50 protein-coding genes and 2 pseudogenes (2 of these 52 running past the window's edge) are annotated in these 56,266 nt (G+C 72.5%); 23 read left to right on the forward strand and 29 right to left on the reverse strand.

The genetic code is table 11. The features are described 5' to 3' along the window. The 3 genes from AB0R04_RS08090 to AB0R04_RS08100 form a co-directional block, all read left to right on the forward strand. A protein-coding gene (locus AB0R04_RS08090) for an aldehyde dehydrogenase family protein (RefSeq protein ID WP_363369190.1) crosses the window boundary here: on the forward strand, positions 1-414 show its 3' portion. 1,062 nt of this gene lie to the left of the window's left edge; the window shows 414 of its 1,476 coding nt (coding positions 1,063-1,476); the start codon falls outside the window, past its left edge; it ends in the stop codon at positions 412-414. Next, positions 407-1,309, forward strand: a complete 903-nt coding sequence (locus tag AB0R04_RS08095; protein ID WP_363369191.1) for an aldehyde dehydrogenase family protein — start codon at positions 407-409, stop codon at positions 1,307-1,309. Before AB0R04_RS08090 ends, AB0R04_RS08095 begins: the two co-directional genes overlap by 8 nt. Before the next feature lie 270 nt (positions 1,310-1,579). After that, a complete protein-coding gene (locus AB0R04_RS08100) occupies positions 1,580-2,194 on the forward strand; it encodes an ATP-binding protein (protein WP_363369192.1) in 615 nt (204 codons plus the stop codon). A gap of 262 nt (positions 2,195-2,456) precedes the next feature. On the opposite strand, the gene AB0R04_RS08105 is transcribed toward AB0R04_RS08100, so the two are convergent. After that, on the reverse strand, positions 2,457-3,119 hold the full coding sequence (locus AB0R04_RS08105; RefSeq protein ID WP_107453068.1) for a SigE family RNA polymerase sigma factor: 663 nt from the start codon (positions 3,117-3,119) through the stop codon (positions 2,457-2,459). A gap of 591 nt (positions 3,120-3,710) precedes the next feature. Between AB0R04_RS08105 and AB0R04_RS08110 the strand changes: the two genes are divergently transcribed. From AB0R04_RS08110 to AB0R04_RS08125, 4 genes are all read left to right on the forward strand, one after another. Continuing rightward, entirely contained in the window at positions 3,711-4,388 is a 678-nt protein-coding gene (locus AB0R04_RS08110; RefSeq protein ID WP_063349065.1) for a response regulator transcription factor, read from the forward strand. A 126-nt stretch (positions 4,389-4,514) separates the two neighbouring features. Further along, positions 4,515-6,059, forward strand: a complete 1,545-nt coding sequence (locus tag AB0R04_RS08115; RefSeq protein WP_363369193.1) for a HAMP domain-containing sensor histidine kinase — start codon at positions 4,515-4,517, stop codon at positions 6,057-6,059. Continuing rightward, positions 6,056-6,370, forward strand: a complete 315-nt coding sequence (locus AB0R04_RS08120; protein ID WP_363369413.1) for a hypothetical protein — start codon at positions 6,056-6,058, stop codon at positions 6,368-6,370. The genes AB0R04_RS08115 and AB0R04_RS08120 overlap by 4 nt, the downstream gene beginning before the upstream one ends. 88 nt (positions 6,371-6,458) lie before the next feature. Then, positions 6,459-7,133, forward strand: coding sequence for a VanZ family protein (locus AB0R04_RS08125; protein ID WP_363369194.1), 675 nt, complete (start codon positions 6,459-6,461; stop codon positions 7,131-7,133). Between the two features lie 5 nt (positions 7,134-7,138). Here the strand turns inward: AB0R04_RS08125 and AB0R04_RS08130 are convergent. After that, positions 7,139-7,219: pseudogene (locus AB0R04_RS08130) on the reverse strand (PhzF family phenazine biosynthesis protein); the annotation flags it as partial. Positions 7,220-7,363: 144 nt separating this feature from the next. Between AB0R04_RS08130 and AB0R04_RS08135 the strand changes: the two are divergent. Then, positions 7,364-7,846, forward strand: coding sequence for a hypothetical protein (locus tag AB0R04_RS08135; RefSeq protein ID WP_363369195.1), 483 nt, complete (start codon positions 7,364-7,366; stop codon positions 7,844-7,846). Between the two features lie 74 nt (positions 7,847-7,920). Here AB0R04_RS08135 and aspS read toward each other — a convergent pair whose 3' ends face one another. Beyond that, positions 7,921-9,198: an aspartate--tRNA(Asn) ligase gene (gene aspS, locus AB0R04_RS08140; protein WP_063349061.1), complete on the reverse strand. Its 1,278-nt coding sequence runs from the start codon at positions 9,196-9,198 to the stop codon at positions 7,921-7,923. 503 nt (positions 9,199-9,701) lie between these two features. On the opposite strand from aspS, the gene AB0R04_RS08145 reads away from it, so the two are divergent. Then, positions 9,702-9,887 (forward strand): PspC domain-containing protein, encoded by a 186-nt coding sequence (locus AB0R04_RS08145; protein WP_063349060.1) that lies wholly within the window; start codon positions 9,702-9,704, stop codon positions 9,885-9,887. Positions 9,888-9,996: 109 nt separating this feature from the next. On the opposite strand, the gene AB0R04_RS08150 is transcribed toward AB0R04_RS08145, so the two are convergent. The 3 genes from AB0R04_RS08150 to AB0R04_RS08160 form a co-directional block, all read right to left on the reverse strand. Continuing rightward, a complete protein-coding gene (locus tag AB0R04_RS08150; protein WP_363369197.1) occupies positions 9,997-10,356 on the reverse strand; it encodes an ATP-binding protein in 360 nt (119 codons plus the stop codon). 213 nt (positions 10,357-10,569) lie between these two features. Further along, entirely contained in the window at positions 10,570-11,727 is a 1,158-nt protein-coding gene (locus tag AB0R04_RS08155) for an adenosine deaminase (RefSeq protein WP_063349058.1), read from the reverse strand. A 131-nt stretch (positions 11,728-11,858) separates the two neighbouring features. After that, positions 11,859-12,836, reverse strand: a complete 978-nt coding sequence (locus AB0R04_RS08160; protein ID WP_363369198.1) for a LysR family transcriptional regulator — start codon at positions 12,834-12,836, stop codon at positions 11,859-11,861. A 92-nt stretch (positions 12,837-12,928) separates the two neighbouring features. Between AB0R04_RS08160 and AB0R04_RS08165 the strand changes: the two genes are divergently transcribed. Then, positions 12,929-14,206, forward strand: coding sequence for an MFS transporter (locus AB0R04_RS08165; RefSeq protein ID WP_363369199.1), 1,278 nt, complete (start codon positions 12,929-12,931; stop codon positions 14,204-14,206). 235 nt (positions 14,207-14,441) lie between these two features. On the opposite strand, the gene AB0R04_RS08170 is transcribed toward AB0R04_RS08165, so the two are convergent. From AB0R04_RS08170 to AB0R04_RS08210, 9 genes are all read right to left on the reverse strand, one after another. After that, complete coding sequence (locus tag AB0R04_RS08170) at positions 14,442-14,828, reverse strand: helix-turn-helix transcriptional regulator (protein WP_363369200.1); 387 nt, start codon at positions 14,826-14,828, stop codon at positions 14,442-14,444. Between the two features lie 46 nt (positions 14,829-14,874). Continuing rightward, entirely contained in the window at positions 14,875-16,152 is a 1,278-nt protein-coding gene (locus AB0R04_RS08175) for a thymidine phosphorylase (RefSeq protein WP_363369201.1), read from the reverse strand. Between the two features lie 96 nt (positions 16,153-16,248). Then, positions 16,249-16,653 carry a cytidine deaminase gene (locus tag AB0R04_RS08180; protein WP_363369202.1) on the reverse strand — a complete coding sequence of 135 codons (405 nt, stop codon included), beginning with the start codon at positions 16,651-16,653 and terminating at the stop codon, positions 16,249-16,251. Continuing rightward, complete coding sequence (locus tag AB0R04_RS08185; protein ID WP_363369203.1) at positions 16,650-17,915, reverse strand: ABC transporter permease; 1,266 nt, start codon at positions 17,913-17,915, stop codon at positions 16,650-16,652. Before AB0R04_RS08185 ends, AB0R04_RS08180 begins: the two co-directional genes overlap by 4 nt. Continuing rightward, positions 17,912-19,078: an ABC transporter permease gene (locus tag AB0R04_RS08190; RefSeq protein ID WP_363369205.1), complete on the reverse strand. Its 1,167-nt coding sequence runs from the start codon at positions 19,076-19,078 to the stop codon at positions 17,912-17,914. The genes AB0R04_RS08185 and AB0R04_RS08190 overlap by 4 nt, the downstream gene beginning before the upstream one ends. A 5-nt stretch (positions 19,079-19,083) precedes the next feature. Next, entirely contained in the window at positions 19,084-20,697 is a 1,614-nt protein-coding gene (locus AB0R04_RS08195; protein WP_363369397.1) for an ABC transporter ATP-binding protein, read from the reverse strand. A 260-nt stretch (positions 20,698-20,957) separates the two neighbouring features. Further along, a complete protein-coding gene (locus AB0R04_RS08200) occupies positions 20,958-22,019 on the reverse strand; it encodes a BMP family ABC transporter substrate-binding protein (RefSeq protein ID WP_363369207.1) in 1,062 nt (353 codons plus the stop codon). Between the two features lie 429 nt (positions 22,020-22,448). Continuing rightward, positions 22,449-23,702, reverse strand: coding sequence for an amidohydrolase (locus AB0R04_RS08205; RefSeq protein ID WP_363369209.1), 1,254 nt, complete (start codon positions 23,700-23,702; stop codon positions 22,449-22,451). 183 nt (positions 23,703-23,885) lie between these two features. After that, on the reverse strand, positions 23,886-25,475 hold the full coding sequence (locus tag AB0R04_RS08210; protein ID WP_363369211.1) for a methylmalonyl-CoA mutase family protein: 1,590 nt from the start codon (positions 25,473-25,475) through the stop codon (positions 23,886-23,888). Between the two features lie 140 nt (positions 25,476-25,615). Between AB0R04_RS08210 and AB0R04_RS08215 the strand changes: the two genes are divergently transcribed. Then, positions 25,616-26,371 (forward strand): SDR family oxidoreductase, encoded by a 756-nt coding sequence (locus tag AB0R04_RS08215; protein ID WP_363369213.1) that lies wholly within the window; start codon positions 25,616-25,618, stop codon positions 26,369-26,371. 391 nt (positions 26,372-26,762) lie between these two features. Beyond that, entirely contained in the window at positions 26,763-27,248 is a 486-nt protein-coding gene (locus AB0R04_RS08220; RefSeq protein WP_063349045.1) for a 2-oxo-4-hydroxy-4-carboxy-5-ureidoimidazoline decarboxylase, read from the forward strand. Between the two features lie 46 nt (positions 27,249-27,294). On the opposite strand, the gene AB0R04_RS08225 is transcribed toward AB0R04_RS08220, so the two are convergent. Further along, positions 27,295-28,080, reverse strand: coding sequence for a hypothetical protein (locus tag AB0R04_RS08225; protein ID WP_363369215.1), 786 nt, complete (start codon positions 28,078-28,080; stop codon positions 27,295-27,297). Between the two features lie 254 nt (positions 28,081-28,334). Between AB0R04_RS08225 and sdhC the strand changes: the two genes are divergently transcribed. From sdhC to AB0R04_RS08245, 4 genes are read left to right on the forward strand one after another with little or no spacing between them, the layout of a single operon-like run. Continuing rightward, positions 28,335-28,715 carry a succinate dehydrogenase, cytochrome b556 subunit gene (gene sdhC, locus AB0R04_RS08230; protein ID WP_063349043.1) on the forward strand — a complete coding sequence of 127 codons (381 nt, stop codon included), beginning with the start codon at positions 28,335-28,337 and terminating at the stop codon, positions 28,713-28,715. An 8-nt stretch (positions 28,716-28,723) separates the two neighbouring features. Continuing rightward, positions 28,724-29,215, forward strand: a complete 492-nt coding sequence (locus tag AB0R04_RS08235) for a succinate dehydrogenase hydrophobic membrane anchor subunit (RefSeq protein ID WP_063349042.1) — start codon at positions 28,724-28,726, stop codon at positions 29,213-29,215. 54 nt (positions 29,216-29,269) lie between these two features. Then, positions 29,270-31,012, forward strand: a complete 1,743-nt coding sequence (gene sdhA, locus AB0R04_RS08240; protein WP_063349041.1) for a succinate dehydrogenase flavoprotein subunit — start codon at positions 29,270-29,272, stop codon at positions 31,010-31,012. Next, positions 31,012-31,785, forward strand: coding sequence for a succinate dehydrogenase iron-sulfur subunit (locus AB0R04_RS08245; protein WP_363369218.1), 774 nt, complete (start codon positions 31,012-31,014; stop codon positions 31,783-31,785). The genes sdhA and AB0R04_RS08245 overlap by 1 nt, the downstream gene beginning before the upstream one ends. Before the next feature lie 66 nt (positions 31,786-31,851). Here AB0R04_RS08245 and AB0R04_RS08250 read toward each other — a convergent pair whose 3' ends face one another. Further along, positions 31,852-33,504 (reverse strand): hypothetical protein, encoded by a 1,653-nt coding sequence (locus tag AB0R04_RS08250; RefSeq protein WP_363369220.1) that lies wholly within the window; start codon positions 33,502-33,504, stop codon positions 31,852-31,854. Positions 33,505-33,595: 91 nt separating this feature from the next. Continuing rightward, positions 33,596-33,853: an SCO4848 family membrane protein gene (locus AB0R04_RS08255; RefSeq protein WP_063349038.1), complete on the reverse strand. Its 258-nt coding sequence runs from the start codon at positions 33,851-33,853 to the stop codon at positions 33,596-33,598. A gap of 142 nt (positions 33,854-33,995) precedes the next feature. On the opposite strand from AB0R04_RS08255, the gene AB0R04_RS08260 reads away from it, so the two are divergent. Further along, positions 33,996-35,204 carry a D-alanyl-D-alanine carboxypeptidase gene (locus AB0R04_RS08260; protein WP_363369222.1) on the forward strand — a complete coding sequence of 403 codons (1,209 nt, stop codon included), beginning with the start codon at positions 33,996-33,998 and terminating at the stop codon, positions 35,202-35,204. 22 nt (positions 35,205-35,226) lie between these two features. On the opposite strand, the gene AB0R04_RS08265 is transcribed toward AB0R04_RS08260, so the two are convergent. Both AB0R04_RS08265 and AB0R04_RS08270 read right to left on the reverse strand, forming a co-directional pair. Continuing rightward, positions 35,227-36,174, reverse strand: a complete 948-nt coding sequence (locus tag AB0R04_RS08265; RefSeq protein ID WP_363369224.1) for a YihY/virulence factor BrkB family protein — start codon at positions 36,172-36,174, stop codon at positions 35,227-35,229. Positions 36,175-36,372: 198 nt separating this feature from the next. Continuing rightward, positions 36,373-37,227 (reverse strand): annotated as a pseudogene (locus AB0R04_RS08270) (glycosyltransferase family 2 protein); the annotation flags it as partial. A 134-nt stretch (positions 37,228-37,361) separates the two neighbouring features. Between AB0R04_RS08270 and AB0R04_RS08275 the strand changes: the two are divergent. Beyond that, positions 37,362-40,934: a CDP-glycerol glycerophosphotransferase family protein gene (locus AB0R04_RS08275; RefSeq protein WP_363369226.1), complete on the forward strand. Its 3,573-nt coding sequence runs from the start codon at positions 37,362-37,364 to the stop codon at positions 40,932-40,934. Between the two features lie 316 nt (positions 40,935-41,250). Then, positions 41,251-43,761, forward strand: a complete 2,511-nt coding sequence (locus AB0R04_RS08280) for a CDP-glycerol glycerophosphotransferase family protein (protein WP_363369228.1) — start codon at positions 41,251-41,253, stop codon at positions 43,759-43,761. Between the two features lie 20 nt (positions 43,762-43,781). On the opposite strand, the gene AB0R04_RS08285 is transcribed toward AB0R04_RS08280, so the two are convergent. The 6 genes from AB0R04_RS08285 to AB0R04_RS08310 form a co-directional block, all read right to left on the reverse strand. Next, positions 43,782-44,270, reverse strand: coding sequence for a 2'-5' RNA ligase family protein (locus tag AB0R04_RS08285; protein ID WP_363369230.1), 489 nt, complete (start codon positions 44,268-44,270; stop codon positions 43,782-43,784). 62 nt (positions 44,271-44,332) lie between these two features. Further along, a complete protein-coding gene (gene trpS, locus AB0R04_RS08290) occupies positions 44,333-45,373 on the reverse strand; it encodes a tryptophan--tRNA ligase (protein ID WP_063351340.1) in 1,041 nt (346 codons plus the stop codon). A gap of 30 nt (positions 45,374-45,403) precedes the next feature. Continuing rightward, positions 45,404-46,729 carry a hemolysin family protein gene (locus AB0R04_RS08295; RefSeq protein WP_363369233.1) on the reverse strand — a complete coding sequence of 442 codons (1,326 nt, stop codon included), beginning with the start codon at positions 46,727-46,729 and terminating at the stop codon, positions 45,404-45,406. 125 nt (positions 46,730-46,854) lie between these two features. Further along, a complete protein-coding gene (locus AB0R04_RS08300) occupies positions 46,855-47,847 on the reverse strand; it encodes a malate dehydrogenase (RefSeq protein WP_063349031.1) in 993 nt (330 codons plus the stop codon). 204 nt (positions 47,848-48,051) lie between these two features. Next, positions 48,052-48,477 carry a DUF3017 domain-containing protein gene (locus AB0R04_RS08305; protein WP_063349030.1) on the reverse strand — a complete coding sequence of 142 codons (426 nt, stop codon included), beginning with the start codon at positions 48,475-48,477 and terminating at the stop codon, positions 48,052-48,054. 35 nt (positions 48,478-48,512) lie between these two features. Continuing rightward, the gene (locus tag AB0R04_RS08310; protein WP_063349029.1) at positions 48,513-49,367 is read right to left on the reverse strand and encodes a bifunctional methylenetetrahydrofolate dehydrogenase/methenyltetrahydrofolate cyclohydrolase; all 855 of its coding nucleotides are present in this window, start codon (positions 49,365-49,367) and stop codon (positions 48,513-48,515) included. Between the two features lie 301 nt (positions 49,368-49,668). Here AB0R04_RS08310 and AB0R04_RS08315 point away from each other — a divergent pair, with 301 nt between their 5' ends. Continuing rightward, positions 49,669-49,791 (forward strand): hypothetical protein, encoded by a 123-nt coding sequence (locus AB0R04_RS08315; RefSeq protein WP_363369236.1) that lies wholly within the window; start codon positions 49,669-49,671, stop codon positions 49,789-49,791. A gap of 135 nt (positions 49,792-49,926) precedes the next feature. Beyond that, entirely contained in the window at positions 49,927-50,547 is a 621-nt protein-coding gene (locus tag AB0R04_RS08320; protein WP_363369238.1) for a hypothetical protein, read from the forward strand. Between the two features lie 131 nt (positions 50,548-50,678). On the opposite strand, the gene purH is transcribed toward AB0R04_RS08320, so the two are convergent. Then, the gene (purH, locus tag AB0R04_RS08325; protein ID WP_063349027.1) at positions 50,679-52,256 is read right to left on the reverse strand and encodes a bifunctional phosphoribosylaminoimidazolecarboxamide formyltransferase/IMP cyclohydrolase; all 1,578 of its coding nucleotides are present in this window, start codon (positions 52,254-52,256) and stop codon (positions 50,679-50,681) included. Then, the gene (gene purN / locus AB0R04_RS08330; RefSeq protein WP_363369241.1) at positions 52,253-52,912 is read right to left on the reverse strand and encodes a phosphoribosylglycinamide formyltransferase; all 660 of its coding nucleotides are present in this window, start codon (positions 52,910-52,912) and stop codon (positions 52,253-52,255) included. The genes purH and purN overlap by 4 nt, the downstream gene beginning before the upstream one ends. A gap of 368 nt (positions 52,913-53,280) precedes the next feature. Here purN and AB0R04_RS08335 point away from each other — a divergent pair, with 368 nt between their 5' ends. Then, entirely contained in the window at positions 53,281-53,913 is a 633-nt protein-coding gene (locus tag AB0R04_RS08335; RefSeq protein ID WP_363369243.1) for a hypothetical protein, read from the forward strand. A gap of 32 nt (positions 53,914-53,945) precedes the next feature. Here the strand turns inward: AB0R04_RS08335 and AB0R04_RS08340 are convergent, their stop codons facing one another. Next, entirely contained in the window at positions 53,946-55,475 is a 1,530-nt protein-coding gene (locus tag AB0R04_RS08340; RefSeq protein WP_363369245.1) for a DUF6350 family protein, read from the reverse strand. Positions 55,476-55,607: 132 nt separating this feature from the next. Here AB0R04_RS08340 and AB0R04_RS08345 point away from each other — a divergent pair, with 132 nt between their 5' ends. Next, positions 55,608-56,266, forward strand: the 5' portion of a protein-coding gene (locus AB0R04_RS08345; RefSeq protein ID WP_363369247.1) for a sigma factor-like helix-turn-helix DNA-binding protein. Its footprint extends 1,057 nt past the window's final position; only the first 659 of its 1,716 coding nucleotides appear in the window; its start codon is at positions 55,608-55,610; its stop codon lies beyond the right edge, outside the window.

Below are 56,266 nucleotides of genomic sequence, written 5' to 3' on the forward strand. Positions count from 1 at the left end.
CGGATCACCGAGCTGACCGACGCCGGCGAGGCCGAGGGCGCGGACCGCTGGTCGCCCGAGTGCGAACTCCCGGGCACCGGCTTCTGGTTCAAGCCGACCCTGTTCACCGGCGTCAGCCAGGCCCACCGGATCGCCCAGGAGGAGATCTTCGGCCCGGTCCTGTCGGTGCTGACCTTCCGCACCCCCGACGAGGCGGTCGCGAAGGCCAACAACACCCCGTACGGCCTCTCCGCCGGCATCTGGACGGAGAAGGGCTCGCGCATCCTGTGGACGGCGAGCCGGCTCAAGGCCGGCGTGGTCTGGGCCAACACCTTCAACAAGTTCGACCCGACCTCGCCGTTCGGCGGCTACAAGGAGTCGGGTTACGGCCGCGAGGGTGGCCGCCACGGTCTGGAGGCCTACCTCGATGTCTGATGTCGCGACGCGTCTTGACGTCCTCAAGACCTACAAGCTGTACGTCGGCGGGAAGTTCCCGCGCTCCGAGAGCGGGCGGGTGTACGAGGTGACGGACGCCAAGGGCCAGTGGCTCGCCAACGCTCCGCTGGGCACCCGCAAGGACGCCCGCGACGCCGTCCTGGCCGCCCGCGCGGCGGTCAAGGGCTGGGCCGGCACCACCGCGTACAACCGCGGCCAGGTGCTGTACCGGGTGGCCGAGATGCTGCAGGGCCGCCGCGAGCAGTTCGCCGCCGAGGTCTCCGCCGCCGAGGGCATCGGCCCGAAGAAGGCCGCCGCGCTGGTGGACGCCGCGATCGACCGCTGGATCTGGTACGCGGGCTGGACGGACAAGGTCGCCCAGATCACGGGCGGCGCCAACCCGGTCGCCGGCCCCTTCTTCAACCTCTCCACCCCGGAGCCGACCGGCGTGGTCGGGATCGTCGCCCCGCAGGCCGGGTACGGGCACTCGCTGCTCGGCCTGGTCTCGGTGATCGCCCCGGCGATCGCCACCGGCAACACGGTCGTGGTCGCGGCCGCCGCGGACGCCCCGCTGCCGGCCCTGTCGCTGGGCGAGGTGCTCGCCACCTCGGACGTCCCCGGCGGCGTGGTCAACATCATCTCGGGCAGGACCGCCGACATCGCACCCACCCTGGCCTCGCACCAGGACGTCAACGCGGTGGACCTCACCGGCGCGATCGCCGCCGACGGCCCCGGCGCGGCGCAGGCGCTGGAAGCGGCCGCCGCGGATACCCTGAAGAGGGTGGTCCGTCCGGAGCTGGACCCGTTCGCCCAGGACTGGACCAATGCGCCCGGTACCGACCGGCTACTCTCGTTCCTGGAGACGAAGACGGTCTGGCACCCGATGGGGATCTGACCGCCCCGTCGACCACCGAGTAACAACTCCACAGACTGGCCGTCCCCAGTGCCCTCTCCCCCCCAGGGCCCGGACGGTCATTGGACGGACCCGCGCCTCTCCCCCCCTGGCGCGGGTCCGTCGCCTTTCCGTGCCGTTTCGACGCCGTTTCGACGCCGTCCTCCGGCTCGCCGATCCGCGGGGCCCGCAGAAGGTGTGATCCGACGGGTTTCGGCATCGGGCCCGGATGCGTCAGACTGGTGTCCCGTGAGTGACGACCCGCTGAATCCTGTGCCGACGACCCACGCCCGGGTCGTCCTGCTGTCCGGCCCCTCCGGCTCCGGGAAGTCCTCGCTCGCCGAGCGCAGCGGGCTGCCGGTCCTGCAACTGGACGACTTCTACAAGGACGGGGACGACCCCACCCTGCCGCTGCTGCCCGACGGCGCGGTCGACTGGGACTCCCCGCTCGCCTGGCACCGCGACCAGGCGGTCGCCGCGATCCGCAGCCTGTACGAGACCGGCCGCGCCGACGTCCCGGTGTACTCGATCCCGGACAACGGCCGGATCGCCACCCGCGCCCTGGAGCTGGACGGCGCCCCCGCGTTCATCGCCGAGGGCATCTTCGCCGCCGAGATCACCGCCGAGTGCGCCGCCGAGGGCCTGCTCGGCGACGCCCTGTGCCTGCGCAACGGCGCGCTCACCACGGCCTGGCGCCGGCTGCGCCGGGACGTCCGGGAGGGCCGCAAGTCGCTGCCGGTGCTGCTGCGCCGCGGCTGGCGGCTGATGCGCGCCGAGCGGTCCATCGTCGGGCGGCAGGTCACCCTGGGCTCCCACCCGTGCGCCGGGGCCGAGGCCGAGCGCCGGATCCGCGCCGCGGCCGGGCGGTGGGAGCTGTCCTCCGTCTGAGCCGCCCCCCGTTGGGGCCGTGCTCCGTTGGGGCCGTACTCCGTTCGGGTGGGCCGTCTCCGGACGGGGGCTCGACGCGGAACGAAGACACGAAGAACGACGGGCCCGGTGCGTCTCCCCCGCACCGGGCCCGTCGCCTTCCCCGAACGGCCGTCGGGCTCCCCGTGTTCACCGCTCCCCCGAGCCGGCGTCCACGCACCGCGACCGTCCGCTACCCGTCCCCCGACGGGAGTTCCACTCCTTCGCGTCACCCGCGTCCGCGTCAGGCGACCAGCTCGCCGAACGCCCGGACGGTGTCGCCCGACTTGTTCAGGTGCTCGTCCTCGCGCAGCCGGCGCAGCGCCCGCCAGATGCTGCTCTTGACCGTGCCGACGCTGATCCCCAGCACGTCGGCGATCTCCGGGTCGGTCTTGCCCTCGTAGTACCGCAGCACCAGCATGGTGCGCTGGTTCTCCGGAAGCTTCGCCAGCGCCTGCCAGAGCACGGTGCGCAGCTCGGTGCCGCCCATCGCGTCGGTGTCGCCGGCCGTCTCCGGCAGCTCCTCGGTCGGGTACTCGTTGACCTTGCGGCGCCGCCAGGCGGAGATGTGCAGGTTGGTCATGGTGCGGCGGAGGTACCCGCCGACCGCGGCCTTGTCGGTGATCCGGCCCCAGGCCCGGTAGGTGCTGAAGAGCGCGCTCTGCAGCAGGTCCTCGGCCTCGTAGCGGTCACCGGTGAGGTGGTACGCCGTGGCGTACAGGGAGGCGCGGCGCTCACGCACGTACGCGGTGAACTCCGTGATGTGGTCCTCCGCGACGGCCGGGTGCTCCCCCTGCGCGTCCGCCCGTCCCGCCTCGGTGGTGCGGGCCGCCGCCGGGTTCAGCTGCAGCAACGTCGCACCGGCGGCCTCGCGGCCGGCCGACTCCCCCGAGCCGACCGTCCGCAGACCGTTCCCGCCGACGCCCCGGTTCCCCGCCGGAGCGTCCTTGCCCTCGACGCGGACGGGGAGGATCCCCCGCAGCGTGAGGGTGTTGCCGGAGTCGGCCGCGTTCCCCACCCGGCCGATCCCGAACAGCTCCCCCGTCCTTGCGCCGCCGCTCACCCGGCGGGCGACAGGGTTTCCACCGGTGCTGTGCGCGCACCCCCGTACGGTCACGGCACCGGAGTTCTCGTCGGTCCTGACCTCGTACCGGGTCCGCGGGGCGGTGGCTGACGAACGCGCGGTGCGGACAGCCGGGTTGGTCCGGGTCTGAAGCATGGCGTTCATCGTGCGCCCCCTGGGTCGGTACGAGCGGTTCCTGTTGCCGCCTTCCAGCCGGCCGGGTTGGCCCGCTGTCCTGCGGCGACATGGAAAATCTTGCCCGCCGGTTGTGATGACGCTGTCCGCCGACTGTCACAGGGGTGTCACAGGGGCGGGCCTTTCGTCCCGGTCCGCCTCCCTCCGTACCGGACGCCGGTAGTGCTCCTTCCGGTTCCCATACGGTCGGTGACCGGTCCTGGGGGTGATTCGACGCTTCGAGTGGGCCAAAATGGGGCCGTGCCTTTCCTCCTTCTGATCGAGGACGACGACGCCATCCGGACCGGCCTCGAACTCGCCCTCACCCGCCAGGGCCACCGCGTGGCCACCGCCGCCTCCGGCGAGGACGGTCTGAGGCTCTTCAAGGAGCAGCGGCCCGACCTGATCGTGCTGGACGTCATGCTGCCCGGAATCGACGGCTTCGAAGTCTGCCGCCGCATCCGCCGCACCGACCAGCTGCCGATCATCCTGCTGACCGCCCGTTCGGACGACATCGACGTGGTGGTGGGCCTGGAGTCCGGCGCCGACGACTACGTGGTCAAGCCGGTGCAGCCGCGGGTGCTCGACGCCCGGATCCGGGCCGTGCTGCGGCGCGGCGAGCGGGAGAGCTCCGACTCCTCCGCGTACGGAACCGTGGTGATCGACCGCGCGGCGATGACCGTCACCAAGGACGGGCAGGACCTCCAGCTCACCCCGACCGAGCTGCGGCTGCTCCTGGAGCTCAGCCGCCGCCCCGGCCAGGCGCTCTCCCGCCAGCAGCTGCTGCGGCTGGTCTGGGAGCACGACTACCTGGGTGACTCCCGCCTGGTGGACGCCTGCGTGCAGCGGCTGCGGGCGAAGGTCGAGGACGTGCCGTCCGCGCCGACCCTGATCCGCACCGTCCGCGGGGTGGGCTACCGGCTGGACCCGCCGGCCTGAGTGCCTCTCCCGTCCTCCTGCCTGCCGTCCTCCTGCTTCCCGTCCTCCTGTTTGCCGCCCGCCCGATCCGCCTGGGCCGCCCGAAATTCCTGAACTCCCTGAACTTCCGTACGACGACAGGCTCTTGTGACTGATCATCAGACGACGGCCCGCCGCTTCGCCGCGGGCCCGTGGCGCAGGCTGCGCTCCCTGCGGGTACGGCTGATCGCGGTGTTCGCGGCGGTCGCGCTGCTCGCCGCCGTCTCGGCCTCCGGCATCGCCTACTGGCTCAACCGCGACGCGGTGCTCAAGCGCGCCCAGGACACCGCGCTCAACGACTTCCGGGTCTCGCTCAGCCGCAACGTCTCCGAGCTGCCGCTGAACGCGAGTTGCCCGGACCTGACCACGCTCGCGTCCACCGTCGCCAGCTCCGGGCTGAGTTACGACGTGGTGGTGGCCGACCCGGCGCACCCGGAGTGCACGGCCTCCTCCGACCCGGGGCAGTTCACGCTGGCCGACGTCCCGGCGGCGCTGCAGTCCACCGTCGCCAGGCAGCGCGAGGTCACCGAGAACAACCCGTACCCGTACCACCTGTACTGGCAGCGGCAGAACCTGGCGGGCCAGCCGTTCCTGATCGGCGGCACCAAGGTGGTGCCGACCGGCCCGACGGCGTACATGTTCAAGTCGCTGGAGAACGAACGCAAGGACCTCAACACGCTGGGCTGGTCGCTGGCCATCGCCACGCTGCTCGCGCTGATCGGCTCGGCGCTGCTCGCCCAAGCCGCCTCGTCGACCGTGCTGCGGCCGGTCAAGCGGCTCGGCGACGCCGCCCGACGGCTCGGCCAGGGACACCTGGACACCCGGCTGGAGGTCGAGGGCGGGGACGAACTCGCGGACCTGGCGAGGACGTTCAACCGGGCCGCGGAGTCACTGCACGAGCAGGTCGAGGAGTTGAGCGCGCGCGAGGCGCAGAGCCGGCGGTTCGTCGCCGACATGTCGCACGAGCTGCGCACGCCGCTGACCGCGATGACCGCCGTCACCGACATCCTGGAGGACGAGGCCGAGTCGCTGGACCCGATGATCGCGCCGGCCGTACGGCTCGTGGTCAGCGAGACGCGGCGGCTGTCCGACCTGGTGGAGAACCTGATGGAGGTGACCCGCTTCGACGCCGGCACCGCCAAGCTCGTCGCCGACGAGGTGGACATGGCCGACCTGATCATGTCCTGCATCGACGGCCGGGCCTGGTACGACGCCGTCGAACTGGACGCCCCGCGCGGCATCCTGGCCGTGGTCGACCCGCGCCGGCTCGACGTGGTCTTCGCCAACCTGATCGGCAACGCGCTCAAGCACGGCGGCTCCCCGGTGCGGGTCAAGGTCCGGCAGACCGCGGGCTCGGTCGTCATCGAGGTCTCCGACAGCGGCCCGGGCATCCCCGAGGACGTGCTGCCGCACGTCTTCGACCGGTTCTACAAGGCGGACCGGGGACGGGCCCGCTCGGAGGGCAGCGGCCTGGGGCTGTCGATCGCGATGGCCAACGCACAGATCCACGGGGGCACGATCACGGCGGCGAACGGGGAGGTCGGGGCGGTGTTCACGCTGACGCTGCCGCTGGCCCCGCCGCCTCCGCCGAACGAGGGCGAGACCGGTGACGGCCTTGTCGGCGACTCCGCCCAGGACAAGGACGCCACGTGACCGCCCCCACCCGCACCGCCCTGCGCCGCACCGCCGGCGCCCTGCTGCTGCTCGCGCTCGCCTCCGGCTGCGGCATCCGGCCGACCGCCGTCCCGGTGGACGCGGGCGCCCCGGCCAGCCGGACGGCCTGCCCGACCGCCCCGCACATACCGACCGCCCTGGCCACGCCGTCGGCGCCCACGCCGACCCCGCCGGCCCGCGGCGCCGCCAAGGCCGGTGTGAGCCCGAGCCCGTCGCCCACGGTGGTGCCCGCCACCCCGCCGGCCGACAACGTGTTCGGCGCGGTGCCGACCGCGGCACCCTGTCGGTAGTCCCGCCTGCCCGTCGTCCGTCTGCCCGTCTGCCTATCGCCCCGCCGTTCGGCCCCGGGGCGGCGGGCGACCGGGGGCGCGCCCCGGAATGTTCACGCCCGGGGGAACCACCGCGCCACCGGTCCACGTCCTTCCCCCCGTGCAGCGAGATGGCACCAGGACACGCGACGAGCGTTCCGGCGCACGGACCAGGAACCGGCCGGCGACGGCCGTCCACCGTCCCCTTCGAACAGCCGGACTGGCGGGCCTGACCTGTCACCTGGCCCTCGTCCTCTGGCTGGTGGTGCTGAGGCCGCTGCCGGTTCCCTGGGTGTACGACACCAACCTGACGCCGCTGGCCTCCCTCCGCTCCTCCACCGGCTGGCAGGTGGTCGGCGAGTTCCTCCTGCTGGCCCCGCTCGGCGTGCTGCTCCCGCTGGCCGGCGGTCGGCTGCGGGCCCCCTGGCTGCCGTCCTTCCTGCGCACCACCGGCGCCTCCGCCCTACTGGCGACCGGCCTGGAGTTCCTCTCCTCCTGGACGCCCGGGCACGTCCTCAACGTCGACCACATACTGCTCGCCGTGATCGGGGTGGCCATCACCCACCTGGCCCTCGTCCCCGGCCTGCGGCGGCTGCTGCGCGACCGGCGGCCGCGGGTCCGGATGCCGGTGCCCGCGTCCGGGGCCGCGCCCGCGCCCGCGCCCGCGCCGAAGGTGACCACCCTGGTCGGCCCGCCGGTCGCGCGCGCCCGCGCCTACGCCGAGCCCACGCCCCCCGCCCGCTGAGGCCCGCCCTCCCGCACCACGGCGAGTGCGTTCCCGCACTCGCCGCCGGGGCCGCAAAAGACCCGCAGCACCTCATAGTCAGTCATTTCCCACCCCGTCAATTGCCGTTCCGTCGGGGTGCGGCGACTCCGTGAGGAAAAGGCGACGCCGAATGTCGGCCGCCTCCGGTAACCTGCGCTGTCGCCCCAAAGGCTTCACCGTCTTATCCCCCGTCCCACAGGAATCCCCCCTTGAACAATCTCAATTTCAGCGCCGAGCCGCTTTTCTCCTGGTACGTCGTCGCGCTCGCGATCAGCGGCGCCGCCATGCTGGTCCTCGGAGCGGTCAATCCCGGTAGCGGCCTGAAGGTCGGCTGGCGAATCCTCAACGTCCTCGCCGGCCTCGGATTCCTGGGGTACGCCTACTACCTCGCGTTCGTCTTCGAAGGCGGCCGGTACGAGATCTTCCTCAAGGCGTTCATCCTCCCGATCGCGCTGATCGCCAGCTCCGTGAAGGCGATCGTCGAACGCGGCAACGCCAAGAACCAGCAGCCGGCCCCGCAGGCGGCGCCGTACGACCCCAACGCCCCGCAGGCGGCGCCGTACGGCCAGCCCGTCCCGCCGCAGGGCGCCGCGCCGCAGGGTGCGCCGTACGCTCCGCCGGCGCAGCCCGTGCCGAACAACCCGTACGCGCAGCCGGTGCCGCCGGCCGGGCAGTCCGGGCAGGCGCAGTAGCCGCCTGCTGCTCCGACGCCGGTGGGCGGGGGGCTCCGGTCCGTCCGGTGCCCCCCGCCCGCCGGGGTCAGGCGTCAGGGCGTCAGGCGGTGCAGGTCTCGGGGGAAGAGCGTGGTCCGGCGGATGTTGTCGGTGCCGGTGAGCCGCGCCGTCCAGCGCTCCAGCCCGAGCGCGAACCCGCCGTGCGGCGGCATCCCGTGCGCGAAGGAGCGCAGGTAGCCCTCGTACGGCTGGACCGGCTCGCCCCGGGCCGCCAGCGCGGCCAGGTAGTCCTCGTGCCGGTGCAGCCGCTGGCCTCCGGTGACCAGTTCGAGCCCGCGGAAGAGCAGGTCGAAGCTGTTGGAGTACTCCGGGCGGCCCGGTTCCGGGTGGGTGTAGAAGGGCCGCTTGCGCATCGGGTAGCCGACCACGAACAGGAACTCGCTGCCGTGCTCGCGCAGCGCCCACTCGCTGAGCCACCGCTCGTGCGCCGGGGCGAGGTCCGGCTCGTCGACGCCCAACAGCCGCATCGCCTCGGCGAAGTGGAGCTGCGGGATCTCCGCCGGGACCTCGGGCGGCTTCACCTCCAGCAGGTCGACGGCGGCGCCGGCCCGCTCGGCCACCGAGGCGACCATCCCGGCGACCACCTCGCGCAGCACGGCCATCACCTCGCGGTGGTCGGTGATGAAGCCGAGTTCCGCGTCGAGGCTGGTGTACTGCGCCAAGTGCCGCGCGGTGTCGTGCGGTTCGGCCCGGAACACCGGCCCGGTCTCGTAGACCCGCTCGAACACCCCGACCATCGCCTGCTTGAAGAACTGCGGCGACTGCGCGAGGTAGGCGGGGCGGCCGAACCAGTCCAGCGCGAAGACGTTCGCCCCGGACTCGGTGGCCGAGGAGACCACCTTCGGGGTCTGGATCTCGGTGAAGCCCAGGCCGTCGAGGGTGGCCCGGAACCCGCCCACCGAGGCCGCGGTGATCCGGTGCAGGGCGGACAGGCGCGGGTGGCGGAGGGTGACGGGGGCGCCGTCGAGGATCACCGGGAGGGCGGCCTCGACGGTCGGCCGGAACAGGCTGACCGGGGGCGCCTCGGCGAGGCTGGACAGGACCTCGACGGTGGGCGAGGTCAGCTCGACGCCGGCCGGCGCCTGCGGGTTGGCGGTGACGGTGCCGCGGATCCGCAGGACGGTCTCCTCCGGCAGGTCGGGGCCCGCGCCGGTGGCGACCACCTGGGCCAGTCCGGAGCGGTCCCGGATCACCAGGAAGGTGACGGACTTGAGCGCGCGGCGGCGGTGCAGCCAGCCACTGATCTCTACGGATTCGCCGACGTGGCCGGGTAGTTCGGCGGCCAGGACACGGGTCGTCGGGTGGATCATCGCGGCCCTCCAGGGGCGTCGTGGTGATCCCTTCGGAGTGCGGGCGAGAAGGGCAACTCGCGGTGCCACCGCACTTTCGCCGCCGCCCGCACGGGCGGCGGCCTCGTTGCGGCCCGTTGACGGGGGCCGGCCGGCGGGGCATTTCCTCCCCGCACTCGGGAGTGTCTTCGCTCCGGGACGCAGGGCCGCCTTCACAGCTGCCGGCGGCTCTCTCGGCCCACGGGGCCCGGAGGTACTCGTCTCCCTCGACGTGTTGCCGGAGAGGCTAGACCGGACCGCCGCCGGACCGCAACGGGCTTTCCCGCCGCCGCGCGGGCGCCACCTGGGGCGTCCGCCTCCGGGCGACCCTGAGACGGACCCCGACACCCGGCTACGCCTCACCGGCGAGTCGGCGGGGTGACGAATCGACTGCCAGGTGGACGTTTCCGGGAGCGCGGTGGCGGAGAGTGGAAATTAAGCCCGCCGGATCGGCCGGATCGGGTGCCACGACACGGAGTTGACCCATGAGCGCCCGTCTCGCCCGTCCCCGTCACAACCGCGTCATCGCCGGCGTCTGCGCCGGGCTCGCCGAGCGCTACGGCGTGACGCCGTGGACCGTGCGACTGATCTTCCTGATCTCGATCATCCTGCCCGGGCTCCAGTGCCTGGTCTACCTGGCCCTCTGGGTGCTGCTCCCCCAGGAGCCGTAAGCCCGGGAGTCGCACGCCCGGCGCCGTCGCGCCGGGGCCGGTACGACGGCGGGCCGCCCGCTCCCGGGATCACCGGGGCGGACGGCCCGCCGCCGTGCCTGCGGCCGGCTCAGCCGGCCAGGCCCGGCAGCGGCAGGGTGTGGGTCAGCCCGCCGATGGGGGTCTTGTCGATGCCGGGGATGGTCGGGATGGCGCCACGCGTGGTGGCACCGGCCTCGGCGGCCGGGGCGGGCGCCGCCTGGCCGGCAGCCGGGGTGAGGGTGCCGAGCGTGCCGGTGACCTTGTCGCCGCCGGGCAGCTTGGCGGCGGTGTCGGTGACCGCGCCGGTCACCGCGGGGTTCGTGACCGCGCCGGTGGGCAGCCCGAGGCCGCCGGGCGCGGGGGCGGCGGCGGCGGCGGTACCGGCGCCCACCGCCGCGATGGCGATGCCGAGCGCCGCGGTGCCGGCGGCCTTGAGAGCCTGCTTCATGGTTCGTCCCTTGGGTCGTCGTCGGTGGCCGACATCGGGACGGGGCGGACGGGCTACCGCCGCCACGGCCTGTCAGCATGGACGGGCACACCGTAGTGAGTGGGCCACGCGAGGACCAAAGGGCGTTCACTCACCCGAGTGAGTAGTCGGATGAACGCCAACTCCCTTTCGGGACATGGGCGTTCACCCGACCATTCGAACGGGCCGGGCCGCTCAGCTGTCGCCGGTGCCCGAGCTGAACAGCCACTCCGCCTTCAGTTCGGCGTACCCCGGCTTGATCACGTCGTTGATCATCGCCAGCCGCTCGTCGAACGGCAGGAACGCGGACTTCATCGCGTTCACCGTGAACCACTCCATGTCCCCGAGCGTGTAGCCGAAGGCCTCCACCAGGTGCCCGAACTCGCGGCTCATGCTGGTGCCGCTCATCAGCCGGTTGTCGGTGTTCACGGTGACCCGGAACTTCAGCCGGCTGAGCAGCCCGATCGGGTGCTCGGCGTACGAAGTGGCCGCCGCAGTCTGGAGATTGGAGGTCGGGCACATCTCCAGCGGGATGCGCTTGTCGCGCACGTACGCGGCCAGCCGGCCGAGCTCGACGCTGCCGTCCTCGGCGACCGTGATGTCGTCGACGATCCGCACGCCGTGGCCGAGCCGGTCGGCGCCGCAGCACTGCAGGGCCTCCCAGATCGACGGCAGGCCGAAGGCCTCGCCCGCGTGGATGGTGAAGTGGTTGTTCTCGCCCTTGAGGTAGTCGAAGGCGGCCTGGTGGCGGGTGGGCGGGTGGCCCGCCTCGGCGCCGGCGATGTCGAAGCCGACGACGCCCTGGTCCCGGTGGCGGTTGGCCAGTTCGGCGATCTCGGTGGAGCGGGCGGCGTGCCGCATCGCGGTCAGCAGGGTGCCGACCCGGATCCGGTGGCCGGCCGCGCGGGCGTTGGCCTCGCCGAGGCGGAAGCCCTCGTTCACGGCCTGGACGACCTCGTCCAGGGACAGGCCGGCCTCCAGGTGCTGCTCGGGGGCGTAGCGGACCTCGGCGTACACGACGCCGTCGGCGGCCAGGTCCTCGGCGCAGTCGGCGGCGACCTTGATCAGGGCCTCGCGGGTCTGCATCACGGCGCAGGTGTGCGCGAAGGTCTCCAGGTAGCGGACCAGCGAGCCGGAGTCGGCGGCCTCGCGGAACCACTCGCCGAGCTCCTTGGCGTCGGTGGTCGGAAGGCCCTCGTAGCCGACCGCGGCGGCCAGCTCGACGACCGTCTCCGGGCGCAGCCCGCCGTCGAGGTGGTCGTGCAGCAGCACCTTCGGCGCGCGGCGGATCTGGTCGGGGGTGGGGATGCGCGGGCCGGCGCCCGCGGCGGTGACAGGGATCTGCTTCTCCATTGCGGAAATATAGCCCCTACGCGCGTAGACCCACCACTGTTAACACGGCCGGTTCGGCGAAAGTCCACCGGGAATTCCACCGTCCGGGCCATCCGCGGCACATTCGGCCCAGTTACGGCTTCAGTTGCGGCTCAATCGTGCTGCAGCAACCGGCCCCGCCGGGACAGTACGAAGTCCCGGAACGCCGCCACCGGCGGGGTCAGCGGCCGCCCCGCCGCCCAGGCCAGCCCGATCGCCCGCCGGGTGCGCGGCGCCGTCACCTCCAGCTCCACCACCCCCGGCCGCGGCACCAGCGCCGGCGGCAGCAGCGCCACCCCCAGCCCGGCCGCGACCAGCCCACGCAGCGTCTCCGCCTCCTCCCCCTCGAAGGCCAGCCGCGGCACGAACCCGGCCTGCGCGCAGAAGCCGTCCGTGATCGCGCGCAGCCCGTACCCCTGCTCCAGCCCGACGAACGGCTCCTCGGCCACCTCCGCCAGCCGGATCCGCCGCCGGCCCGCCAGCCGGTGGTCCGCCGGGACGACCAGGTGCAGCCGCTGCTCGTCCAGCGGGCGGGCCGTGAAAGCCGGATCGTCCGGCAGCGGCGCGACCAGGCAGAGGTCCAACTCCCCCGCCCGCAACCGCTCCAGCATCGCCCCGACGTAGTCCTGCACCAGCTGGAACCGGACCTGCGGATGCCCCGCCCGGAACCCGCGCAGCAGCGCCGGCACCGCGTCCGTCCCCATCGTGTGCAGAAAGCCGAACGCCACCCGCCCGGCCGCCGGATCGGCCTCCGCCCGGGCCGCCTCCGCACCCCGCTCGACCTCCGCCAGCGCCCGCTCCACCGAGGCCAGCAGCAGCCGGCCGGCCCTGGTCAGCCGGACCGTCCGGCCCTGACGGGCCAGCAGGTCCACACCCAGCTCCTCCTCCAGCCGGGCCACCGCCCGCGACAGCGTCGGCTGCGGCACCCCGAGCAGCGCGGCCGCCCGCGTCACGTGCTCCAGCCGGGCCACCGCCGCGAACTGGGCCAGCCGGGGCGCCAGCAGCACCGCCGGCTCGTCCGGCCCCAACTCCGCCACCCGGTACCACGGCTCCGTGCCGTCCGTCACGTCCACCCGGTCCGCCCCGGCCATCCCGCCACCACCTCGACTCATACGACAACGCATCGATCATCCACCGTTCATGCATTGGACGCATCAACCGCAGCGCGCCTACCGTCGACGACATGCAGCCCGCCGATACCAGGGCATCCGTGACCACCCCGGATGCCCCCGCCCCCGCCGCCTCGCACGACGACCGCCACCGCCCCGGCCAGCGTGCCTTCCGCCGCGCCAACCTCGCCCTGTTCGCCGCCGGAGTCGCGACCTTCGTCCTGCTCTACTCCACCCAGGGCCTGCTGCCGATCCTCTCCGCCGACCTCGACCTCACCCCCGGCCAGGCCAGCTGGACGGCCTCCGCCGCCACCCTCGGACTCGCGCTCGCCCTGCTCCCCGCCAGCGCCCTGTCCGACCGGTACGGCCGCACCGCCGTCATGACGGCCTCCACCCTCGCCGCCGCCACCCTCGCCCTCGCCCTGCCGTTCGCGCCCGACCTCACCACCCTCGTCGTGCTGCGCGTCCTCCAGGGCGCCGCGCTCGCCGGGCTGCCCGCCACCGCCATGGCCTACCTCGCCGAGGAGGTCCACCCCAGCGCCCTGGCCTCCGCGATGGGCCTGTACGTGGCCGGCAACAGCATCGGCGGCATGGGCGGCCGACTGCTCTCCGGCTGGACCGCCGCGGCCTTCGGCTGGCGCTGGGGCCTCGCCGCCTCCGCCGCCCTCGCCCTGCTCGCCGCGCTCGCCTTCCGGCTGCTGATCCCCGCCGCCCGACACTTCACCCCGGCCCCGGTGGACGCCCGCGCCCTCGCCCGCACCGTCGGCCGGCACCTGCGCAACCCGCTGCTGGTGCGGCTGTACGCGCTCGGGCTGCTGTTCATGGCCGTGTTCGGCGCGGTCTACAACACCGTCGGCTACCGGCTGATCTCGGCGCCGTTCCACCTGCCCGAGTCCGTCGCCGCCTCGATCTTCGTCGTCTACCTGGTCGGCACCGGCACCTCCGCCGCGGCCGGCCGCCTCGCCGGCCGACTCGGCCGCCGCGGCGCGCTCTACGTCTCCATCGGCGTGACCGCCGCCGGGCTGCTGCTCTCCCTCACCGAGTCCCTGGTCTGCGCCCTGCTCGGCCTGGTCCTGATCACCGCCGGCTTCTTCGCCGGCCACGCCACCGCCTCCTCAGCGGTCGGCCGCACCGCCACCGAGGGCCGCGCCCAGGCCTCCGCCCTCTACCTGATCGCCTACTACCTCGGCAACAGCCTCGGCGGCACCCTGGGCGCCGACGCCTACCACGCCACCGGCTGGCCCGGCGCCGCCACCGTCGGCCTCACCGCCATGACCCTCGCCGCCGCCGTCACCCTCTACGCCACCCGCCAGGCCCACGCGGCGGCCCGCCCAACATCGGTAGGCTCCTGAAACGTCCTGGTCGATCCCCGCAAGGGCACCGGCATCGTGCACGACGAGCCCGGCTACACCCGCCGCAAGGACTTCGCCTTCGGCGACAAGATCACCGTCGGCCCCTGGACGCTCGACACCAGCGTCCTACGGACTTACGCCTGAACCCGCACCCGCAGGACACCGGCCGACCGGGCCTGAGCACACGGAAGGAGCCCGCACCCGGCAAACCGGGTGCGGGCTCCTCGTCGGCCCCTCATGCAGCCGGCGCGTGGAAGCGAAGCCTCACATCGGCACCGGGCACCACGTGGAGGTCCAACTCGGCTTCCAGAGCCACCGCCAGCTTTTCCAACAGCGGCAGGGTGGGCACGGTGCCGGCTCCCTCGATGCACTCGATCTCGTCTTCGGTCATGTTGGCGCGACGGGCCACGTCCGTCTGCGACAGGCCGAGAGCAGTGCGGCGGTCGTAGAGCGCCTGCCCGAACGCCCAGGAGTAACGAAACTCCAGCCGCTCTGCGGCCATCTCCGGGCTCTCCTGCACCTGCTCGCCCAGCAGCTCACGCGTGCGGCGGGTCTTCCACTGGAGGTGGTTCATCGCCACCCCCTCCGGTTCGATCTCGACCGTGAAGCGGTCAACTCCCATGTGCGGCAGCGTAGGGCGCGCTGCCGCACATGGGGTAATCACACGGTCACGCGATGCGGTCGAGGACGATCGGGTTCGGGGTGAAGGCCGTGCCGGCCGGGGAGACCTCGATGCCGCCCGTCAGTGCCTCGATGGCGTAGTCGTAGCGCTCGGGGGTGTCGGTGTGCAGGGTCAGCAGGGGCTGGCCGGCCACGACGGTGTCGCCGGGCTTGGCGTGCATCTCGACGCCGGCACCGGCCTGGACCGGGTCCTCCTTGCGGGCGCGGCCGGCGCCGAGGCGCCAGGCGCAGACGCCGACGGCGTAGGCGTCGAGCTCGGTGAGGACGCCGGAGGCGGGCGCCGGGATGACGTGCTGCTCGCGGGCGACCGGGAGCGGGGCGTCGACGTCGCCGCCCTGGGCGGCGATCATGCGGCGCCAGTGATCCATCGCGGAGCCGTCGCGGAGCGCGTCGGCCGGGTCCTTGCCGTGCACGCCGGCCGCGGCGAGCATCTCGCGGGCGAGGGCGAGGGTGAGCTCGACGACGTCGGCGGGGCCGCCGCCGGCCAGCACCTCGATCGACTCGCGGACCTCCAGCGCGTTGCCGGCGGTGAGGCCGAGCGGGGTGGACATGTCGGTGAGCAGGGCGACGGTGTTCACGCCGGCGTTGGCGCCCAGGCCGACCATGGTGCGGGCGAGTTCGCGGGCGTTGTCGAGGTTCTTCATGAAGGCGCCGGAGCCGACCTTGACGTCCAGGACCAGGGCGCCGGTGCCTTCGGCGATCTTCTTGGACATGATCGAGGAGGCGATCAGCGGGATGGCTTCGACGGTGCCGGTGACGTCGCGCAGCGCGTAGAGCTTCTTGTCGGCGGGCGCGAGGCCGTCACCGGCGGCGCAGATGACCGCGCCGGTGGAGCGCAGGACGTCGAGCATCTCCTCGTTGGAGAGCAGGGCGCGCCAGCCGGGGATGGACTCCAGCTTGTCGAGGGTGCCGCCGGTGTGGCCGAGGCCGCGGCCGGAGAGCTGCGGGACGGCGGCGCCGCAGGCGGCGACGAGCGGGGCGAGCGGGAGGGTGATCTTGTCGCCGACGCCGCCGGTGGAGTGCTTGTCACTGGTGGGCAGCGGCAGCGAGGAGAAGTCCATCCGGACGCCGGAGCGGATCATGGCGTCGGTCCAGCGGCTGATCTCGTGCGGCTTCATGCCGTTCAGCAGGATCGCCATGGCCAGGGCGGACATCTGCTCGTCGGCGACCTCGCCGCGGGTGTAGGCGTCGATGACCCAGTCGATCTGAGCGTCGCTCAGTTCTCCGCTGTCGCGCTTGGTCCTGATGACGGAGATGGCGTCCATGCGTGCTCCAAGAGGGGTTTCAAAAGCGAAGAGTGTCGCGAGATGACCGGGTTCCGGCCCACTCGCGACACTCTACGCGCGTAACAATTGTCGAAGCTAGAGCCGCTCCGGCCCGAACGCGTCGGGCAGGACCTCACTCATCGGGCGGATCCCCGAGGGCAGCTCGATCAGCAGTTCCGGCCCGCCGTGCTCGTAGAGCAGCTGGCGGCAGCGCCCGCACGGCATCAGCAGTTCGCCCGCGCCGTCGACGCAGGTGAAGGCCGTCAGCCGGCCGCCGCCGGTGGCGTGCAGCGTGGACACCAGCCCGCACTCGGCGCACAGCCCGAGCCCGTACGAGGCGTTCTCGACGTTGCAGCCGGTGACCAGCCGCCCGTCGTCCACCAGCGCGGCCGCGCCGACCGGGAACTTGCTGTACGGGGCGTACGCGTGGGTCATCGCCTCGCGCGCGGCCGCGCGCAGCCGCTCCCAGTCGATCGCGGCCGACGCCGCCGGCGCCGTCACTTGCCCTGTCCCTTGCGGTAGATCTGGCCGTCCGCCTTCGGCATGCGCAGCCGCTGGGAGGCCAGCGAGAGCACCACCAGGGTGATCACGTACGGCGTGGCGACGATCAGCGGGCGCTGCACCTCGTCGGTGAGCGCGTACCAGGCACCGAGACCGCCGGCGACCACGAAGGAGATCGCCGCGCCGGTGAACTTGCGCCGGTACAGCTGCCAGAGGGCGAGCAGCGCCATCGCGATGGCGACGGTCAGGATCAGCACGTGCACCGACTCCGGGTCGCGCAGCTGGAGGCTGTCGGTGAAGCCGAACAGGCCGGCGCCCATGGCGAGGCCGCCCGGCATCCAGTTGCCGAAGATCATCGCGGCGAGGCCGATGAAGCCGCGGCCGAGGGTCTGGCCGTCCTTGTAGAAGTGCGCCGCGACCAGCGAGAGGTACGCACCGCCGAGGCCGGCGAAGGCGCCGGAGGCGATGACCGCGAGGTACTTGTACTTGTAGACGTTGACGCCCAGCGACTCGGCGGCGGTCGGGTTCTCACCGCAGGAGCGCAGCCGCAGGCCGAACACCGTGCGCCAGAGCACGAAGTAGCTGACCACGATCATCGCGCCGGCCAGCAGCACGACCACCGAGATGTTGGTGACCAGGCCACCGAGCACGCCGGCCACGTCCGAGACCAGGAACCAGTGGTGGCCCTCGATGCTCTTCAGCCCGGAGGACAGCCCGGGGACCGTGATGTACGGCAGCGGATCCGCCGGCGGCGACTGGTTCGCACCCGCGCCGACCGCGATGTAGTCCTTGTAGTAGATCCGGTTGACGTACGCGCAGATGCCGGGGATCAGCAGGTTGATGCCGACGCCGGAGACGATGTGGTCGACGCCGAAGGTGACGGTCACGAGCGCGTGCAGCAGACCGCCGAGCGCGCCGCCGAGCATGCCGGCCAGCAGACCGACCCACGGGTTGACCAGGTAGCCGGCCCAGGCACCGCAGAAGGTGCCGGCGACCATCATGCCTTCGAGGCCGATGTTGACCACGCCGGCCCGCTCGGACCACAGACCACCCAGACCGGCCATGCCGATCGGCACGGCGGCGCTGAGCGCGGCGGTGATCTGGCCGGAGGAGGTCAGCGCGTGGTTGCCGGTGGCCATGCCCACGGCGGAGAACAGGACCAGGGCGCCCGCGATCAGCAGCAGCAGCACCGGCCAGGACATCTTGCGCTTCTTGGTGGGCGCGCCCGGCGCCTTCGGACGCGCGGCGGTAGCCGTGCTCATGCGGACACCTCCTTCTTCTCAGTGGCCGCGAGCTGGGCCGCGAGCTGGGCGGCGAGCTGGGCGCCGACCTTCTGCTGCTGGCGCTTCAGGCCGTAGCGGCGCACCAGTTCGTAGGCGACGACGACGCAGATGACGATGGTGCCCTTCATGACGTCGACGATCTCGAAGGGGAAGCCGCCCTGGAGCGGCAGCTGGGAGCCGGTGGTGTCCAGGAAGGCGAACAGCAGGGCCGCGAAGGCGATGCCGATCGGGCTGTTGCGGCCCAGCAGGGCGATCGAGATGCCGAGGAAGCCCAGGTTCGACTGGAAGCTCTGGCCGTAGTAGTACGAGTTCTGCAGCAGCTCGGGCATGCCGATCAGACCGGCGATCGCGCCGGAGACCACCATCGAGATGACCACCATGCGCTTGACGTTCACGCCGGACGCGGTCGCGGCCGACTCCGAGCGGCCGGTGGCCCGCAGGTCGAAGCCGAAGCGGGTGCGGGTCAGGGTGAACTGGAAGACCACGCCGACCAGGGCGGCGATGAAGATGAAGCCCCAGAGCGGGCCACCCGCCGTCTCCATCGAGAAGAAGTGGCTGGACTGCGAGATCGGGGAGGTCTGGATCGAGTTGCTGGTGGTGCTCGTCTTCGGCGCGAAGATGCCGGGGACGAGCAGCAGGCCGACGACCGCGATCGAGATCGAGTTCAGCATGATGGTCGAGATGACCTCGCTGACCCCGCGGTAGACCTTCAGCAGACCGGCGATGCTCGCGTACAGGCCGCCGACCAGCATGGCGGTGACCAGCAGCAGCGGGATCTGGATGATCGCCGGCAGGTCGACCTTGGCGCCGACGAAGGCCGCGAACAGCGCCGCGACCTTGTACTGGCCCTCGACGCCGATGTTGAACAGGTTCATCCGGAACCCGAAGGCGGCGGCCGCGGCGGCCAGGTAGTACGTGGTGGACCGGTTGAGGATCGCCACTTGGCCGTCCGACTTGGTGGCGTACGTGAGCATCACGTTCCACGCGTCGAACGGGTTCTTGCCGGAGGTCGCCAGCAGGACGGAGCAGATCGCGACGGAGAGCACGACCGCGAGCACCGGCGCCGCCAGTGCGAGCACGATCCGCTCACCGCTGATCCGCTGCGCCAGGCTGCGCTTGGCGGCGGTGTTGGGACTGGTCATGTGGGTTACTCCCCCGCCTGCGGGTCGTCGGCGGTGTCGGTGGGGCCGGCGTCGGACTCGGCCTCGGTGCCCTCCGCGAGGATCTCGTGGAAGTGCTCGGCGGCCTCCGCATCGGACTCGAGGTGGCCGCTGGCGGCACCCGTCATGGCGGTGCCGAGGTCCTCGGCGGTGACGGTGGCCGGGTCGGCGTCGGCGACCAGGCGCCCGCGGTAGATGACCCGGATGGTGTCGGACAGGCCGATCAGCTCGTCCAGGTCGGCGGAGATCAGCAGCACGGCCAGGCCGGCCCGCTGGGCGACCCGGATGTGCTCCCAGATCTGCGCCTGCGCGCCGACGTCCACACCACGGGTGGGGTGCGCGGCGATCAGCAGCTTGGGCTGGTGGCTCATCTCGCGGCCGATGATCAGCTTCTGCTGGTTGCCGCCGGAGAGGGAGGCCGCGGTGACCTCGATGCCGGGGGTGCGGACGTCGAAGGCCTCGACGATCCGCCAGGTGTCCTTGCGGGCGGCGCCCGGGTCGAGCAGGACACCCTTGGAGTTGGGCGCCTCGGTGACGTGACCGAGGATCCGGTTCTCCCAGAGCGGGGCCTCCAGCAGCAGGCCGTGCTTGTGGCGGTCCTCGGGGATGTAGCCGATGCCGGCCTCGCGGCGGGCCCGGGTGAGCGAGCCGGAGAGGTCCTTGCCGCCCAGGGTGACGGTGCCGCCGTCCAGCGGCAGCATGCCCATGATGGCCTCGACCAGTTCGGCCTGGCCGTTGCCCTCGACGCCGGCGATGCCGAGGATCTCGCCCTTGTGGATGCGCAGCGAGATGTCGTCGAGGACGACGCGCTCGATGCCCTCGGCGTCGGTCTTGGCGATCCGCAGGTCCTTGACGTCGAGCATCTCGGTCGTGGTGACGGTCGACTCGCGGCTCTCCGGGGAGGGCAGCTCGGCGCCGACCATCATCTCGGCCAGCTGACGGGCGGTGACGGCCTTCGGGTCGGCGTCGCCGACCGTGGTGCCGCGCCGGATCACGCTGATCGCGTCGGCCACCGCCAGCACCTCGTGCAGCTTGTGCGAGATGAAGATGACGGTGACGCCCTCGGACTTGAGCTCGCGCAGGTTGTCGAACAGCGCGTCGACCTCCTGCGGGACGAGCACGGCCGTCGGCTCGTCGAGGATCAGGATCTTGGCGCCGCGGTAGAGCACCTTGAGGATCTCGACGCGCTGGCGGTCGGCGACGCCGAGGTCCTCGACCAGGGCGTCCGGGCGCACGCCCAGGCCGTACTGGTCGGAGATCTCCTTGATCTTCGCCTTCGCCTTGGCGCCGATGCCGTGGAGCTTCTCGCCGCCGAGGACGACGTTCTCCCACACGGTGAGGTTGTCGGCCAGCATGAAGTGCTGGTGGACCATGCCGATGCCGCGGGAGATGGCGTCGCCCGGAGTGTTGAACTCGCACGGCTCGCCGTTGATCGCGATGGTGCCCTCGTCCGGCTTCTGCATGCCGTAGAGGATCTTCATCAGCGTCGACTTGCCGGCGCCGTTCTCACCCATCAGGGCGTGCACGGTACCGCTGCGGACGGTGAGGTTGATGTCGTGGTTGGCCACGACACCGGGGAAGCGCTTGGTGATACCGCGCAGTTCGACGGCCGATGTCGCCGTCCCCGCGCTGGGGGTACCGTCCTCGCGCGGGGGGACGGGGTCGGATGCGGTGATGGCGATCTCCTGGTGGTCTGGAGGCGCGTCGTTGCGCTGGGAGGGCCAAGGGGAAGACGGGGGGACGGGACGGGGCCCGGGGGTACGCGTTGAGCGCACCCTGCCGGGCCCCTCCCGTGATGCTTTGCCGTTCATCGCGCTGCCGGGCAGGCGGCAGTCGCTGGTGCGTCCGGGACGCGCGGGCCTTACTGGGCCGGCGCGGTCGGGACGGTGGTGGCGCCGGAGGTGATCGCCGTGGTGGCGCCCTTCAGCTTGTCCTGGATGTCGTCGAGCTTGCCGCCGGTGGTGGCGAGCGAGACGCCCTCGGCCTTCAGGTCGAAGAGCTTGATGCCGGTGAACGGCTGGCCCTTCTTGATCGACTCGACGTAGGAGAAGACGGCGTTGTCGACGTTCTTCACCATCGAGGTCAGGATGCTGTTCTTGTACTTCGCCAGGGCCGGCTGGGCGGCCTGGTCGGAGTCGACGCCGATGGCCAGGGCGCCCGGCTTGTTGGCGACGGCCTCGATGGCGCCGTTGCCGGAGGAGCCGGCGGCGGCGTAGATGACGTCCGCGCCCTTGTCGAGCTGGCCCTGCGCGGCATCCTTGCCCTTGTCGGGCGAGTTGAAGCCGGTGAAGTCCGGAGGCGTGGTCAGGTAGGTGGTCTCGACCTGGATGTTCGGGTCGACGGACTTCACACCCGCCTTGTAACCGGCCTCGAACTTCTTGATGAGCTCGGTCTGCACACCGCCGATGAAGCCGACGTGCTTGGACTTCGACTTGTTCGCGGCGGCGACGCCGGCGAGGTACGAACCCTCCTGCTCGGCGAAGACCAGCGAAGTGACGTTGGACGGCTGGTCCTTGTCGTTCGAGTCGATGATCGCGAACTTGACGTTCGGGTTGTCCTTGGCGACCTTGTCGACCGCCTGCTGGTAGACGAAGCCGACCGCGATGATCGTCTTGTAACCACCGTCGATCAGGTTCTTGAGGCGGGTCTCCTTGTCAGCCTCGGCCTCACCGGTCTTGGCGTCGGCCTCGGTGACCGCGACGCCGAGCTCGGCCTTGGCCTTGTCGAGACCGCGGGCGGCGGAGTCGTTGAACGACTGGTCGCCACGGCCGCCGATGTCGTAGGCCATACCGACCTTGATCGAGCCGTCGCCCGAACCGGAGGAGGTGTTGCTGTCAGTGCTCTTTGCGCCGCAAGCGGCGAGCGAGGCCATGCCCAGGGAACCCGAGAGCACAACCGCAGCGAGCTTCATTGAACGGCGCAAGGGAGTATCTCCTTCTCACACGCACCTGATTAGCGTGGTCGGACGCCACCGTAACGCGCGTAGAACACGGTTGGGTTACGGGGTGCCGGAGCATTCGGGTTGTTATCAAACCGTGGTCTCACGGTCTTCCCAAGGCCCTATTCCCGTGCGCGGACGGTGATCCAAAGCTGGTTTTGCGGCCCAGTCTACGGAACCGTTCGATAACCCCGGATGGCGGTAAACCGGCCGGTCACCGAGATGAGGTGCCGGCCGGTCGCCCGGGGGTCGCCCGAGGGGGCGTTCACGCAGTGCCCGAGGAGATGTCCGAGGACGGTGTGCGCCGCTCAATCCCGCGGCCCAGTCCTGCCGTTCGGTTTCGGCGGCTCAGCCCTGCGGCTCAGCCCTGCCGTTCGGTTTCCGCAGCTCAGTCCTGCGACTCAGTCCCGCGACTCAGCCCTGCGGCTCGTCCAGGGCGAGCGCCGCGAACAACTCCACGCCGATCCCGATCGCGCGCTCGTCGACGTCGAAGCGGCCCTGGTGCAGGTCGCGGACGGTGGTGTCACCGGGGGCGCGGACGCCGAGCCGGGCCAGCGCGCCCGGGGCGTGCTCCAGGTACCAGGAGAAGTCCTCGCCGCCCAGACTCTGCTCGGTGCTCTCCACCACCTGCGCGCCCTCCCGGCCGAACCGGTCGGTCATCGCCGCGTCCAGCAGGGCGACCGAGACCGCCTCGTTGACCACCGGCGGCACCCCTCGGTGGTAGTCCAGCGTCCACTTCGCCCGGTAGGTCTCGGCGAGCTTGGCGATCAGCTCGTGCAGCAGGTCGGGCGCCTCGCGCCAGCCGTCCAGCTCCAGGCAGCGGACGGTGCCCTCCAGTTCGGCGCGCTGCGGGATGACGTTGGGCGCGGAGCCGGAGGCGATCCGGCCCCAGACCAGGCTGACGCCCCAGCGCGGGTCCATCCGGCGGGCCAGCGCGCCCGGCAGGTCGGCGGCCATCCGGGCGATCGCGGTCACCAGATCGGTGGTCAGGTGCGGGCGGGCGGTGTGCCCGCCGGGGCCGTCCAGGTGCAGCACCAGGCGGTCGCAGGCCGAGGTGATCGCCCCGGTGCGCAGGGCGATCCGGCCCACCTCCACCTTGGGGTCGCAGTGCACCGCGAAGATCCGGCCGACGCCGTCCATCCCCCCGGCCTTGATCACGTCCAGCGCACCGCCCGGCAGGACCTCCTCGGCCGGCTGGAACACCAGCCGGACGGGGCGGCGCAGTTCGCCGGTGCGGACGGCCTCGGCCAGCACCAGGGCGGTGCCGAGCACCACCGCGGTGTGCACGTCGTGGCCGCAGGCGTGGGCCCGGCCGGGGACGGTCGAGCGGTACGGCACGTCGGTCTTGGCGTCGTCGATCGGCAGCGCGTCGATGTCGGCGCGGAAGGCCAGGAACTCGGTGCCGGGGGCGGTGCCGGCCGGGACGATGTCGACGATCAGGCCGGTGCCGCCGGGCAGCACCCGGGGGCTCAGGCCGGCCGCCACCAGCCGGTCGCGGAGCAGGCCGGTGGTGCGGAACTCCTGGCGGCCGAGCTCCGGGTGCCGGTGCAGGTCACGGCGGAAGGCGATCAGCTCGGACTCCAGCCCCCGGACCCGGGCGCGCAGTTCGGCGGCGGGGCGTGCGGTGGCCAGAGTGGCGCCCGGCTGAGCGGGCTCAGGACGGTTCATCTCAACAAGGGTAGGCCTGTTGGGGGGATTTGGCCCGACTTCTGGAAAACTAGTCCCCGGATGGGCGCATACCGGCCGAACAGGTGGGTATGACATCTCGTTTCAGCCGCCTTCCCCGATTGCTTGCCCTGTGCAACGACCGCCCGGAGCGGCGGTCACGGCCGGCCCCTTACTAACGGGGCGTCAGAAACTCTCCACCGGGGCGTACACGCCCCACACCTCCCGCAGCGCGTCGCAGACCTCGCCGACGGTGGCCCGCGCGGCCAGCGCCTCCTTCATCGGGTACAGCACGTTCCCCGCCCCCTCCGCAGTGCGGCGCAGCCCGTCCAGCGCCCGGGCGACGGCCACGCGGTCCCGGCCGGCCCGCAGCCGGGACAGCCGCTCGGCCTGCTGCCGCTCGACCGCCGGATCCACCCGCAGCGGCCGGTACGGCTCCTCGGTGTCCAGCCGGAAGCGGTTGACGCCGACCACCGTCCGCTCGCCGGAGTCGGTCTCCTGCTGGAGCCGGTAGGCGGTGCGCTCGATCGCGGCCTTCTGGAAGCCCAGCTCGATCGCGGCCACCGCGCCGCCCAGCTCCTCGACCCGGGCCATCAGCGCCAGCGCGGCGGCCTCCACCTCGTCGGTCAGCGACTCGACCGCGTACGAGCCGGCGAACGGGTCGACGGTGGCGGTCACGTCGGTCTCGTGGGCGAGCACCTGCTGGGTGCGCAGGGCGAGCCGGGCGGCCTTCTCGGTGGGCAGCGCGATCGCCTCGTCGAAGCCGTTGGTGTGCAGCGACTGGGTGCCGCCGAACACCGCGGCGAGCGCCTGCACCGAGACCCGGACCAGGTTCAGCTCGGGCTGCTGGGCGGTGAGCTGCACCCCGGCGGTCTGGGTGTGGAAGCGCAGCATCCACGAGCGCGGGTCCTTCGCACCGAACTCCTCCCGCATCACCCTGGCCCAGATCCGGCGGGCGGCACGGAACTTGGCCACCTCCTCCAGCAGCGTGACCCGGGCCACGAAGAAGAACGAGAGCCGGGGGGCGAAGTCGTCCACCGCCATCCCGGCGGCGATCGCGGTACGGACGTAGGCGATGCCGTTGGCCAGCGTGAAGGCGATCTCCTGCGCCGGATCCGCCCCGGCCTCGGCCATGTGGTAGCCGGAGATGGAGATGGTGTTCCAGCGCGGGATCTCCGCCCGGCAGTACCGGAAGACGTCCGCGACCAGCCGCAGCGAGGGCTGCGGCGGGAAGATGTACGTGCCCCGGGCGATGTACTCCTTCAGCACGTCGTTCTGGACCGTGCCGGTCAGCCGGGCCGGCGCCACCCCCTGGGCCTCGCCGACCAGTTGGTAGAGCAGCAGGAGCAGCGCGGCGGGCGCGTTGATGGTCATCGAGGTGGACACCCCGCCCAGCGGGATGCCGTCGAACAGCACGGCCAGGTCCTCGACGCTGTCGACGGCCACGCCCACCTTGCCCACCTCCCCGGCGGCGAGCGGCGCGTCCGAGTCGTAGCCCATCTGGGTGGGCAGGTCGAAGGCCACCGACAGGCCGGTGCCGCCGCCCGCGATCAGCTGCCGGTAGCGGGCGTTGGACTCGGCGGCGGTGCCGAAGCCCGCGTACTGGCGCATCGTCCACGGCCGGCCGGCGTACATCGTCGGGTAGACGCCCCGGGTGTACGGGTACTCCCCCGGCCGGCCGAGCCTGCTCGCCGGATCCCAGTCGGCCAGCGCCTCCGGGCCGTACAGCGGCTCGATCGGGAAGCCTGACTCGGCGCGGCGCGGCTCGGCTGCCATGAGGTCCCTCCACGGGATCGGCGGGGGCATCGGTCGGTCCTCGCAATGTAGGACAGGACCTGGAGCGGGACCGGGCGGCGCGGGCGCGGACACGGTTGAGATGATCGGGTGAACGACCGGATGAGCCCCAGGGAGTGGCAATGACCGAGCAGAAGGTGGCCGTGGTCACCGGTGCCAGCAGTGGAATCGGCGCGGCGACGGCCCGCCGGCTGGCGGCCGAGGGCTTCGACGTGGTGCTGACCGCCCGGCGGACCGAGCGGATCGAGGCGCTGGCCAAGGAGATCGGCGACGGGGGCGGTTCGGCCAGGGCGGTCACGCTCGACGTCACCGACCGGGCCGCCGTGGACGCCTTCGCGGCCGAGGTGGGCCGGGTCGACGTGCTGGTGAACAACGCCGGCGGGGCGATCGGCGCCGAGACGGTCGAGCACGGCGACCCGGCCGACTGGCTGGCCATGTACGAGGTGAACGTGCTCGGCGTGCTGCACGTGACGCAGGCGCTGCTGCCGGCCCTGCGGGCCACCGGCGACGGCACCGTGCTGGTGCTCTCCTCGACCGCCGCGCTGGCCGCGTACGAGGGCGGCGGCGGGTACGTCGCGGCCAAGCACGCCGCGCACACCATCGCGGCGACGCTGCGCCTGGAGCTGTGCGGGGAGCCGATCCGGGTGATCGAGATCGCCCCCGGCATGGTGAAGTCCGAGGGCTTCGCCGTCACCCGCTTCCGCGGCGACGAGGAGAAGGCCGCGGCCGTGTACGCCGGCGTGGCCGAGCCGCTGACCTCGGAGGACATCGCCGACACCGTGGCCTGGGCGGTCACCCGCCCCCCGCACGTCAACATCGACCTCCTGGTCGTCCGCCCCCGCGCCCAGGCCGCCAACCACAAGGTCCACCGCGCCTGACGGCGGTCGGATCCACCGGCGGCCCGGCCACCCCGTACACCTCTGGCCAAGGGCCTCGTCAGAGCCGCCCTCCTGAGGTGGGGGTGCCGGATCAGCGGATGCCGGATTAACAGATGAATGCGGGGAGGGCGCTGACACGAGGATGTCAACGTCACAACTTGATAGCTCGTCCGGATGAATTCCGCGCGCGCCCTCCCCAACTGATGACGGCTCAACTACCTTTGAGGAGCTGCCCGACCGGCGCCGTGACGCCGCCCGCAGCCCCCATACTTCAGCTGCTCCACCCCACCCCACTTCACCGGCACCTTCCCGCCCTCACGAGGAGGACCCGCTGGCCAGCGACATCCCGCCACAGCGGCTCGATCCAAGCTCCGAGCCGACCCTCCTCGGGCTGCACCGCTTCAACGAAGCCGATGCCGGCGCCGCCGAGGAGGCCCTTCTGGCCTGCTGCGGCAGCCACCGCTGGGCCCTGCGGCTCACCGCGCACCGGCCCTACCCCGACATAGAGTCCCTGCTGGCCGCCGCCAGCGAGGCCTCCTACGACCTCCGCCCGGCCGACCTGGCCGAGGCGCTCGCCGACGAGAGCTGGATGCCGCAACCGCTGCTCGGCATGCGGGCACCGGGCAGCCAGGCCGCGCACACCGCGCTGCGGGCCGCCCACGCCGCGTACGAGGCCAGGTTCGGCCACGTCTTCGTGGTCTGCCTGGAGGGCGTGGCCCCGGAGGAGATGCTCGACACCGTGCTCTCCTCGATCCGCACCCGGCTGGCCAACGACCCGGACGAGGAGCGGCTGATCGCGGCGGACGAGCTCCGCCGGATCGCCCTCACCCGACTGGAGCACCTGGTCGCCACCCATTCGGAGGCCGGGGCGCGCTGAGCCGCCGCCTCCTCCTCCCCCATCCCGCCCACTCCCTCTCCGCCCGCTACTTCTTCTTCGCCTGGGCGGCCCGCAGCTTGGCCACCTGCTGCCGGACGATCACCTCGTCCGGCGCGGCGGCCGGCTCGGTGGCGACCCCGAAGGTGGTGAACACCGCGAGCGCCGGCCCGATCCGGGCCAGCACCGCACGCTGCGAGAGCACCGCGCTCCCCGATTCATTCGTCAGGGTGAATCCGAGCGCGGCGTCCGCTCCCCCGGGGGTGGGCGTGTCCTCACGGTTCAGCCGGTGCCTGGTCCGGATCGGCGCCTTCTTCCCCGGCTTCTCGGCCGGCGGCGCCGGGGCCATCGAGGTGAAGGCGGCACACGGGCCGAACAGCGTCTCCAGCTCCGTCTGGAGCACGGCCGCCCGCCCCGTCCGGTAGCCGAGCAGGCCGCCGTACACGCCGCCCCTGGGGTCGGCGGTCCGGGCCACGCTCAGGTCGGTCTCCGCGTACGGGTAGCCCGGGGCCGGCGAGGCCGAGGCGGCGCCGGTCGGGGCGGCCGAGGCGGCCGGGGTCAACGCGTCCAGCAGCGGCTGGCAGGCCGGGACGTCCGCGACCTCCCTCCCCGCGCCCGCCCCGGTGTCGCCGTGGCCTGGCGTCATCACCGTCACCGTGTAGCCCGCCCCGAGGTCGGCACCGGCCACCGCGGCCGCCCGCAGCTCGGCCGCGGACAGCTCGCGGCCGGGCCCGGCCCGGTCCGCGGAGGAGCCGCCGACCGTGGTGCAGCCCGTGGCGAGCAGCAGCAGGGCCGCGAGGGCGGCGGCGGACGGTCGGACGGGGCGAAGCGGCACGGGGGCCTCGGCAGGGTGTCGGCGGCGGAGCGGGCCGCCACCGTAACGCAGTCGGGCCGTCACCCAGAGCGACCAAAGTGCCGCCGGTTCCCGTCCGGCTAGGCCAGTCGTGCCTGATTGATCACACCTGAGACCCCCGGAGGCGGTTCCCGACGCAGCGTCGATAGGATGCTGGCGGCCGGTGGACCGTACCTGGCCGGGCTGACCGACACCGAAGCCGGCCGAGCCCCCAATCGCTTCCGGAGGGTTTTTCCGTGCCGGCTGGAACGCTGTACCGCGGCCGGGAAGGCATGTGGAGCTGGGTGGCTCATCGAGTCACCGGCGTCCTCATCTTTTTCTTCCTGTTCGCCCATGTCCTGGACACCGCTCTGGTGCGAGTGTCGCCCGAGGCGTACGACACCGTCATTCAGACGTACAAGACTCCTCTCGTGAACCTGATGGAGTACGGCCTGGTGGCCGCCATCCTGTTCCACGCCCTCAACGGCCTGCGGGTCGTCGCCGTGGACTTCTGGTCCAAGGGCCCGAAGTACCAGAAGCAGATGCTCTGGACCGTCGTGGCGGTCTGGGTCGTGCTGATGGCCGGCTCCTTCTACGGGATCCTGCAGCACACGCTGATCTCCTGGTTCGGGAAGTGAGCTGACACATGTCCACGGAATACTCCGACGCGCTGGTCGTCCCCTCCGCGCACGCGCACACCGGCAAGGGCCTCGGCACCGGCAACCCGGCCGACGCGTTCGTCATCGAGCCGCCGCGCAAGCGGACCCCGAAGACCCCGCGCCGCACCCGCACCAACTTCGAGATGCTGGCCTGGCTCTTCATGCGCCTGTCCGGCATCGTCCTCGTGGTCCTGATCCTCGGGCACCTGCTCATCATGCTGGTGCTCGACGGCGGCGTCTCCAAGATCGGCTTCGCCTTCGTGGCCGGCCGCTGGGCCTCGCCGTTCTGGCAGGTCTGGGACCTCACGATGCTCTGGCTCGCCATGCTCCACGGCGCCAACGGCATGCGGCAGGTCATCAACGACTACGCCGAGAAGGACTCGACCCGGCTCTGGCTGAAGGGGCTCATGGGTACCGCCACGGTCTTCACCGTGCTGCTCGGCACCCTGGTGATCTTCACCTTCGACCCCAACATCTGACGACAAAGCATCTAATCGGCAATCGGCAGAGGCCAGAGGCGAGTTAGAACCCCCATGCAGATTCACCAGTACGACACCGTCATCGTCGGCGCCGGCGGCGCCGGCATGCGCGCGGCCATCGAGTCGACGCAGCGCACCCGCACCGCCGTCCTGACCAAGCTCTACCCCACCCGGTCCCACACCGGCGCGGCCCAGGGCGGCATGTGCGCCGCCCTCGCCAACGTCGAGGAGGACAACTGGGAGTGGCACACCTTCGACACGGTCAAGGGTGGTGACTACCTGGTCGACCAGGACGCCGCCGAGATCATGTGCAAGGAGGCCATCGACGCCGTCCTCGACCTGGAGAAGATGGGCCTGCCCTTCTCCCGCACCGAGCAGGGCCGGATCGACCAGCGCCGCTTCGGCGGGCACTCCCGCAACCACGGTGAGGCCCCCGTCCGCCGCTCCTGCTACGCGGCCGACCGCACCGGTCACATGATCCTCCAGACGCTGTTCCAGAACTGCGTCAAGCACGGCGTCGAGTTCTTCAACGAGTTCTACGTCCTCGACCTGCTGATCAACGAGGGCAAGACGGCCGGCGTCGTCGCCTACGAGCTGGCCACCGGCGAGATCCACGTCTTCCAGGCCAAGTCCGTCGTGTTCGCCTCCGGCGGCACCGGCAAGTTCTTCAAGGTCTCCTCCAACGCCCACACCCTCACCGGTGACGGCCAGGCCCTGGTGTACCGCCGCGGCCTGCCGCTGGAGGACATGGAGTTCTTCCAGTTCCACCCGACCGGCATCTGGCGCATGGGCATCCTGCTCACCGAGGGCGCCCGCGGCGAGGGCGGCATCCTGCGCAACAAGGACGGCGAGCGCTTCATGGAGCGCTACGCCCCCGTCATGAAGGACCTCGCGTCCCGTGACGTCTGCTCCCGCGCGATCTACACCGAGATCCGCGAAGGCCGCGGCTGCGGTCCGGACGGCGACCACGTCTACCTGGACCTGACCCACCTGCCGCCGGAGCAGCTGGACGCCAAGCTCCCGGACATCACCGAGTTCGCCCGCACCTACCTCGGCATCGAGCCCTACACGGACCCGATCCCGATCCAGCCCACCGCGCACTACGCCATGGGCGGCATCCCGACCAACGTCGAGGGTGAGGTGCTACGCAACAACACCGACGTCGTCCCGGGCCTGTACGCGGCCGGCGAGGTCGCCTGCGTGTCCGTGCACGGCGCCAACCGCCTGGGCACCAACTCGCTGCTGGACATCAACGTGTTCGGCCGTCGCGCGGGCATCGCCGCCGCCGACTACGCCAACGTGCACGAGTTCGTCGAGCTGCCCGAGAACCCGGCCGAGAAGGTCCAGGCCCTGGTCGACGGCCTGCGCGAGGCCGCTGGCACCGAGTCCGTGGCGCAGATCCGCAAGGAGCTGCAGGAGACCATGGACGCCAACGCGATGGTGTACCGCACCGGCGCCACCCTGAAGCAGGCGGTCGAGGACATCGCCGCGCTGAAGGAGCGCTACAAGAACGTCTCGATCCAGGACAAGGGCTTCCGGTACAACACGGACCTGCTGGAGGCCGTCGAGCTGGGCAACCTGCTCGACCTGGCCGAGGTGCTGGCCGTCTCCGCGCTGGCCCGCGAGGAGTCGCGCGGCGGCCACTACCGCGAGGACTTCCCGACCCGTGACGACGTGAAGTTCATGCAGCACACCATGGCGTACCAGGAGGTGGCCGCCGACGGCAGCACCTCCATCCGCCTCGACTACAAGCCGGTCGTCACGACCCGCTACCAGCCGATGGAGCGTAAGTACTGATGAGCACTCCTACCGTGGAGAAGCACTCGGCCGCTCTGGACGCGGTCGAGGCGGGCGGCGTCGAGCTGATCACCGTCACCTTCCGGATCCGCCGGTTCAACCCGGAGGAGCACCCGGACCCGGTGTGGGTCGACTACCAGCTGACGCTCGACCCGAAGGAACGCGTCCTGGACGCGCTCAACAAGATCAAGTGGGAGCAGGACGGCACCCTCACCTACCGCCGTTCCTGCGCGCACGGCATCTGCGGCTCCGACGCCATGCGGATCAACGGCCGCAACCGGCTGGCGTGCAAGACCCTGATCAAGGACGTCGACCCGGAGAAGCCGATCACGATCGAGGCCATAAAGGGCCTCACGGTCCTCAAGGACCTGGTCGTGGACATGGACCCGTTCTTCCAGGCGTACAAGGACGTCATGCCGTTCCTCATCACCAAGGGGAACGACCCGACCCGCGAGCGCCTGCAGTCCGCCGAGGAGCGCGAGCGCTTCGACGACACCACCAAGTGCATCCTGTGCGCCGCGTGCACGTCGTCCTGCCCGGTGTTCTGGAACGACGGCCAGTACTTCGGCCCGGCCGCGATCGTGAACGCGCACCGCTTCATCTTCGACTCGCGCGACGAGGGCGCCGAGCAGCGCCTGGAGATCCTCAACGACCGTGAGGGCGTGTGGCGCTGCCGCACCACCTTCAACTGCTCCGAGGCCTGCCCGCGTGGCATCGAGGTCACCAAGGCGATCCAGGAAGTGAAGCGGGCGCTGGTCACCCGCCGCTTCTGATCTCCGCCTGACACGGCGAAGGCCCGCGCCCGATCGGATGATCGGACGGGGGCCTTCGCCATGGGCTCAGCGCAGCGCGCCGAGGTCCTTCGGGGCGGACCAGCCGCTGAAGGTCACCAGGTGCCGGTCGGCGGTCACGGCCCACAGGTCCGGCGTGCCGTCCCCGTCACCGTCGCCCGAGCTCCCGAGGGTCGGGTAGGCGGCGGTGGTGAAGCCGGTGGCGACCACGTTCGCCTTCGGGTCCGCGAGCGCGGAGAAGTCGAGCAGGCCGTTCGACTGCTTCGGGACCGGGTAGGCGTGCAGGTCACCGGTCGCCCGGTCACGTGCCCACAGGGCGAGGTTGCCGGCCGCGTCCGCACCGGGGGCGATCAGGTCGTATCCGCTCCAGTCGCCGGTGGTGGCGATGGGCTGGGCGACGACGTAGTTGCGGGAGCTGTCGACATAGGCGTAGAGCTTGCCGTGCTCGACCGAGACGAGAACCGGCAGGGACGGCCGGGCGGCACCGAAGCGACCGCCGACCGGGACGAGCTGGTCGGCGCCCGACCAGTCCGCGACGTAGTCGCCGGGGCAGGTGATCGACGCCCCGGCCGAGTCGATGCACCCGGACGGCTTCCGCGCCAGGATGGGGTTCTGGCCGCTGAAGTCGCCCTGGTGCCCGTTGACGTAGACGTACAGGAACTTCGGGTTGCCCTTGGGACGCACCACCAGGTCATCGGCGGGACCATGGGTGTTGGCCCAGCCACGGTGCAGCACCAGGTCGTCCTGCCAGCCGGCCTGCAGCGGGGCGAGCGCGCCCGGGATGGTGGAGCTCGGAGTGGTGTCCGTCGCGCCGGCGCTGATGATCTGCAGGTTGCCCTGGGCGTCCGGGAGCAGGATGTCAGGCACACCGTCGCCGTTGACGTCGCCTGGGGCGGCCGGCTTGGGGCGCGAGTCCCACGGAGCGTAGAAGGTGTAGGTGGACGGCTGGCCGACGTTTCCGGCGTTGTCCATCGCCTGGACGGTGAGGACGTTGGTGCCCCAGTCCTTGGGCTTGAGGGTGAGCGCGGCACTGCCGCCGGCGCCCGCCTTCACGGTGTGCGCGGAGGCGCAGTCCCAGCCGACGCCCAGGGTGCCGTTCAGCACGTACTGGTAGCAGGCCACCCCGGAGGCCTCGCCGCCGGCCGGCGCGGCGTCGGTGCCCTTGAGGGTGAAGACGCCGTTCTCGCCCGCGTACTTGCCGGGCGTGGTGCCCGAGCCGCTCTCCGGGAAGTCGGTGGAGGAGACGGCCAGGCCCGGGTGGGTGAGGTCGACCCGGAAGTGGCAGGTCGCGGTGGGCTCTCCGGTACCCGCGGAGTCCGCGGACCAGGCCTTCCACGAGTAGCTGTGACCGTCCGCCAGGCCGCTGGTGGGGAGCTTGGCAGTGCCGGCGCTGGTGTCGGTGGTGGTGTCGACGATCTGGTCGTGGCCCGGGGTCGAGTCGTCCCAAACCGCGAAGCGCACCTGCGCGGAGGTGGCGGTGACGGTGAGCGCAGGGTTCGCGACCGCCAGCCAGCCGGGGGCGGTGGTGTCGTCACAGGCGTCGGTGTGCAGGCCCGTGGCGGCGAAGCCCGGTACGGGCAGCGCCTTCGGGTCAGTGACTGCCGTTCCCGGTACCGCAGCCGCCCCCGGCGCAGCCAGCAGGCCGGCCGCGATCGCGGCCGCCGTCAGGCCGCCGAGTCTGCGGGCATGTCGAAGTGTCATGGAGGTACCCCACCCCTTTGATCGAGAGATCTCGTTACGTGTACGAGCGGTGAGGATCTTTCCAGTGGGGACCGACAGCGGCAACGGAGATTCAGTCGGTGGCCGGGGTGCGGCGGGTGGCGCGGAGGCCGCGCAGGCCGATGGCGCCGACGGCGATGCCGAGGAGGAAGGAGGTGACGGCGAGGAGGAGGTGGATCCAGAAGAAGGCGGTGGGCTGGGAGTGGTCGCCGTTGGTGAAGGCCTGGCCGCCGGAGTCCTTCCAGAGGTTCTTGACGAAGGTGGTCCAGATGATGATCGACCAGACGCCGAAGGCGGTCAGGAACCAGGAGGTGCGGCGGCTGAGCTTCATGGGGGTCCTCGTCGGGGGTGGGGAGGCGGGGTGCGTCCCCCAGTATGCGCGGACCGCCGATCGGCGTAGGGCGGGCCCCTCGTACGGAGGACCGGCCCGGTGTGGCGCACAGCGGATGCCCCGGAGTGGGTACGGTCTGCGCGTGTCCACACGTCGTCAGAAATTCGCGCATCTGTTCGTCACGACCGCCGCGGTCCTCCCGGCCCTGTTAGCCGCCCCGGGGGCGGTCGCCGCCCCGCAGGAGCCGCCCCCGGCCGCTCCCTCGGTCGGCGGCGAGCGGCTCGGGCGCTCCGGCGTCCAGGTCTCGCCGCTGGCCGGAGCCCCGGCCCTGCCGAGGGACCTCACCGGCGAGTCCTGGATAGTCTCCGACGCCACGTCGGGCGACGTGCTGGCGGCCAGCAACCCGCATCTGCGGCTCGCCCCGGCCAGCACCCTGAAGATCCTCTTCGCCGACACCGTGCTGCCCAAGTTCGACCGCAGCACGGTGCACAAGGTCGCCGACGAGGAGATCCTCGGGCTCGGTGAGGGCAGCAGCCTGGTCGGCATCAAGGAGAACCTGGAATACCGGGTCGAGGACCTGTGGCGCGGGGTGTTCCTGAGCTCGGGCAACGACGCCGTGCACGTCCTGGCGCACATGAACGGCGGCGTCGAGCAGACCGTCGTCGAGATGCAGTCCCGCGCCGACGCCCTCCAGGCCCGGGACACCCGGGTGATCTCCCCGGACGGCTACGACATGGACGGGCAGCTCTCCTCGGCCTACGACCTGTCGCTGTTCGCCCGGGCCGGCCTGCGCAACCCCGACTTCCGGATGTACTGCGCCACCCGGCAGGCGATGTTCCCGGGCGCGGTGGACAAGAACACCGGCCAGCGCGGCAGCTTCGGGATCGCCAACACAGACCGCCTGCTGGGCAAGTACCCCGGCCTGATCGGGGTGAAGAACGGTTTCACCACCAACGCCGGCTCGACCTTCGTCGGCGCCGCCGAACGCAACGGCCGCACCCTGCTGGTGACCGTGATGCACCCGGACAGCTACCAGAAGGTCTACGACGAGACCGCGGCCCTGCTGGACTGGGGCTTCGCGGCGGCCGGAAAGGTGCAGCCGGTCGGCAAGCTGGTCGACGAACTCCCGCCGGACGGCGAGCCGAGCGGCCAGGCCGGCGGCACCGCCGGCGCGCCCCCGCCGGACTCCACCCCCGCCACCCGGCCCGGCGCCGCCCCCACTGCCACCCCCGCCGCCGAGGACGACGGGCTCGGCCTCGGCGGCTGGCTGGCCGTCGTGCTGGTGACGGCCGCGGCCGGCTACGGGGTGCTGGTCCTGCGGCGCGGCCGCCGCGGAGCGGCCGGCTGGTGACGGCCGGACGGACGGCCCGGCCTCAGGGTTTCTCCCGGGGCCGGGCCGCCGTCGTGTCCGCGGCCGCCTGCGCCTCGTCGGCCGCCGCCAGCAGCGCCCGGGCGTGCTCCCGGGTGCGTTCCCGGGCGGCCACCGGATCGGCCATCGCCGTCCAGGCCACGCAGTACATCAGCAGCCGGGAGACGAAGTTGATCCACAGCAGCAGCGCCACCGGCACGCCGAAGGCGCCGTACAGGCTCTTCCCGGCGACGGAGCCGAGGTAGGAGGCGAGCAGGACCTTCAGCAGCTCGAAGCCGACCGCGCCGATCAGCGCGCCCTGCAGCACGTCGCGCCGGCGCTGGCCGCCGATCCCGGGGAACGGCGCCAGCAGGTAGGCGAAGAGCAGCGTGTCGCACGCTATGGCGATGAGCACGCCGGCCCCGGTCAGCAGGTAGCCGCTGCGCAGGCCGGTCCAGTCGGCGATCCGCCCGGCCAGCGTCGTCCCGGCGGTGGAGGCGCCCACCGAGATCAGCGACACCACGCCGAGGCCGCCCAGCACCGCGCAGTCCCAGGCCTTGCGCAGCACCACGTTGGTGTCGTCGTCGGGCAGCTGCCAGACGTCCCGGATCGAGGTGCGCATGGTGTCCACCCAGCCGAGGCCGGAGACCAGCAGCAGCGCCCCGCTGACCAGTCCGACGGCGCCCGCGTTGGCCACCAGGGACGGCAGGTTGAGCGCCTGCGAGATGCCCGGCAGCTGGTCGGAGATGTGCTTCTGCAGGTCCGCCACCTGGCTGCTGCTGAGCGTCGAGACGGCGATCGCCAGGCCCACCGTGAGCAGCGGGAACAGGGCGAGGAAGCCGAAGAAGGTGACCGCACCGGCCAGCCGGTTGCCCCGGGCCGCGGAGAAGTACTCGTACACCCGGTACGGGCGGCTGCGCAGCACCCACGTGACGAGCGGGCCGATGACCGGGAGGCGGGTCAGGAAGTCCACCCGACCGGTTATACCGGTCCGTCCTCCGAATGGCCGTCAGGCTCGGCGCAGTCTCTAGCGTTTCACCAGGCGGCGGGCCCGGGCGAGGGCGCGGACGGCCTGGTAGGCGCCGTAGCGGCCGTGGCTGAGCAGTTCGGTGCGCACGCCGTCCACGCCGGGCGGCGGGCGGTAGCCGGCCGGCCGGAGCCGGGCGCAGTGGGCGGCGGCGCGGCGGAAGTACTCGCGGCGGTCGCCGGGCGGGATCCGGCCGGGCTTGGAGACGACGGTGTTGAGGTGGTGCAGCATCCGGCCGTAGACGACCGGGCGCCAGTGGTCGAGGTCGGGGCGGCGGTCCAGGAAGGCGAAGACCAGGTCGTACTGGGCGAAGACGTCGAAGTGCTTGCGGCTGGCGGTGGCCAGGATGTTGCCGCCCTCCTGGCGCTGGCGGTAGTGCACGCCGACCTCGTCGAGCAGGGTGATCCGGGCGGCGGCGAGCAGCGCCGGGTACGTCCAGGGGGTGTCCTCGTAGTAGCCGGCCGGGAAGACCAGCTGCTGGGCGGTGACGAAGTCGCGGCGGTAGGCCTTGTTCCAGACCACCTGGAGCAGGTCGAGCAGGTCGGGGCGGGCGGCGAGGTCGAAGACGTCCGGGGAGGCGGCGCCGAACACGTGGGCGGAGGCGGCCCGGGTGATCCGGCCGTCGGCGTAGGTGCGGGCGTAGTCGTAGACCAGGACGTCCGGGTCGCCGGTGGCGGCGAGCCGGTCGTCGACGCTCTTGAGCAGTTGGGGGGTGAGCGTGTCGTCGCTGTCGAGGAAGATCACGTAGTCCCCGGTGGCGACCTCCAGGCCGGCGTTACGGGCCCGGCCGAGGCCGACGTTCTCGGGCAGGTGCAGCACCCGGATCCGCGGGTCGGCGGCGGCGGCCTCGTCGAGCATCGGGCCGCAGCCGTCCGGGGAGCGGTCGTCCACCGCGATCAGTTCGAGGTCGGGGCCGCCCTGGCCGAGCACCGAGTCGAGACACTCGGCGAGGTAGTCCTGAACCTGGTACACGGGGACGATCACGCTGAAGCGGGGCACGGGCCCAGCGTAGTGGCCCCGAAGGGCCCCATGGCCCGGAGGTAGGATCGGTGCGCACGTACGCACCGATCCAAAGTGCGGTCAGGCCCTCAACGGGCTGCCACGCTCCTTCCCGAGAAAGGCCTGCGTAGCCGATGGCTCCCCGCCTCTCCATCGTCGTTCCGATCTACAACGTCGAGCGTTACCTGGTCGAATGCCTCGACTCGATCGCCGCCCAGACCTTCACGGACTTCGAGTGCGTCATGGTCGACGACGGTTCGAAGGACGACAGCGCGGCCCTCGCCGAGGCGTACGCGGCCAAGGACTCGCGGTTCCGGCTGGTCCGCCAGGTGAACAAGGGCCTCGGCGCGGCCCGCAACACCGGCATCCGGCACATCGACCCGGACGCCGAGTTCCTGTGCTTCGTCGACAGTGACGACTCGATGCCGCCGAGCGCGTACGAGTTGATGATCAACACTCTGGACGAGACCGGCTCGGACTTCGCCACCGGCAACGTGCTGCGGTTCCGCGCGGTGGGCTACTACCAGTCCGGCGGGCACTCGCGGCCGTTCAGGGAGACCAAGCTCAAGACGCACATCACCGAGGTCCCGGCGCTGGTCACCGACCGCACCGCGTGGAACAAGGTGTACCGCCGCTCCTTCTTCGACGCGGCCGGCATCCTCTACCCCGAGGGCATCCTGTACGAGGACGCGCCGGTCAGCGTGCCGCACCACTACCTCGCCAAGAGCGTGGACGTGCTCTGCGAGCCGATCTACCACTGGCGCGAGCGCGAGGTCGGCGAGATGTCGATCACCCAGATGCGCACCAACCCCAAGGGCCTGATCGACCGCGTCGCCTCGGTCGAGCTGGTCCGCGGCTGGCTGCGCAAGCAGACCGATCCGCGCTTCGCCCAGTACCTGCGCTCCTACGACGAGAACACCCTCGTCGAGGAGATCCCGATGTTCTTCTGGTCCGTCGTGGACGGCGACAAGGAGTACCGGGACGCCTACATCAAGAACGTCAGCCGGCTGCTGCGGGCGATCGGCCCCGAGCAGGTCCGCAAGCTGCGGGCGCCGCTGCGGCTCAAGTACCACCTGACCCTCCAGGGCCGGATCGACGAGTTCGTCGAGCAGATCAAGTACGAGGGCGAGAGCAACGGCGGCGTCCAGGCCCGCGGTCTGCTGCGCCCGTACGCCGACTACCCGTTCCTGCGCGGCGGGCGCAAGAGCGTGCCGTCCGGCGTGCTCAAGCTGGACAACTCGCTGGTCATGCGCAGCCGGCTGTACGAGACGGCCTGGGTCGGCGGGCGACTGCAGCTGACCGGGCACGCGTACCCGGAGCAGCTGGGCGCGGCCGGCAAGCACGACATGGTCCGCACCCTGGTGCTGCGCGAGGCCAAGGGCCGCCGGGTGATCGCGGTGCCGATGAAGACCCAGTACAGCCCCGAGGCCACCGCCAGCTGCCACCACGACCTGTACAGCTGCGACTGGGCCGGCTTCACCGTCGGCATCGACCCGAAGAAGCTCAAGCACCGCGGCCAGTGGAAGGACGGCAACTGGCGCGTCCTGGTGGCCGGCGCGGGCAAGGGCGGCGTCTACAAGGGCCGGGTCTGGGCCGGCTGGAGCGACACCGCGCAGTACATCCCGGCGCACTGGGTCGAGCCGGACGTGCGGATCGTGCCGTGGGTCCGGGACGGCTCCGTCTACCTGCGGGTGGAGACGGTCAAGGCCCGGGTGACCGGCCTGGCCTCGCACGACGGCCGGGTCGAGGTGTCGGGCGCGGCCCGCTCCGGCTCCAGCTTCGCCGGGGCCCGGCTGCGGCTCACCCACGTCGAGTCCGACCGCGAGCTGGCCTTCCCGCTGGAGCTGGGCGCGCCGGTCGGCAGCCTGCAGCCGTTCAGCGTGTCCTTCCCGGTGGCCGAGCTGACCGCCCTCCGCGAGACCTGGGCCGAGCTGGACCCGGTGGCCGCCGAGCGCGCCCGTGACCGCTGGGACACCGCGCTGGTCCTGGCCGACGGCAGCACCGTCCCGGTGACCTGGGACGACCGCAACGCCCCGGCGCAGCTGCACCTGCCGCTCAACCCGGACGCGCCGGTCGACCAGCGCCGGGCGCTCTACTCCAAGCCCTCCCCCAGCGGGTACCTGCAGTTCTCCGACCAGCTGCTGCAGCCGGTGGTGGACGAGGTCTCCGCCCGCGGTGCGGACGGCTTCCTGCTCAGCGGTTCGTTCCCGCTGTCCGGCGCGCACCGCTGGGAGCTGGTGGTCCGGCACGACTGGCGCGAGGAGGAGCACGTCTACCCGGTGGAGATCGCGGACGGCCGGTTCCGGACCGCGCTGCCCGCCGTGCCGACGGCCTCCTTCGCCGGCCGGGTGCCGCTCGCCCAGGGCACCTGGAACGTCTTCTTCCGCCCGGTCGGCGCCGTGGCCGAGGAGCTTCCGAGCTCGTACGCGCTGATCTCGCCGGACTGCTTCGGCGCGATGCCGCTGGAGGTGGAGTCCCGGGGCAAGCGCATCGTGCTGGAGCGCCGCCACCACGACGGCCTCTCCCTGGAGTCGCACTCGGCGCTGCTGCCGGAGGAGCGCAGCGGCTACCGGCTGCGCCAGCTGCGGTTCGTCGACTACCCGAACGCCCGCCGGCACCCGGTGCGCGACACCGTGCTGTACAACGTCGGCCTCGGCGGCCTGTACGCCGACTCGCCGCGGGCGGTCCACGAGGAGCTGGTCCGCCGCGGCCTGCCGCTGGAGCACCTGTGGGGCAGTGACGACCTCCAGGCCGATCTGCCGCAGTCGGCGAGCGCGATCCGGCTGTGGAGCCCGGAGTGGTTCGAGGCGCTGGCCACCGCCAAGTACATCGTCACCAGCACCCACCTGCCCGACTTCTTCGTCCGCCGCCCCGGCCAGGTGGTCCTGCAGACCTGGCACGGCAGCCCGCTGAAGCAGATCGGCCTCGATTTCGAGAAGGTCTGGTTCACGGACGCGAACTACCTGAAGGGCCTCGCCCGGGAGGTGCCGAGCTGGAGTCTGCTGGCGGCCGGCAACAGCTGGTCGGCCCCGATCCTGCGACGCGCGTTCGATTACAAGGGCGAGATTCTCGAAAGCGGTTCGCCGAAGAACGACCTGCTCTTCGCGGCCGACCGGGAGAAGACCGCCGAACAGGTGCGCGAAAGGCTCGGACTGCCCGAGGGCAAGAAGGTCGTGCTCTACGCGCCGACCTGGCGCGAGGACCGGCGCCGGCCGAACGGCGGGTACCAGCTGGACCTGCGGCTCGACCTGGCGGCGGCCAAGGCCGCGCTCGGCGACGACCAGGTGCTGCTGGTGCGCCGGCACAGCATGATGTGCGGTCAGATCCCGGGCGCCGGCAACGGCTACATCTGGGACGTCGGCAGCTACCCCGACATGGCGGAGCTGCTGCTGATCGCCGACGTGCTGATCACCGACTACTCGGCCAGCGTGTTCGACTTCGCCGCGACCGGCAAGCCGATCCTGTTCTTCACCTACGACCTGGAGCACTACCGCGACAACCTGCGCGGCTTCAGCCTGAACTTCGAGGCGGAGGCGCCCGGCCCGCTGCTGGCCACCTCCGAGGAACTGGTCGACGCGCTCGGCCGGGTCGGCGAGGTCGCGGCCGAGTACGCCGACAAGGCCGCCGCGTTCCGCACGGCGTACTGCGACCTGGACGACGGCAAGGCCTCCGCCCGGGTGGTCGACGCGATGCTCCGCGCGGAGTAGTGCCGAGCAGCACCGAGTAACACGGGGTAGCCCGCAGCACCCCCGAGAGCCCCACCGAGGCGCCCGACGCGAACCGCGTCGGGCGCCTCTGCGCTTTCCTGGGAATTCCCTGACAATATCCCTGGTCTTTGCCTGTACATTGCACTCGAACTAGTGTTTGTCAGCGAATTTCACGGGAAATTCCCCGGTTCGCACTGTTGACCCGGACGGCGTTCCGGTATGGGATATGAATTCGGCCCCGGTTTCCTCTCGGCATCGGTCCGGCGGCCCCGGTCCACCGCCCATGGCCCGGCCCCCGTCCCGAAGGACCCCCGCCATGCCTGCGCTCACACGGTTCGTCCTTCCACACGCCGACCCCCGTGTGAGCACCGACCAGCCCGCCGCCGACGAGGACGTCACCTTCGGCCTGCTGCGCGCCCGCTGGACCGGCCGCGGCCTGGAACTCACCGGCTTCGCCCGCCCGGACGACCTCGACACCGGCCGCCCCGGCTCCGCCTGGACCTGGCTGACCCTGCGCCACACCGACGGGACCCGGCCGCCCGTCCATCTGCGCTCCCGGCCCCGCCGGCTGCCCGAAGTCACCGACGACAGCGCCCAGCCCGAGCTCAACCACGACTGGTCCGGCTTCACCGCCCTGATCGAGCCCGGCCGGCTGCGCCACGGCGCCGACTGGCTGCTCGGCGACTGGCAGATCGAGACCACCCTGTTCACCCGCCCGCGCCCCACCCGGCTGCGCCGCCGGTACGGCGCCCTCGCCCCGCACTGGTGCGGCTCCGGCGAGTACCCGCCGGCCCACTGGGTGGACCACGACGTCCGCCTCCAGCCGTACTTCGCCGACGGGCGACTGCGGCTGCTGCTCGAACGCCCCGGCATCCGGCTCACCCACGCCACCCCCACCGCCGACGGCCTCGACCTGCGCGGCAACGCGGACTCCTGCCCGACCGGCACCGTGCTGCGGCTGCGCCACCGGCAGAGCGACGCCGTGATCGAACGGCCGGTCGCCCGCACCGGCAACACCTTCGCCGTCCACCTGCCGTACCGGCCGTTCACCGCCGACGGCCGCGGCAGCGGCGAACTGGAGCACTGGGACACCGAGTTCCTGCACCCCGACGGCAGCACCGAGCAGCTCTGCCCGGACGAGCGCGGCGGCCCGGTCGCCGGCCAGCACCGGCTGCCCGACACCCCGGACCGCGCCCTCTACCTCAAGCACCTCGCCGACGGCCGGCTCCAGCTGTGCGTCCAGCCCGCGGCCGGCCTGGTCGAGCGGATCTCCGTCCGGGCCGGCGGCTTCGAGCTCACCGGCCGCTGCCCGGACCGCGCCGCGGACCGGCTGGAACTCGTCCTGCGGCACACCGGCACCGCGAGCGAGGTCCGCTCCCCCGTCGAGGCCGACCAGGACGGCCGCTTCAAGGTCCTACTGCCCGCCACCCGCACCGGCGCCGACGGCACCGCGCTGCCCCTGCGCAAGGGCATCTGGGAGGCCGCACTGACGCCCGCAGGGCGGCCCGGCCCGAGCCGCCCGCTGCTCGCCGCACCCGCCGCCCTGCCCGCGCTGCCCGCCGCCACCACGGCCGGCGGCAAGCGGATCCTGCTCCAGCGCCGCTGGCACGACACCCTGCTGGTGGACTCCACCCCGGTGCTCACCCCCACCGAGCGCAGCGCCTGGACGCAGAGCCGCCAGCGCGCCGTCCACTACCCCGCCGCCCGCCGCGAACCGCTGCGCGAGGCCGTGCTGTACGACGTGTTCGGCGGCCGCGGCTACGCCGACTCCCCGCGCGCGGTGCACGCCGAACTGGCCCGCCGCGGAGCGCCGTTGGAGCACCTCTGGGTGGTCGACGACGCCCAGGCCGAACTGCCGCCCGGGGTCCGGGCCGTCCGGATCTGGAGCCCGGAGTGGTACCGCGCGCTGGCCACCTGCCGGTACCTGGTCGGCAACACGCACTTCCCGGACTTCCTGGAGCGCCGCCCCGGCCAGGTGGTGCTCCAGACCTGGCACGGCTCGCTGCTGAAGCGGATCGCCCACGACGTCGACAACCCCTGGCTGGCCGACCACGGCTACCTGGAGGCGCTCGACCGGGAGACCCCGCAGTGGAGCCTGCTGCTCTCCCCCAGCCCGTTCGCCACCCCGATCCTGCGCCGCGCGTTCCGCTACGACGGCGAGATCCTGGAGGCCGGCTACCCGCGCAACGACGTGCTCGCCCGCCCCGACGAGGCCGCCGCCGCGGCCGTCCGCCGCCGGCTCGGCATCCCTGACGGCAAGCGGATCGTGCTGTACGCGCCGACCTGGCGCGAGGACCAGCAGCGCGGTGACGGCGACGGCTTCCGACTCGGCCTGCGGCTGGACCTCGACCACGCCCGGCGCCTGCTCGGCCGGGACCACGTGCTGCTGATCCGCCCGCACGCGCACGTCCGCGAGCCGCTGCCGGGCGCCGGGGACGGCTTCCTGTACGACTGCGGGGACTACCCCGACCCGCAGGAACTGCTGCTGGTCGCGGACGTCCTGGTGACCGACTACTCGTCGATCATGTTCGACTTCGCCGTCACCGGCCGCCCGGTGCTCTTCTTCACCTACGACCTGGAGCACTACCGCGACACCCTGCGCGGCTTCTACTTCGACTTCGAGCCGCAGGCCCCCGGCCCGCTCGTCCCCACCTCGGCCGGACTGCTCGGCGCGCTGCGCGAACTGGCCGACACCGGCGCGGCCCTGCCGCCCGGGTACGCGGAGCGCCACCGGCGTTTCCGGGCCGAGCACTGCGTCCTGGACGACGGCGGCGCGTCCCGCCGGGTGGTCGACCGGATGCTCGAACTCGGAAGGTCAGTACGGTAGTTGAAGGTCAGTCCGGTGGTTCAGGAGAACAGGTAGCTCCGCCAGGGCCGCCAGACCTCGTCCGCGTCGAAGCGGGAGAGGCCGAAGCCCGGCACCGGGAAGGCCGCCCGGAAGCCGCGCGCCTGCGCGTACGCCTGGTCCAGCGCGTCGTCCGGCAGGCCGTGCGCGACCGTCACGTGCGGGTGGTACGGGAACGCCAGCTCGCGGGCCAGCGGGCCGGAGCGGACGTCCGCCTCCAGCAGCCGGCACTCCTGCGCGCCCTCCTCGACCCGGACGAACACCACCGGGGAGACCGGGCGGAAGGTGCCGGCGCCGCGCAGCAGCATCCGGAACGGCCGGTGCGCGGCCGCCACCGCCGCCAGGTGCTCCTCGATCTTCGGCAGCGCCTCGGCGGGCACCTCGGTCGGCGGCAGCAGGGTGACGTGCGTCGGTATCGACCGGGCCAGCGGATCGCCGTGCCCGGCCCGGGCATCCTGGATCCGCGCACCGTACGGATCCGGAACGCTCACGGACACGCCGATGGTGACGGCCCCGGGGAGACCGTCACCATCGGGCAGGCGTGTGAGGGGAGTCACCGCTTGGCGGCCGGGAGGAAGCCGACCCGGTCGTACACCGTCTCCAGCGTCTGCGCGGCCACCTCGCGGGCCTTCTCGGCGCCGATCGCCAGCACCCGGTCCAGCTCGGCCGGGTCGTCCAGGAACGTGCGGGTGCGCTCCTGGAAGGGGGTGACCCACTCGGTGAACAGCTCGGCCAGCTCGGTCTTCAGGGCGCCGTACATCTTGCCCTCGAAGTGCGCGACCAGCTGGTCGATCGACTGGCCGCTGAGCGCGGAGTGGATGCGCAGCAGGTTGGAGACGCCGGGCTTCCCGTCCTCGTCGTAGGAGACGACGGTGCCGGTGTCGGTGACGGCGCTCTTGAACTTCTTGGCGCTGACCTTCGCCTCGTCCAGCAGGTTGACCAGGCCCTTGTCCGAGGAGGCGGACTTGCTCATCTTGGCGCCCGGGTCCTGGAGGTCCTGGATCTTCGCCGTCTCCTTGAGGATGTACGGCTTCGGCACCGTGAAGGTCGGGCTGTAGCGGGTGTTGAAGCGGTCGGCGAGGTCGCGGGTGAGCTCCAGGTGCTGGCGCTGGTCCTCGCCGACCGGGACGGCGTCCGCCTGGTAGAGCAGGACGTCCGCGACCATCAGCACCGGGTAGGTGAACAGGCCGACCGTGGTGCTGTCCGCGCCGTGCCGGACGGACTTGTCCTTGAACTGGGTCATCCGGGAGGCCTCGCCGAAGCCGGTGAGGCAGTTCATCACCCAGGCGAGCTGCGCGTGCTCGGGCACGTGCGACTGGACGAACAGGGTGCAGTGCTCCGGGTCCAGGCCGGCGCCGAGCAGCTGGGCGGCGGAGACCCGGGTGTTCTCGCGCAGCTCCTTCGGGTCCTGCGAGACGGTGATCGCGTGCAGGTCGACGACCATGTAGAAGGCGTCGTTCTCCTTCTGCAGGTCCACCCACTGGCGCACCGCGCCCAGGTAGTTGCCGAGGTGGAACGAGCCGGAGGTGGGCTGGATGCCGGAGAGAACCCGGGGACGGTCCTTGACCGGACCAGTGACCGCTGCGTTGACCATGCGGGCCATTGTTCCAGTTCCACCGGGCGCTCAGGAAACGTCCGCCCCAGGAGGTTCCGCCAGTGTGACCGCACTCACCCTCACCCGGGCGATCCGCCGACCCTCCAACTTGGCCACCGTCAGCAGCACCCCTCCACCGCCCTCGACCGGGACGCGCACCTGGTCGCCCTCCCGAGGCAGCCGGCCGAGCGAGGCGACCAGGCAGCCCGCCACCGTCTCGTACGGGCCCTCGGGCAGGGTGGCGCCGGTCTCCTCGGTGAAGTCGCCGAGGTTGAGCAGGCCGTCCAGCTCCATGCCGCCGCCGACCAGCCGGCGGGTCGCGGCCGTCTCCGGCCGGTCGTACTCGTCCCGGATCTCGCCGATCACCTCCTCGACCAGGTCCTCCAGGGTGACGATCCCGGCGGTGCCGCCGTACTCGTCCACCACGATGGCCAGGTGGTGGCCCTCGCGGCGCATCTCGCCCATCGCCTCCAGCACCCGCTTGGTGCCGGGCAGCAGCTTCACCGGGCGGGCCAGGTCGCGGACCTTGGCGGCCTGCTCGCCGCGCGCGCCGTACAGGTCGCGGACGTGCACGAAGCCGACCACGGCGTCGGCGCTGCCCTCGACCACCGGGTAGCGCGAGTGCGGCGAGGTGTCCGCCTGGTGCCGGACGGCGGCCAGCGGGCGCTCGGCGTCCAGGAAGGTCACCTCGGTGCGCGGGACCATCACCTCGCGCAGCTGCCGCTCCCCGGCGGAGAACACGTCCGCGATCAACGCCCGTTCGTCGCTGCCGAGTTCGGTGTTGGCGGCGACCAGGCCGCGCAGTTCCTCGGAGCTCATCGAGCCACGGCCGGCGGCCGGGTCGCCGCCCAGCAGGCGGACCATCAGGTTGGTGGAGTGGCCGAGCAGCCAGATCGCCGGGCGCAGCGCCACCGACATCACGTCCACCACCGGGGCCGCGATCACCGCGATCGACTCGGCCCGCTGCAGGCCGATCCGCTTGGGGGTGAGTTCGCCGAGCACCAGCGAGACGTAGCTGATCACCAGGGTGAGGCCGACCAGGGCGACCGCGTCGGCGACGCCCTGGGTGAGCCCGGCCCGGACGAACAGCGGGGCGACCTTGCCGGCCAGGGTGTCCGCGCCGAAGGCGGCGGACAGGAAGCCCATGCAGGTCACGCCGACCTGGACGGCGGCCAGGAAGCGGTTGGGGTCGGCGGCCAGGTGCGCGGCCCGGGCGGACCGCCGGGTGCCGAGCGCCTCCAGCGTCCGGATCTGGCCCTCGCGCAGCGAGATCAGCGAGATCTCGGCGACGTTGAACAGCCCGCCCAGCAGGATGAAGACGAGGACGAGCAGAGCGTCCCCGAGGGTTTCGTTCACAGCGGGTCAGTGTAGGACCGGCCGGCGCCCGGGGAGTGGAAGAAGGGGCGGCGGCCGGTCACACGGCGGCCCGCCGCCTCCGGGAAGGAGACGGCGGGCCGTCGGGAAAAGCTGTGCCGCGGGGCTCAGATGAGGCCCAGCTCCTGGACCGCGTCGCGCTCCTCGGTCAGCTCCTTGACCGAGGCGTCGATGCGGGCGCGCGAGAAGTCGGAGATCTCCAGGCCCTGGACGATCTCGAACTTGCCGGCCTTGGTGGTGACCGGGAAGGAGGAGATCAGGCCCTGCGGGACGCCGTAGGAGCCGTCCGAGACGACGCCCATGGAGGTCCAGTCGCCCTCGGCGGTGCCGTTGACCCAGGTGTACACGTGGTCGATAGCGGCGTTGGCGGCCGAAGCGGCCGAGGAGGCGCCACGGGCCTCGATGATGGCCGCGCCGCGCTTGGCGACGGTCGGGATGAAGGTCTCGTCCAGCCAGGCCTGGTCGCTGCCGATGGCCTCGAAGGCCGGCTTGCCGGCGATCTCGGCCTGGAAGATGTCCGGGTACTGGGTGGCGGAGTGGTTGCCCCAGATGGTGACGCGCTTGATGTCGGAGACGGGCGCACCGGTCTTGACGGAGAGCTGGCCGACCGCGCGGTTGTGGTCCAGGCGGGTCATCGCGGTGAAGCGCTCGGCCGGGACGTCCGGGGCGTTGCGCTGGGCGATCAGGGCGTTGGTGTTGGCCGGGTTGCCGACGACCAGGACCTTGATGTCGTCCGCGGCGTGGTCGTTGATGGCCTTGCCCTGCGGGCCGAAGATGCCGCCGTTGGCCTGCAGCAGGTCGCCGCGCTCCATGCCGGCGGTGCGCGGACGGGCGCCGACCAGCAGCGCGACGTTGGCGCCGTCGAAGGCCTCGTTCGGGTTGGCGGTGATCGTGATGTCACGCAGCAGCGGGAACGCGCAGTCGACGAGCTCCATGGCGGTGCCCTCGGCGGCCTTGAGGCCCTGCGGGATCTCCAGGAGGCGCAGGTTCACCGGGACGTCGGCACCGAGCAGGTGGCCCGAGGCGATGCGGAAGAGCAGCGCGTAGCCGATCTGGCCGGCCGCTCCGGTGATGGTGACGTTGACGGGGGTGCGGGTCATTTCTACCTTCTCCAGCAGATCGCCAGGTGCCCCAGGCACACCGGCGCGCTGGAGCCGAGGATGGTCTCTCGACATCGAGAGACCGGCGTCAGGTTATCGCAAAGGGAAGCGTACGCCGCGGGTGCGGGCCTGGCTGATGCGTCACAACGGACGGCGGCCCCCGCCCTGGCTCGCAGGGCGGGGGCCGTCACGGTCACCCCGGCGTCAGTGCTTGGGCCGGCCGATCAACTTGCCGATGTTGTCGAGCAACGGGATCTCCAGCCACGGGTTCGGCTGCGCCACCAGGGTCAGCAGCACGATCGACGCTCCCAGGAAGGTCAGCACGATCACGTCGGTGAAGCGGCTGCGCACCGCCAGCATCCCGACCTCGGGCAGCACCAGCCGCAGGACGGCCCCGAGCAGCACCCCGCAGCCGAGGATCAGCAGCCCGTACTTGAAGCCGTCCTTGAAGTCGGCGAACCAGGTGACCGCGAGGCCGGCCCCGACCACCAGCAGGACCAGCGTTATCGGCCACTGCCGGACCGGCAGGGTGTGGTCGCGTCCGAGGGCCGCGGCCGCGCCCTCGGGCGGCAGGGTGCCGGTGGTCTTGACCGGCCTGCGCGGGGTCCGCGCCGGTCGCGGTTCCGTCATGCTCGCCGTCCCTCGTGGTGGTGTCGGTCGCGGGGTCAGACGCCGGCGCGGCGCTCGGCCGCCACGACGATGTTGTTGAGCAGCATCGCGCGGGTCATCGGGCCCACGCCGCCGGGGTTCGGGGAGATCCAGGCGGCCACCTCGGCCACGCCCGGGTGCACGTCGCCGACGATCTTGCCCTCGCTGCGGCTGACGCCCACGTCCAGCACCGCCGCGCCCGGCTTGACGTCCTCCGGCTTGACCAGGTGCGGCACGCCCGCGGCGGCCACGATGATGTCGGCCTTGCGCAGGTGGTAGCCGAGGTCCCGGGTGCCGGTGTGGCACAGGGTCACGGTGGCGTTCTCGCTGCGGCGGGTCAGCAGCAGGCCGATCGAGCGGCCGACGGTGACGCCGCGGCCGACCACGACCACCTCGGCGCCGTTGATCTCGACGTCGTGCCGGCGCAGCAGCTCGACGATGCCCAGCGGGGTGCACGGCAGCGGCCCCTCGATGCCCAGGGCGAGCCGGCCGAGCGAGGTCGGGTGCAGGCCGTCGGCGTCCTTGTCCGGGTCCATCAGCTCCAGGACCGGGTTCTGGTCCAGGCCCTTGGGCAGCGGCAGCTGGACGATGTAGCCGGTGCAGGAGGGGTCGGCGTTGAGCTCGCGGACGACGTTCTCGACGTCCTCCTGGGTGGCGGTGGCGGGCAGCTCGCGCTGGATCGAGGCGATGCCGACCTCGGCGCAGTCCTTGTGCTTCCCGTTGACGTACCAGCGGCTGCCCGGGTCGTCGCCGACCAGGACGGTGCCGAGGCCGGGCGTGACGCCCTTCGCCTTGAGGACCGCCACGCGGGCGGCGAGTTCGGACTTGATCGCGGCGGCGGTGGCCTTGCCATCGAGAATCTGGGCAGTCATGACCCCATTCTCCCGGATCGCGGCAAGCCGCCGTACCAGGGCCCGTCTTCGAACCCCCGTCGTCCTCCCGCCGGCCCCCGTCGTCCTCCCGTCCTGCGGTCGGACGGGTTCGGACGGGTTCGGACGGGTACGGAAGGCCCGGACCACGTTGCGGTTGCGCCACAGTCTCGGTCCGGCGCGCGGAACCGGCTGGACACGGCCCCGCCGTCCGGTTGACGATATGCGGGCATTCCCTGCCGCGACCCGGCCCGGTGACGGGCCGACGGACACCCGGCGGGGGCGTACCCGGGGGAAAGAGCACGTGAGCCGACCACTTCAGACCGAGCCGCCCGACCACTGCGGCGCCGTCCTGCCCGCAGCGGGCCCGTCGACGACTCCGCTCGCACTGCTCTCACCGCTCTCGGCGCTCTCACCGCGCGCCTGAGCCGGCCGCGCCCGGATCCGCTCCGGGCTGTCACTCCCCTCCGTTAGCGTCCCGTTCCACCGGCGACCCGACTCGCCAACCGGAACCGGGCCCTCCGTCCCGTCCCCACGTCCCCGCAACTGCCCGGAGGCATCGATGAGTTACCCGCCCGACCCGAACAACCCGTACGGCCAGCCGCCGCAGGCTCCCGGCTACGGCTACCCCCAGCAGGCCCCGCCGGCCGGGTACGGCTACCCGCCGCCCGCGCCGGGCTACGGCGGCGGACCGGGCTACGGCTACCCGCCGGCCGTCCCGCAGAACATGCCGGGCCTGGTCGTCACCACCCGGGTGCTGCTGTTCATCATCGGCGCCGTGCAGATCATCGGTGGCGGCATCTACCTGATAGCCGCCGCGGCGGCCAAGGAGGTCACCAACCGGGCCCAGCAGATCGACGGGAGCGACCCGTTCAACGGCTTCGGCAACGCGGCGGCCGGCGTGCTGGTGGTCGTCGGCATCGTGTGCGCGCTGTTCGCGGCCTTCTCCATCACGCTGGGCGTGAAGTTCGGCAAGGGCGGGCCCGCGGTCCGCATCACCACCCTGGTGTACGGCTCGTTCGGCGCGCTGCTCGGCCTGCTGGGGCTGGCCGGCTCGTTCGCCAACAACGCCAACCCGGTCGGCATCGTCTTCACGCTGATGTGGCTCGCGGTCTCGATCACGATGATCGTCGGGATGAGCGTCAAGGACGGCGTCGCCTGGTTCGCCCGGCCGCGCTACTGACCGGCCGCACCACTGACCGGCCCGGTCCGAGCCGATCGGACGACGAGCGGCCCGGCTCCCCTTCCGGAGGAGCCGGGCCGCTCTGTCATGCCGTCACCCGGGCGGTGCGCCGGGCGAGCGGTGGAACGCGATCAGTGGAAGAAGTGCCGCGCACCGGTGAAGTACATCGTCACCCCGGCCTCGGCGGCCGCCGCGACGACCTCCTCGTCCCGGATCGAACCGCCCGGCTGGACGATCGCCTTGACGCCGGCCGCGATCAGGATGGCAGGACCGTCCGCGAACGGGAAGAACGCGTCCGAGGCCGCGTACGCGCCCTTGGCCCGCTCCCCGGCCCGCTCGACCGCGAGCTTGCAGGAGTCGACCCGGTTGACCTGGCCCATGCCGACGCCCACCGAGGCGCCGTCCTTGGCCAGCAGGATCGCGTTGGACTTGACGGCCCGACAGGCCCGCCAGGCGAAGGCCAGCTCGGCCAGCTCGGCCTCGGACAGCGCCTCACCGGTGGCCAGCCGCCAGTTCGCCGGGTCGTCGCCCTCGGCCTGCACCCGGTCGGCGTCCTGGAGCAGCACGCCGCCGGAGACCGGGCGCAGCTCCTGGCGGTTGGCCGGCGCCTCGGGGGCCAGCAGCACCCGCAGGTTCTTCTTCCGGGCCAGCACCTCGACGGCGCCGTCCTCGTAGCCGGGGGCCACCACGACCTCGGTGAAGATCGGGGCGATCTGCTCGGCCAGCTCGACGGTGACCGGGCGGTTGACCGCGATCACGCCGCCGTACGCCGAGACCGGGTCGCACTCGTGCGCCTTGCGGTGCGCCTCGGCGACGTCCGCGCCGGTCGCGATGCCGCACGGGTTGGCGTGCTTGATGATCGCGACGGCCGGCTCGGCGTGGTCGTACGCGGCGCGGCGGGCGGCGTCGGTGTCGACGTAGTTGTTGTACGACATCTCCTTGCCGTGCAGCTGCTCCGCGCCGGCCAGGCCGCCGCTGCCGTCGCTGTACAGCGCGGCGCCCTGGTGCGGGTTCTCGCCGTAGCGCAGCACGTTCTGCCGCTCCCAGGTGGCGCCCAGGAACTCCGGGAACCGCTCGTCGCTCGGCGCGTAGCCGGCCTCGAACCAGGAGGCGACCGCGACGTCGTACGCGGCGGTGTGCGCGAACGCCGCACCGGCCAGGCGCTTGCGGGTGGCCAGGTCGAAGCCGCCCTCCTGGGCGGCCCGCAGCACGTCGACGTAACGGGCCGGGTCGACCACCACGGCCACCGACGGGTGGTTCTTGGCGGCGGCGCGGACCATGCTCGGGCCGCCGATGTCGATCTGCTCGACGCACTCGTCCGGGGTGGCGCCCGAGGCGACGGTGGCCTTGAACGGGTAGAGGTTCACCACGACCAGGTCGAAGGGCTCGACGCCCAGCTCGGCCAGCTGCGCGCGGTGCGACTCCAGCCGCAGGTCGGCGAGCACGCCGGCGTGCACGCGGGGGTGCAGCGTCTTCACCCGCCCGTCCAGGCACTCCGGGAAGCCGGTCAGCTCGGAGACCTCGGTCACCGGGACGCCGGCGGCGGCGATCCGGCCGGCGGTGGAGCCGGTGGAGACGATCGCGACCCCGGCGGCGTGCAGGCCCTGGGCCAGCTCCTCCAGACCGGTCTTGTCGTACACGCTGATCAGCGCACGACGGATCGGACGGATGTTCTCGGAGACAGGGGGGGTGGTGGAGCTGGCACTCATGCCGGGATCCATACCTTTCGGTCCTCGATGCGGTAGCCCTCGCGGGCCAGCCGGCCCACGACGTCGACGAGCAGCTTGCGCTCGACAGTCTTGATGCGCTCGTGCAGCGCTTCGCCGCCATCGGCGTGGTCGGCGTCGACGACCTCGACGACGCCCTGCGCGATGATCGGCCCGGTGTCCACCCCGGCGTCGACCAGGTGGACGGTGCAGCCGGTGACCCTCACCCCGTACGCGAGCGCGTCGGTGACGCCGTGGGCGCCGGGGAAGGAGGGCAGCAGTGCGGGATGGGTGTTGACGATCCGCCCGGCGAAGGCCGCGATGAACTCGGGGCCGAGGATCTTCATGAACCCGGCCGTGACCACCAGGTCCGGCTCGTGGGCGGCGACGGCGGCGGTCAGCGCGCGGTCCCAGTCGGCCCGGTCGGCGAAGTCCTTCACCCGGTGGACGAAGACCGGCAGGCCCGCCTTCTCGGCCCGCTCCAGGCCCGCGATGCCGTCGCGGTCCGCACCCACGGCGAGGATCTCGGCGCCGTACGCCGGATCGGCTGCGGCGTCGAGCAGCGCCTGCAGATTGGTGCCGGAACCGGAGACCAGCACCACCAGGCGGGCCGGTCCGGGCGTACGGGGCGGGAAGAGCTGGGCGGGGGCGGCGGCCACTGCGCGATTCTCCGTAGGTCGGGCGCCGCCCGCTGGTACGTCCACCGGTGGTGGGGCCACTACGAACGGCAGGTCGAGCGAGGGGGAACACCAGGAGAACCCACCGCGACGCGGGCACCCGGGAACCTCTGCGAGCTGCTGACCGTCACCACGATAACGGCTGGTCGGACGGCCTCCGCACCCTCCCGGCGGCGCTACGCGCGTAGTTGAGACGGGGATCTCCTCCGGCCCGCACAGCGGAGTCGCCCCGGGCACGGGCCCGCCCGGCACCCGCGCAGCGGGCAGGCCGCCTGAGGACCGGCGAACGGCTGCGGGATCATAGGGAAGGCGGGAGACCGCCTCCCCGACCGAGAAGGAATGGCTGAACCATGAGCAGCGGTGACGACACCGGCGAGCGCAACCCCTTCGCGCCGCCGCCGGCGGATGCCCCGGACCAGCCGTGGCAGCCGCGCAACCCCTGGCCCGGCGAGGGCCCGGACGGCACCGGCGGCCAGGGCGCCGGCGAACGCCCGCAGCTCCCGCCGCCGCACCCCTGGGGCCCCGGCCGGCCCGAGGACGGCCGCCCCACCCCACCGGCCCCGCAGCCGCCCAAGCTCGACCCCGCCGACCCCGCCCAGCGCCGGGCCCGCAACGCCGCGCTGGCCGGGCCGCTCGCGCTGGTCTGCCTGTTCGCCGGCTTCCACTGGGCCGCCCTGTTCGTCGGCGCGCTCGGCATCGTGTGGGGCATCAGCGCGCTGCGGACCCCCAAGCCCGCCCCGGCCGCCGCCGTCACCGGCGCCGCCCGCCAGCCCGCCGCCCCGAACCCGCTCACCCCGGCCGCGCTCGCCGGAATCCTCACCGGCGCGATGACCGTCGTGGTCGCGACCTCGGTGATCGGCCTCGGGATGTACTACAACGACTACGTCACCTGCGTCCGGGACTCGCTGACCTCCGTCGGCGCCGACAACTGCGACCGGTTCGCGCCCAAGTGGTACGTCGACTTCACCGGGAACGCCGGCTAGGCCCTTGTCCGGCCGGTCTTGCCGGACAGGGCCTAGTCACTCCCGGGGGCCCGCCCGCCCAGGCGCAGCACCGCGGCGTACCCGCGGGCCCGCAGCAGCAGCGCCCCCCGGCGCAGCCGCTCGGCCGACCGGGCGCGGGCGGCGGGCAGGGCCTCCTCGTCGGCGTCCGCGTCGAGTTCCTCGGCGGCCTGCCCGTCAGCCTCTCCGTCAACCCCTTCGTCGGTCTCTTCGTCGGTCCCTTCGTCGGCCTCCGGGACGGTCGCGGGGCACAGCGCCCGATGGCGTACCAGCAGCGCGCCCGGCACGGCCACCAGCGCGAACCAGCCCGCCGCCGCCGGTCCCGTCCACCAGGGCGCCGGCCCCAGCCGGGCCATCCGGCCGCCCGCCAGCGCGCCACCCGCCAGCCAGCTCGCCGCCGCCACCGCGACGCCGGTCAGCAACGCCGCCGCCAGCACCGCCACCACCGTCACCGCGAGCGGCCACGGTCCGTCGCCGCCCCCGTCCCCGTCCCCGTCCCCGTTGCCGGTCCCGGACCCCGCCTCGGCCGCTGCGCGCGGGCCGGCCGCCGCCCGCCCCAGCAGCACCGCCGGCACCACCCCCGCCAGCACCGGCAACAGCAGTGCCGCCAGCCGCCAGCCGCCCGGACCCTCCGCCGGCAGCAGGGCGAACATCGGGAACTCCGGGACGGGGCCCAGCACGGTGCCGCCCGGCGCCACCACCGTCCCGGAACCCACCGCGAACCCCGGGCCCAGGGCGTACGCCGTCCCCCAGAGCACCGCGTTCGGCAGCAGCACCACCCCGAGCAGCAGCAGCCCGACCAGGGCCGCCGGCCCGCGCCCGAGCACCGCCATCCCGTGCCCGCCCCCGGCCGCCGCGTCCAGCGCCGCCGCCACCGCCACCAGCACCCCGCCCGCCGCCACCAGGCCCGCCCCGGCCGCCAGCACCGAGCCGCGTACCGCCGCCGCGCCGCCGGCCGGTCGGAGCGGCGCGGGCAGCCGGTCCAGCAGCGGCCACGCCGGGCGGCGGGGCACGGCGTCGGGGCCGGCGGCCCGGGCCGAACGCGCGCCCGCCGCCGTCGCCAGCCCGGCCAGCAACCCCACCACCAGGACGTCCGGCAGCACCCTGGCCCGGAACAGCCCGGCGCCCGTGCAGTGCAGCACCACCGCCACCGCGACCGCGCAATAGCCCGCCCAGACCGCCGCCGGGCCGCCCCAGCGCGGCCGGGGCCCGCGCCGCGACGCCACCGCGGCGGCGGCCCGGTACAACTGAGCCACCGCCAGCACGCCCAGCAGCAGCGGGGTGACGGTCAGCGGGGCGCCCGCATCCCCCCGCAGCACCGGCGCACCGTGCCCGAGCAGCCACAGCGCCCCCGCCAACCGGGTGGCGCCGGTCGCCCCGTTGTCCGCGTACGGCGTCGCCACCCAGAGTCCGAGCACCGGCACCCCGACCACCGCCAGGCCGACCAGCGCCGTCCGCACCCCCGCCAACAGGTCGGCCGGCAACGGGCGTCCGCCCAATTCGCCCGGCAGTTCCAGGATCGGACGGCCCATCAGCTGCGTCATGCGCCTCATGGTGCCAAGGCGACTCGCCATGCCCCGTGAAGCGGCAAACCGCCGCCGTGTCCCAGATTATTGGCTTATGCGCATTTTCAGACCCGATCCCCAAGCCGCCGGCGCACCGGCCCGGAGCGTCTGATGACCACGCCACCCACCGCCGAACACCCCGCCGGCGCCGACTCCCCCACCCCCGAGAACCGCCCCCGCAAACCCCGGGCCACCCGCCCCGACCAGGATGCGGCGCGCCTCCTACGGAAACTGACGCCCCGTGAGGCCCAGGTGCTCGCCCACCTCGCCGCCGGTCGCGACCTCCCGCAGGCGGCCGCCGCCCTCGGCGTCACCCCGGCCACCGCCCGCAGCTACGTCCAGCGGGCCATGCGCAAACTCGGCGCGGCCACCGAGGCCGAGGCCGTCGCCCTCACCACCGCCCGCCCGAAGAGCCCCGACCCCGTACCGTCCGGCCCCACACCACCCGGCCCCGACGCGCCGGGCGACGCCCAGGCGGACCCTGCCGCCGCCCCCCGTACCCCCGACCCCGCGCCGCCGCGCCCGCCCGTCCTCGGCACCGGAGGAGAGCACCCCGGCCAGGCCACCCACCCCGCCCTCGCCCACGCCACCGACGCCGACGCCGCTAGCGCCCAGGCGGCCCCGAACGCCCCGGGAGAGAGCATCAGCACACCCGCCGCCACCATGACACCGCCTGGCACCCGCGACATCCCGCCCGCGGCGCAGACCCGACCCGACGGCCCGGCCGCCGGCACCGGGCGGCCCGCCCACGCGGCCACGCCGGCCGACGG

Origin of the sequence: Kitasatospora sp. NPDC056731, from assembly GCF_040687675.1 — a bacterium.
Taxonomy (GTDB): domain Bacteria; phylum Actinomycetota; class Actinomycetes; order Streptomycetales; family Streptomycetaceae; genus Kitasatospora.

Bases quoted from the DNA above. Each gene is read 5' to 3' on its own strand.
- AB0R04_RS08275 (WP_363369226.1), top strand. From the start codon at position 37,362: ATGGCTCCCCGCCTCTCCATCGTCGTTCCGATCTACAACGTCGAGCGT.
- AB0R04_RS08125 (WP_363369194.1), top strand. From the start codon at position 6,459: ATGTTCACGCCCGGGGGAACCACCGCGCCACCGGTCCACGTCCTTCCC.
- AB0R04_RS08165 (WP_363369199.1), top strand. From the start codon at position 12,929: ATGCAGCCCGCCGATACCAGGGCATCCGTGACCACCCCGGATGCCCCC.
- AB0R04_RS08310 (WP_063349029.1), bottom strand. From the start codon at position 49,367: ATGACTGCCCAGATTCTCGATGGCAAGGCCACCGCCGCCGCGATCAAG.
- AB0R04_RS08205 (WP_363369209.1), bottom strand. From the start codon at position 23,702: ATGAACCGTCCTGAGCCCGCTCAGCCGGGCGCCACTCTGGCCACCGCA.
- AB0R04_RS08340 (WP_363369245.1), bottom strand. From the start codon at position 55,475: ATGACGCAGCTGATGGGCCGTCCGATCCTGGAACTGCCGGGCGAATTG.
- AB0R04_RS08305 (WP_063349030.1), bottom strand. From the start codon at position 48,477: ATGACGGAACCGCGACCGGCGCGGACCCCGCGCAGGCCGGTCAAGACC.
- AB0R04_RS08145 (WP_063349060.1), top strand. From the start codon at position 9,702: ATGAGCGCCCGTCTCGCCCGTCCCCGTCACAACCGCGTCATCGCCGGC.
- AB0R04_RS08215 (WP_363369213.1), top strand. From the start codon at position 25,616: ATGACCGAGCAGAAGGTGGCCGTGGTCACCGGTGCCAGCAGTGGAATC.
- AB0R04_RS08250 (WP_363369220.1), bottom strand. From the start codon at position 33,504: ATGACACTTCGACATGCCCGCAGACTCGGCGGCCTGACGGCGGCCGCG.
- AB0R04_RS08185 (WP_363369203.1), bottom strand. From the start codon at position 17,915: ATGAGCACGGCTACCGCCGCGCGTCCGAAGGCGCCGGGCGCGCCCACC.
- purH (WP_063349027.1), bottom strand. From the start codon at position 52,256: ATGAGTGCCAGCTCCACCACCCCCCCTGTCTCCGAGAACATCCGTCCG.
- AB0R04_RS08190 (WP_363369205.1), bottom strand. From the start codon at position 19,078: ATGACCAGTCCCAACACCGCCGCCAAGCGCAGCCTGGCGCAGCGGATC.
- AB0R04_RS08095 (WP_363369191.1), top strand. From the start codon at position 407: ATGTCTGATGTCGCGACGCGTCTTGACGTCCTCAAGACCTACAAGCTG.
- sdhA (WP_063349041.1), top strand. From the start codon at position 29,270: ATGCAGATTCACCAGTACGACACCGTCATCGTCGGCGCCGGCGGCGCC.
- AB0R04_RS08255 (WP_063349038.1), bottom strand. From the start codon at position 33,853: ATGAAGCTCAGCCGCCGCACCTCCTGGTTCCTGACCGCCTTCGGCGTC.
- trpS (WP_063351340.1), bottom strand. From the start codon at position 45,373: ATGGTCAACGCAGCGGTCACTGGTCCGGTCAAGGACCGTCCCCGGGTT.
- aspS (WP_063349061.1), bottom strand. From the start codon at position 9,198: ATGATCCACCCGACGACCCGTGTCCTGGCCGCCGAACTACCCGGCCAC.
- AB0R04_RS08155 (WP_063349058.1), bottom strand. From the start codon at position 11,727: ATGGAGAAGCAGATCCCTGTCACCGCCGCGGGCGCCGGCCCGCGCATC.
- AB0R04_RS08175 (WP_363369201.1), bottom strand. From the start codon at position 16,152: ATGGACGCCATCTCCGTCATCAGGACCAAGCGCGACAGCGGAGAACTG.
- AB0R04_RS08170 (WP_363369200.1), bottom strand. From the start codon at position 14,828: ATGGGAGTTGACCGCTTCACGGTCGAGATCGAACCGGAGGGGGTGGCG.
- AB0R04_RS08235 (WP_063349042.1), top strand. From the start codon at position 28,724: ATGTCCACGGAATACTCCGACGCGCTGGTCGTCCCCTCCGCGCACGCG.
- AB0R04_RS08320 (WP_363369238.1), top strand. From the start codon at position 49,927: ATGAGTTACCCGCCCGACCCGAACAACCCGTACGGCCAGCCGCCGCAG.
- AB0R04_RS08160 (WP_363369198.1), bottom strand. From the start codon at position 12,836: ATGGCCGGGGCGGACCGGGTGGACGTGACGGACGGCACGGAGCCGTGG.
- AB0R04_RS08210 (WP_363369211.1), bottom strand. From the start codon at position 25,475: ATGGCAGCCGAGCCGCGCCGCGCCGAGTCAGGCTTCCCGATCGAGCCG.
- AB0R04_RS08280 (WP_363369228.1), top strand. From the start codon at position 41,251: ATGCCTGCGCTCACACGGTTCGTCCTTCCACACGCCGACCCCCGTGTG.
- AB0R04_RS08150 (WP_363369197.1), bottom strand. From the start codon at position 10,356: ATGAAGCAGGCTCTCAAGGCCGCCGGCACCGCGGCGCTCGGCATCGCC.
- AB0R04_RS08245 (WP_363369218.1), top strand. From the start codon at position 31,012: ATGAGCACTCCTACCGTGGAGAAGCACTCGGCCGCTCTGGACGCGGTC.
- AB0R04_RS08335 (WP_363369243.1), top strand. From the start codon at position 53,281: ATGAGCAGCGGTGACGACACCGGCGAGCGCAACCCCTTCGCGCCGCCG.
- AB0R04_RS08300 (WP_063349031.1), bottom strand. From the start codon at position 47,847: ATGACCCGCACCCCCGTCAACGTCACCATCACCGGAGCGGCCGGCCAG.